Annotated in this window: 34 protein-coding genes and 1 tRNA gene; 15 read left to right on the top strand and 20 right to left on the bottom strand. The window is 31.2% G+C overall.

Annotated elements, in window-relative coordinates; translation table 11 throughout:
* The first annotated feature begins 17 nt into the window (after positions 1 to 17).
* Positions 18 to 1,406 carry a DUF5689 domain-containing protein gene (locus ABI549_RS05100; protein WP_348075376.1) on the top strand — a complete coding sequence of 463 codons (1,389 nt, stop codon included), beginning with the start codon at positions 18 to 20 and terminating at the stop codon, positions 1,404 to 1,406.
* A gap of 196 nt (positions 1,407 to 1,602) precedes the next feature.
* On the opposite strand, the gene ABI549_RS05095 is transcribed toward ABI549_RS05100, so the two are convergent.
* Together ABI549_RS05095 and ABI549_RS05090 are read right to left on the bottom strand one after the other, a co-directional pair.
* Entirely contained in the window at positions 1,603 to 2,013 is a 411-nt protein-coding gene (locus tag ABI549_RS05095; RefSeq protein WP_348075375.1) for a hypothetical protein, read from the bottom strand.
* An 86-nt stretch (positions 2,014 to 2,099) separates the two neighbouring features.
* Entirely contained in the window at positions 2,100 to 2,603 is a 504-nt protein-coding gene (locus ABI549_RS05090) for a helix-turn-helix transcriptional regulator (protein WP_348075374.1), read from the bottom strand.
* 277 nt (positions 2,604 to 2,880) lie between these two features.
* On the opposite strand from ABI549_RS05090, the gene ABI549_RS05085 reads away from it, so the two are divergent.
* From ABI549_RS05085 to ABI549_RS05060, 6 genes are all read left to right on the top strand, one after another.
* Positions 2,881 to 4,497: a T9SS type A sorting domain-containing protein gene (locus tag ABI549_RS05085; protein ID WP_348075373.1), complete on the top strand. Its 1,617-nt coding sequence runs from the start codon at positions 2,881 to 2,883 to the stop codon at positions 4,495 to 4,497.
* A gap of 10 nt (positions 4,498 to 4,507) precedes the next feature.
* The gene (locus ABI549_RS05080) at positions 4,508 to 7,675 is read left to right on the top strand and encodes a hypothetical protein (protein ID WP_348075372.1); all 3,168 of its coding nucleotides are present in this window, start codon (positions 4,508 to 4,510) and stop codon (positions 7,673 to 7,675) included.
* A 6-nt stretch (positions 7,676 to 7,681) separates the two neighbouring features.
* Positions 7,682 to 11,197: a DUF6443 domain-containing protein gene (locus tag ABI549_RS05075; RefSeq protein WP_348075371.1), complete on the top strand. Its 3,516-nt coding sequence runs from the start codon at positions 7,682 to 7,684 to the stop codon at positions 11,195 to 11,197.
* Positions 11,198 to 11,213: 16 nt separating this feature from the next.
* On the top strand, positions 11,214 to 11,624 hold the full coding sequence (locus ABI549_RS05070; protein ID WP_348075370.1) for a hypothetical protein: 411 nt from the start codon (positions 11,214 to 11,216) through the stop codon (positions 11,622 to 11,624).
* Between the two features lie 192 nt (positions 11,625 to 11,816).
* Complete coding sequence (locus ABI549_RS05065) at positions 11,817 to 12,743, top strand: DUF58 domain-containing protein (RefSeq protein ID WP_348075369.1); 927 nt, start codon at positions 11,817 to 11,819, stop codon at positions 12,741 to 12,743.
* Between the two features lie 86 nt (positions 12,744 to 12,829).
* A tRNA-Asp gene (locus tag ABI549_RS05060) sits at positions 12,830 to 12,903 on the top strand.
* Positions 12,904 to 13,062: 159 nt separating this feature from the next.
* On the opposite strand, the gene ABI549_RS05055 is transcribed toward ABI549_RS05060, so the two are convergent.
* Positions 13,063 to 13,569, bottom strand: coding sequence for a DUF456 domain-containing protein (locus tag ABI549_RS05055; protein WP_348075368.1), 507 nt, complete (start codon positions 13,567 to 13,569; stop codon positions 13,063 to 13,065).
* Positions 13,570 to 13,640: 71 nt separating this feature from the next.
* Here ABI549_RS05055 and ABI549_RS05050 point away from each other — a divergent pair, with 71 nt between their 5' ends.
* The 3 genes from ABI549_RS05050 (at position 13,641) to rpoN (ending at position 17,231) form a co-directional block, all read left to right on the top strand.
* Entirely contained in the window at positions 13,641 to 14,111 is a 471-nt protein-coding gene (locus ABI549_RS05050; protein WP_348075367.1) for a hypothetical protein, read from the top strand.
* Positions 14,112 to 14,244: 133 nt separating this feature from the next.
* On the top strand, positions 14,245 to 15,681 hold the full coding sequence (gene asnS, locus ABI549_RS05045) for an asparagine--tRNA ligase (protein WP_348075366.1): 1,437 nt from the start codon (positions 14,245 to 14,247) through the stop codon (positions 15,679 to 15,681).
* Positions 15,682 to 15,761: 80 nt separating this feature from the next.
* On the top strand, positions 15,762 to 17,231 hold the full coding sequence (gene rpoN / locus ABI549_RS05040) for an RNA polymerase factor sigma-54 (RefSeq protein ID WP_348075365.1): 1,470 nt from the start codon (positions 15,762 to 15,764) through the stop codon (positions 17,229 to 17,231).
* Position 17,232: 1 nt separating this feature from the next.
* Here the strand turns inward: rpoN and ABI549_RS05035 are convergent, their stop codons facing one another.
* From ABI549_RS05035 to ABI549_RS05020, 4 genes are all read right to left on the bottom strand, one after another.
* Positions 17,233 to 18,528: an HlyD family efflux transporter periplasmic adaptor subunit gene (locus tag ABI549_RS05035; protein ID WP_348075364.1), complete on the bottom strand. Its 1,296-nt coding sequence runs from the start codon at positions 18,526 to 18,528 to the stop codon at positions 17,233 to 17,235.
* 15 nt (positions 18,529 to 18,543) lie between these two features.
* Complete coding sequence (locus ABI549_RS05030) at positions 18,544 to 20,736, bottom strand: peptidase domain-containing ABC transporter (RefSeq protein ID WP_348075363.1); 2,193 nt, start codon at positions 20,734 to 20,736, stop codon at positions 18,544 to 18,546.
* Between the two features lie 86 nt (positions 20,737 to 20,822).
* Positions 20,823 to 20,978 carry a hypothetical protein gene (locus tag ABI549_RS05025; RefSeq protein WP_348075362.1) on the bottom strand — a complete coding sequence of 52 codons (156 nt, stop codon included), beginning with the start codon at positions 20,976 to 20,978 and terminating at the stop codon, positions 20,823 to 20,825.
* Positions 20,979 to 21,069: 91 nt separating this feature from the next.
* Positions 21,070 to 22,632, bottom strand: coding sequence for a vitamin K epoxide reductase family protein (locus tag ABI549_RS05020; RefSeq protein ID WP_348075361.1), 1,563 nt, complete (start codon positions 22,630 to 22,632; stop codon positions 21,070 to 21,072).
* 508 nt (positions 22,633 to 23,140) lie between these two features.
* On the opposite strand from ABI549_RS05020, the gene ABI549_RS05015 reads away from it, so the two are divergent.
* Positions 23,141 to 23,524, top strand: coding sequence for a hypothetical protein (locus ABI549_RS05015; protein WP_348075360.1), 384 nt, complete (start codon positions 23,141 to 23,143; stop codon positions 23,522 to 23,524).
* A 56-nt stretch (positions 23,525 to 23,580) separates the two neighbouring features.
* Positions 23,581 to 24,084, top strand: coding sequence for a hypothetical protein (locus ABI549_RS05010; RefSeq protein ID WP_348075359.1), 504 nt, complete (start codon positions 23,581 to 23,583; stop codon positions 24,082 to 24,084).
* A gap of 192 nt (positions 24,085 to 24,276) precedes the next feature.
* Here the strand turns inward: ABI549_RS05010 and ABI549_RS05005 are convergent, their stop codons facing one another.
* From ABI549_RS05005 to ABI549_RS04965, 9 genes are all read right to left on the bottom strand, one after another.
* Positions 24,277 to 25,020, bottom strand: a complete 744-nt coding sequence (locus ABI549_RS05005; protein WP_348075358.1) for a tetratricopeptide repeat protein — start codon at positions 25,018 to 25,020, stop codon at positions 24,277 to 24,279.
* A gap of 40 nt (positions 25,021 to 25,060) precedes the next feature.
* The gene (locus tag ABI549_RS05000; RefSeq protein WP_348075357.1) at positions 25,061 to 26,845 is read right to left on the bottom strand and encodes a BatD family protein; all 1,785 of its coding nucleotides are present in this window, start codon (positions 26,843 to 26,845) and stop codon (positions 25,061 to 25,063) included.
* A gap of 37 nt (positions 26,846 to 26,882) precedes the next feature.
* Positions 26,883 to 27,608, bottom strand: a complete 726-nt coding sequence (locus tag ABI549_RS04995; protein WP_348075356.1) for a tetratricopeptide repeat protein — start codon at positions 27,606 to 27,608, stop codon at positions 26,883 to 26,885.
* 1 nt (position 27,609) lies between these two features.
* Positions 27,610 to 28,653 carry a VWA domain-containing protein gene (locus ABI549_RS04990; RefSeq protein ID WP_348075355.1) on the bottom strand — a complete coding sequence of 348 codons (1,044 nt, stop codon included), beginning with the start codon at positions 28,651 to 28,653 and terminating at the stop codon, positions 27,610 to 27,612.
* Positions 28,654 to 28,658: 5 nt separating this feature from the next.
* On the bottom strand, positions 28,659 to 29,660 hold the full coding sequence (locus ABI549_RS04985; RefSeq protein WP_348075354.1) for a VWA domain-containing protein: 1,002 nt from the start codon (positions 29,658 to 29,660) through the stop codon (positions 28,659 to 28,661).
* 1 nt (position 29,661) lies between these two features.
* Positions 29,662 to 31,248, bottom strand: a complete 1,587-nt coding sequence (locus ABI549_RS04980) for a hypothetical protein (protein ID WP_348075353.1) — start codon at positions 31,246 to 31,248, stop codon at positions 29,662 to 29,664.
* Positions 31,249 to 31,345: 97 nt separating this feature from the next.
* Positions 31,346 to 31,702: a four helix bundle protein gene (locus ABI549_RS04975; protein ID WP_348075352.1), complete on the bottom strand. Its 357-nt coding sequence runs from the start codon at positions 31,700 to 31,702 to the stop codon at positions 31,346 to 31,348.
* A 48-nt stretch (positions 31,703 to 31,750) separates the two neighbouring features.
* Entirely contained in the window at positions 31,751 to 32,617 is an 867-nt protein-coding gene (locus tag ABI549_RS04970) for a DUF58 domain-containing protein (protein ID WP_348075351.1), read from the bottom strand.
* 79 nt (positions 32,618 to 32,696) lie between these two features.
* Positions 32,697 to 33,701 (bottom strand): MoxR family ATPase, encoded by a 1,005-nt coding sequence (locus ABI549_RS04965; protein ID WP_348075350.1) that lies wholly within the window; start codon positions 33,699 to 33,701, stop codon positions 32,697 to 32,699.
* Positions 33,702 to 33,877: 176 nt separating this feature from the next.
* On the opposite strand from ABI549_RS04965, the gene ABI549_RS04960 reads away from it, so the two are divergent.
* Both ABI549_RS04960 and ABI549_RS04955 read left to right on the top strand, forming a co-directional pair.
* The gene (locus tag ABI549_RS04960) at positions 33,878 to 34,738 is read left to right on the top strand and encodes an aldo/keto reductase (RefSeq protein ID WP_348075349.1); all 861 of its coding nucleotides are present in this window, start codon (positions 33,878 to 33,880) and stop codon (positions 34,736 to 34,738) included.
* 12 nt (positions 34,739 to 34,750) lie between these two features.
* Positions 34,751 to 35,920, top strand: coding sequence for an ATP-binding protein (locus tag ABI549_RS04955; protein ID WP_348075348.1), 1,170 nt, complete (start codon positions 34,751 to 34,753; stop codon positions 35,918 to 35,920).
* Here ABI549_RS04955 and ABI549_RS04950 read toward each other — a convergent pair.
* The 4 genes from ABI549_RS04950 to ABI549_RS04935 form a co-directional block, all read right to left on the bottom strand.
* Positions 35,898 to 36,230, bottom strand: a complete 333-nt coding sequence (locus ABI549_RS04950) for a hypothetical protein (RefSeq protein WP_348075347.1) — start codon at positions 36,228 to 36,230, stop codon at positions 35,898 to 35,900. The genes ABI549_RS04955 and ABI549_RS04950 overlap by 23 nt on opposite strands.
* Before the next feature lie 206 nt (positions 36,231 to 36,436).
* Positions 36,437 to 37,114: a response regulator gene (locus tag ABI549_RS04945; protein WP_348075346.1), complete on the bottom strand. Its 678-nt coding sequence runs from the start codon at positions 37,112 to 37,114 to the stop codon at positions 36,437 to 36,439.
* A gap of 25 nt (positions 37,115 to 37,139) precedes the next feature.
* Positions 37,140 to 39,176, bottom strand: coding sequence for an ATP-binding protein (locus ABI549_RS04940; RefSeq protein WP_348075345.1), 2,037 nt, complete (start codon positions 39,174 to 39,176; stop codon positions 37,140 to 37,142).
* Between the two features lie 83 nt (positions 39,177 to 39,259).
* Entirely contained in the window at positions 39,260 to 39,409 is a 150-nt protein-coding gene (locus tag ABI549_RS04935; RefSeq protein WP_348075344.1) for a hypothetical protein, read from the bottom strand.
* Between the two features lie 1,080 nt (positions 39,410 to 40,489).
* Here ABI549_RS04935 and ABI549_RS04930 point away from each other — a divergent pair.
* Complete coding sequence (locus ABI549_RS04930) at positions 40,490 to 41,464, top strand: YitT family protein (RefSeq protein WP_348075343.1); 975 nt, start codon at positions 40,490 to 40,492, stop codon at positions 41,462 to 41,464.
* The last annotated feature ends 126 nt before the right edge of the window (positions 41,465 to 41,590 follow it).

Raw genomic sequence — 41,590 nt, 5'->3', positions numbered from 1 at the left:
AAAAAATAAGATAAAATATGAAAACAAGTATAATAAAATCAATCTTCGCTTTTGCACTTCTAACGGCTTTTACAGGTTGTACGGAAAGTGACAATGGCTATGATTCAATAAGTAAAGAAGTTACTACTTATGAACTTACAACAACAAAAACGGTAGCAGACTTATATGCACTTGTGAATGCAATTGCTGGGCCAAAACTATATGCAGAGTATGCTGGTACAGGTGATGATGTCATTGAAGCTTATGTAACTTCAAATGATGCAGGTGGTAATTTTTACAAATCACTTTCCTTTCAAGATGTTCAAACTGGTGGTCCAGCACCGCTAGGTTTCAGCGTATCAGTAAATCAGTCTATGCTTTTCGAAAGAGGCTTTTTTGCTGGAAGAAAAGTATACATCAAACTAAAAGGATTGGCTATTGGTAAGATTTTTGGCACACTAGTAATTGGTCATATTGATCCTACAAATTCTTCTAGAATGAGTGGAATTGAAGGATTGGAAATGGCAGATTTCTTATTCCCTTCTGCTACTATTGTAGATGAAAGTACTTTAGTAAGGCATATGAGTTTAGCTGTTGCTGCTACTGATATTGTTCAAAATACACTAATAGAAATTGACAATGTACAATTTGCTGATAACTCGTTAACAAGAACTTATTTTGATTTAGATTCTGGTGGTGTAGCTACAAATCAAGATATCGTAGACGCAACTAGTTTTGGTAGATCTCGTTATTGCAGAATCAGTAAGTTTGCACCATTCTCTACAGGTAAAATTCCAACAGGAAGAGGAACTATTAGAGGTGTAATGACAAAGTACAACAGTGATTATCAGTTCTTAGTAAGAACTGAGTCTGATTTCAAACTAACAAATCCTAGAACTTATAACTTTGTTAGCACATTGAATGAAAATTTCACTAGCTATACCGCAAGTGGTTCTTACAACATATTTAGTACCCCAACAGCATTTCCAAATTATTTGAATTTTGCAACTGTAGGTGATAAAAAATGGTTTGTAAAGACAGCTGGTATTTTAGAAATGTCTGCGTTTAATGGTACACTAGAAGCTACTAAAGCTTATTTTATTGTACCTGTTGACATGACAGCTGCTAATTCAATCAAGTTTGACCTTAAATCAACTTTCTTTCTTAATTCATTAGGGTTTAAATTATACAGAACTACAGATTACGTGCCTGGAATGAAATTATCTGATGCTACATTAACAGATATTTCAACCGCTTGTAACCAAGCTTTTCCAACAGCTAATGCTACTTTAACAGGGGTTACTTACAACATTCCTGCTGCAGTAACTGGTAATGGGTATTTCGTATTCGAATATGTAGGCACAAATATTGCTACTGGTCCTGCTGTAACAACTACTATTGATATAGACAATATAATTGTAAACTAATTACTTACAATTTAAATTAGAAAAGAGCTGCAATTGCAGCTCTTTTTTTTTGTGTAAAATATTTTAAGATTAAGTCTAAACCTGTAGAGAAGTAAAAAAAATTGAGAAAAAATATTGATTCTTTTTAGTTACACTAAAAATACAAAAAAAGGTTGTTCTTTACGAACAACCTTTCCATAACTGGAGTGCTACAAAATTACAATGCCGCTTTTCGAGTGGTAATAGCCTCGGTAAAAGTGTCAATCTCTGTGAGCTCTAAAGTAACTTTTGTTAAGTCTAGTTCTTTTTCTAAAAGAGCAACCACGCCATAACTTTCTTTTCGATTTTCTAGTAAAAACTTTTTGTACTCTAGTCTTACTTTTTTCTTAATAGCATCTTCCCTACTATTCCCTGCAGGTAGGGTTGCAATAATAGTTTCGGTAGCTACGATTTCAGTAAGCACAGATTGTAATTCGGCATCAATCTCGATCGAGGCAGTGCTGTAATTGTTTGTCAATCTTTCTTCAGAAAGTTTTTTAAAATTTAGGTCTGCTTTTTCCTTTGCAGCCCAAGCTAATAATAAATCACAATCGGCTATCGTTGTGATTTTGTTAATTGAATACGACATAAAAAAGTATTTTAAAAATTAATATATTACTATAAACGTGGTCCTTTTCTGAGTTATTACACCTTAGTAAAAATTTAGGATTTTATTTACTTTTTTTTAAGAGTACTCACATAATCCAACTGACTTTTAAGGCTTTCCAGTCTTAATAGTTCTTTGGCTTGGTTGGCTAAACTGTTTTTCTCCATTCCAGTTAAGGCTTGTGCAAGCAACACATTGGCGAGTTCTGTTTTATTTTTTTCTAAATATTGTGCGAGCGAATAAAGTTGTAAGCTTTGGTTGTATTTTTTTTGAATCTTATCTAGTGCTCGTTGCGCTTTAATTTGTTTGTATTCCAACTCTCTAACTTGATATTTAACCATTTCTTGTAATTTGGTTTGTTGTTCTTTTAGAATTTGCTTTTCTTCCTTCGACACTTTTTGCTTTTGTTCGAAGAATACGATAATTTCTGAAAGTTTGGTTAAAGTCGCTGTTGGCAAATCGCGTTTTCCTGTTTCATACATGGCTAGTTGACTTAGCGTTATTTTTAGATAATATGCCATCATTTCCTGTGAGAGGCCTAGTTGGTCTCGAAGCAGCTGTGTTGTTTTCATTTTGTGATAATTTTTATAAAAATAATTATTTTATCACAGGCTTGTGATAATTTTATAAAAAAATATTATTTTATCACAAAAATAAAAATTTGAAAAATGTTTGTTTTAATTAATTTCTCAAACAGAATGACATATCCTCTTATTTGCTATATATAAATTGTTTTACTGTAGTTAAAATAATACTTTTGCAAAAAATTACAAATCCTATAGTGTTAAAAAATATAGCGCTTCAGGTATTTATTTTTAACACCATTCAGAAAAATCAACATTCAAAAATATGAAACAAAAACTATTCTCTTTATTCTTAATATTTTTCATCGCAATTATTGGCAATGCCCAAGACATACTTTGGGAAAAATCATACGGGGGCAAACATGCCGAATTTCTATTTGATGCCATACCTACACCCGATTACGGATTCATTTTAGCAGGTAGTTCTATTTCTAACAAAAACGGAAATAAATCGGACGACAACAAAGGGGATTTGGATTATTGGGTTTGGAAAATGGATGAAAAAGGCGATTTGGATTGGCAAAAAAGCTTTGGCGGTTCAGGAGTCGATTTGTTGCAAAGCATTAAACTCACAAAAGATGCAGGATTCATTTTAGCAGGAACATCGACCTCCAACAAATCAGAATACAAGAATGAGGATAGCAAAGGTGATTCTGATTTTTGGATTATTAAACTCGATGCCAAAGGAGGCGAACAATGGCAAAAAACCATTGGCGGTTCTGGACAAGAAAAACTACAAAGCATTTCAAGAACAAAAGATGGCGGGTATATTATAGGCGGTTCGTCGAGTTCTGATAAAACAGAAAAAGACGAAAAAGGAGCGGAAGACAAATTTGGAAAAACCGAAGACAGTCGTGGTAACCTTGATTATTGGGTTGTCAAACTAAAAGAAAATGGCACAATCGAATGGCAAAAAACCATAGGTGGTGCTTATATAGATGAACTAAAAAGCATCGAACAAACAACCGATGGTGGCTATATTCTAGGAGGTTACTCAAACTCACCCGTTTCTGGAGACAAAATAGATGCGAACATTGGAATAGGTGATTATTGGATTGTAAAACTAAACAAAGAAGGCTTAATCGAATGGCAAAAGACCGTGGGTGGAGACCAAGATGATAATTTGTTTGCCTTGACACAAACCAAAGACGGTGGTTATATAGCAGGCGGAAATTCCAACTCAGGAGCAACCAACTCAAAAACCAAAAGCAATGCAAGTGGAACTGATTTTTGGGTGGTTAAGTTTGACAATATTGGAACTATTCTTTGGCAACAAACTTATAATTATGGCAAAACAGATGTGCTAACGTCTATTATAGAAAATGAGGACGGAACTTATTTAGTGGCTGGTTATGCAAAAAGTGAGCAAGATGAAACTTTAAAAAACCCTAAAAAATCTGACAAAAAAGGGATAAACGATTATATCGCTTTAAAAATAAATGCCATTGGAGAAGAAATCTGGACACAAATTGTAGGTAGTAAAGGAGAAGACGTTTTGCAAAGGTTATTAGAAACCAGAGATGGTGGCTATTTGCTAGCAGGAACCTCTAAAGGAGAAGTATCTCGAGATAAAAATAGTACCAATGGCGGCAGTGATTTTTGGGTCGTAAAACTAAAAGACAAAATCAAACCAGAAAAGACAAAAGTAACTATCGAAGCTTTGCCTAATCCAGCCATCACGTTTACCAATGTAATTGTAAATTATGATTATACCGATGGTGATGCTACCATGTATGACCTAAACGGGAGGCTCATCAAACAAACTAAAATACACGGCGAACATACCATTCCTATGGATTTAAGCAATTTGCCAACAGGGATATACATTATAGATATTAGAACCAATAACGGACAGGAAGGTATTAAAGTGATTAAACAATAATTATAAAATAATGAAAATTCAAAAAAAAATAAATATAAAATTCCTTTTGATTCTCCTATTCATATTGCATTTCCCGAAGGCAAATGCACAACAACAAGATCAGTATAATTTGAACACTTCTTCATATACGTTATCCTCTCCTGAGGTAAGTAATTTTGAAAAGTATAGCTTGAATCAGATTAATCAATACACAGGAAAGGTTGGAACTTCGATTCCAGTTTATACAATAAAAACAGGGAATATTGTGTATCCTATAAACTTGGTTTATAATTCTAGCGGTATAAAAGTAGATCAGCTTGCCTCAGATGTTGGGTTGGGTTGGAATCTAACAATGAGTGTTGTCACAAAGACAATCAATGGCAGACCTGGTGATGGTTCGGGATATACAAACCATAGCGAAGTTAATTATGGGGATCCAGACCCTGCTAATGTTTATGACTTTGCACCTGACACTTATCACTTTTATTGTAATGGGTTTTCGACGGATTTTTTCTTCAGTGATGTTAACACTCCTGTCGAATTGAATCCTCAAGGCACAAAAATTGAATTTGGAGCTAATTCATCTCTTGTAATAACAACCAATCAAGGTATAAAATATACTTTTTCAGATTATGATACGGGTCGTATAGAGAGTAATGATCAGATAGGTTCGACAACAAATATTGCACCAATAAATATATCTGCTTGGCACATTACCAAGATTGAGGATTTAAAAACGGGAAAGAAAATTGATTTTGTGTATGACACTACCTCTTCTAATGCCTACCAAACTGTGAATTCTCAAACAACACTTAATTACTCTGTAGCTCAAAGATCTTATTTTTATTATTCAGGCAGTTATATTGATAATTATGATGAACGTAGTTTTGGATTTAGCGTTAAAACAGATGTACAAAAAAAGAGATTGGTTAAAATACTGTTTGATGAAGGGGAATTAGATTTCAATTATAACAATATTGGAATTGCGGGTCAAACGACTATAGTTAGAAATGATGTTTATAATGCAGATTGTGTGACTCAAATTTATCTAAAAGATAAAAACGCTGCAAATGTAAAATCATATGAATTTACGTATGATTATTTTACTTCTACAAGTGATGGGACTGAATTTAATCCTGATATGATACCTTATACTTTGAGTACTTATCGTTATAAGAGATTAAAACTGTTGAAGTTTGGTGAAATTGGAAAACCAAAGTATAAGTTTACCTATGATGAATTGGTTAATTTTCCTCCAATCAATTCTTTTTCTACAGATTTTTTAGGATATTACAATCATTCTGTAGATGGTACTATGGCTTTTTTAAGTGTAACTCAAAACCCGATTAGTCCTAAATTATATTATTATCCCAATAATTTTGAAAAATCATTATTGCCTTATCCGATTCCAGGAACAAGTCCAATAATAATTCCAGGTTATTTTAATAGAGAAGCCAATGAATACGCTAAAACCTGGAGCTTGAATAAAGTGGACTATCCAACAGGTGGCTCAACAGAATATGTATATGAATCCAATCATTTTGAAGAATTTGGACAGGACATAAAAGGGGGTGGTATCAGAATTGCACAACAGAAAATAAATGATGGATTTGGAAATACCAGGACTATAAACTATAGTTATCTGAAGGCTAATGGTGGTACTTCTGGGAAATTATCGTCTACTCCTTATTTTGGCTTTCCAAGTGAAAGCGGATCAGACATTGTAGTTAATTATCCTTCTGATGAAATAACTCCAGCTACAATTACCTCATCTGGAAGTTATGTAAATCCTGCCAATATTTATTGGGTTTTATTTGAAAAAAGCAATTTAAATGCAGATTTAAATTCGGGTACTTATGTAGGTTATTCTAGGGTTGTTGAATCTGAAACTGGCGCAGGCAGAAAAGAATTTACTTTTACTTCAAATGATTTGACAGGATATCAAAATAATATTTTTAGAATGCCTCCTCCAGGATTAGGACCTAATTATGGCAGATATTTTCCAGATGAATTTGTTAATGCTGGTCCTTTGTATGTAGATCCTGTAACGGGTGAAGAATCAATCCAAAGTTATCAGTTCAGTTACGAAAGAATAAACTTCATGATTGCAAACAGTGCTATTTCATCCGATGTGTTTACGGATAATTCATACAAGAGAGGAAAGCTATTGACAGAAAGTGTTTTTAATGAAACCAATGCACTGATTAAAAAAATTACAAGAAGCTATTCGGATAATATTATCAATACCTACACATTTCACGATAGTAAAGTAGAATACGTAAATGCTCCAATCGTTGTTGTTAGTGAAAACGGACACCATTCTGGTGGACATGCAATAGCTCAAGATTGTGCCTCACATTTTTGTGCGATTGCTTTCATGGTTGTAAGAAAAGACATCAAAGTTGCTCAGTTTTTACCCGTTAGTCAAACTGTTTCAAGTTATGATGCTAATGGAACCAATAATAATACAACCACAAGCTACTCTTATACTTCCAATGGTTTTCCAAGTTCGGTAGAGACTAGAGTAAACAATGGAGATATTAATAAAAAAAAGTATTACTATGCTCAGGATTCTCAAATGACTAGTGAGCCTTTTGTTACTGACTTAATTGCAAACAATAATATAGCAACTCCTTTAAAAACAGAAATATATAGAAACACTGAAAAACTTTCTGAGGAAAAAACGGTTTATGCTAAAGATGCTACTACAAATAATTTGCTACTCCCTAAATATAGCTATGCTAAAAAAGGGACTGACACTAACAGTGCATTAGAGAAAAAAATTACATGTGACTTCTATGATGACAAAGGTAATCTTATACAATATACCCAAGAAAATGGTGTACCTGTATCTCTTATTTGGGGTTATAATAAAACACAACTTCTTGCTAAAATTGAAAATGCTACTTATGCAAGTATTACCTCCAGCTTAATTACCTCCGCACAAGCAGTCTCGAACACAGGGACTGAAACAAATTTAATTACTGCATTGAATAGTATAAGAAATAGTGTGCCATTAGCTAACGCAATGGTAACTTCATATACTCACAAACCCTTAGTAGGTATAAGTACAGTAACAAGTAGCAGAGGCTATACTATTTACTATAATTATGATTCATTTGGAAGACTTATAAATGTAAAAGATGCAACCGGAAACATACTAAAAGAAAATCAATATAATTACAAACCACAATTATAAAGCAAGATGAAAAAAATATTTTATTTTTTATTTGTATTACCTTTTCTTGCTTTAGCACAAAGTACAGACCAGAATTATATAAAAACCACTTTTTATAAACAGGCTAATACTACCTCCGTAAGCAATCCAGCACCTAGCGTAGCGACAGTACAAATAACATACTTTGATGGTCTTGGTCGTCCTATACAAGGAATAGCAAACCAACAATCTCCTTTAGGAAAGGATATTATTAAACCTATTGTTTATAATGCTTTTGGGGTGATGTCAAAAAATTATTTACCATATGCATCATCAGGTTCTACAATGACTTATGATACGGCAGCTATTACAAATGTTACAAATTATCCTTTGTATAATGGGGAAACTCCTTATAGCGAAAAACAATATGAAGCCTCACCACTTAACAGACTTTTAAAAGAAGGTTCGGCAGGTAACGATTGGGATTTGCCAATTAGCGGATCCGATCCTGACCATACCACTAAAATAGATTATATAAATAACACAACAGCAGACCAAGTAAAATTATTTAAAGCAATTGCTACTTGGAGTGCCGCTAATGGGTTGTACAATATTACAATGGTAAATAGTTCAGGAACTACTTACTATGGCGCTAATGAATTGTACAAAACAGTAATTAAAAATGAAAATTGGACTGCTGGTAATAATGACACAACACAAGAATTTAAAGATAAAGATGGCAATGTGGTTCTAAAAAGAAATTTTGATAATGGGTCTGCACATGACACTTATTATGTGTATGATCAATTTGGAAATTTAATCTACATGATTCCGCCATTAGCGACCAATATAGCGACTCAATTAGACGGATTATGTTACCAATACAAATATGATTATCGCAATCGATTAGTAGAAAAAAAATTGCCAGGAAAACAATGGGAATTTATTGTATATGACAAACTAAATCGGGTGGTAGCTACAGGCCCAAGTTTTTCACCGTTCAATGACTTAATCGCCCCAAATAACGTAGGGTGGATTATTGCGAAATATGATGCTTTCAACCGTACTATTTATACAGGTTGGGCACAATCAACCACAGTTACGAGTGCTGGTCGAAAAATTTTACAAGATGCGCAAAATAATTTAACGACAACACTTAACGAAAACAAACTTACCACAGGAACTATTGATGGAATACCTGCTTATTATAGTAATCTTGTAGCACCAACGAGTTTTAAGTTGTTAATGGTAAATTACTATGATAATTATACTTTTCCTAATGTCCCAGTAATTCCAACTAGCGTTGAATCACAAACTACACTAACTACAACACAAGTAAAAGGCTTAGCCACAGGAAACTGGACACGAGTTTTAACTAAAAGTACAAATATTCTGGGTGACACAAATACAATTTTTTATGATGCTAAAGGAAGAGTCATAAGAGCATATAAAAAAAATCATTTAGGTGGTTATACACAAGTAGATAGTAATCTTGATTTTGCAGGAGTACCACAATATATGATAACGTATCACAAGAGACTTACAAGTGACACGGAATTAAAAACAACAGACACTTTTGTTTATTCACCACAAGGAAGACTGTCTACACATACTCATCAGATAGGCACTGGGGTAGTCGAATTGTTATCTAAAAACGATTATAACGAGATAGGACAGTTAATTACTAAAAGAGTTGGAGCCACTGATATAACTGGAGCTGCATGTCTGCAAAAAATAGATTACACTTACAACATAAGAGGCTGGCTAACGGGTATAAACGACATTGCAAATCTTACGATAGGAACAGCACCTCAAGATTTATTTGCCTTCAAAATAAATTACAATACGGTACAAAACGAAACAGGATATACAGGTACTGCTTTATATAACGGAAATATATCTGAAACTTACTGGAGAACAAAAAGTGATAATGTTTTACGAAAATACGGTTATAAGTATGACAATTTGCATCGATTAAAAAATGCTATTTATCAAAAACCAGAAGCTACAGTAGTAGTTCAAAACTCTTATAACGAAAACTTAAAGTATGATAAAAACGGGAATATAATTGCGTTGCAACGAAATGGAAATGGAGATGGAATATCTCCTGCTATAGAAATAGATAATTTAGAGTACGTATATGACACAAACTCTAACAATTTACTAAAAGTGGCAGATGCACCTACTACAAATACCAGCGGATTTAAAGACGGATCAAATACTGATGATGATTACAAATATGATGGTAATGGCAATTTGATTTTAGACCAAAACAAAGGCATTACCGCTATTATTTACAATCATATAAATTTGCCTACTAAAATAACATTTGGTGCAACAGGTAATATTGTATATATTTATAATGCATTGGGGAGCAAAGTACAAAAGGTAGTAACACAAGGAGCAACAGTTACAACTACCGATTATCTAACAGGATACCAATACAAAAACAATGTCCTACAATTTTTCCCAACAAGTGAAGGCTATGTAGCAAAAAACGGAGCGTTATACAGTTATGTGTACCAGTATAAAGACCATTTAGGAAATGCAAGGTTAAGCTATACTAAAAACACTACTACCGGGGTATTAGATATTATTGAAGAATCCCATTTTTATCCATTTGGACTGAAACATTCGGGGTATAATAATGGCGGCATTTTAACTAATAGTAATGCTGATGCACAGAAATATAAGTTTCAAGAACAAGAACGTCAAGAAGAAATGGGGTTAAACCTAGATAACTTTAAATACAGAAATTACGACTATGCTATTGGACGTTTTTTAAATGTTGACCCTTTAAGTGAAAAATACAATTGGCAATCAAACTATAGTTTTTGCTCTAATCAAGTAATACACTCACGAGAGTTAGAAGGCTTAGAAGCAGAAAATGATTACAACGATGGAGATGATCATGACTGGAATGCTGGTTTGGTTGGGATTGATGAGAATAATCATGGTGTAGGTTTTGGGGGTGTAATGACTACAGACCCTAATGATATGTTTCCAAAAGAAGGGGAACTTCATGAAATCTTAGTTACAAACAGAATTGAAAAAGGAACGCAAGAAAGACCCGACAACGATAGTGATGGTTATGATAGAATTGCTGATATAGCACTCGATTTTACCCCTGTTTTAGGTGGGCTTAAAGATATTTATCAGGGTTATCAGAATGGTAATTATTGGCAAATGGGATTAGGCGCACTTATTGTTACAATAGATGTTGCTACTTTAGGAACAGATGAGTTACTTATTGGTGCAGGGAAAACTATAGGTAAAGAGTTATTAGAACATAGTGCAGAAGCACTAGTTGCTAAAGGACTTGGATCAACAGGTAGAACAGAAGCAAAAAGTTTAGCTGAACAATTAGCAATGAAAGAAATTATGAGTAATCCTCATTTAGGTGAGTCTGTAATCAAAGGAATGAATGATTCAAGATGGCTAGGATGGGATAAAATGCAATACATTCATGAAGGATTAGACGGGGTTAATATTAATATTCATTATGTAGGGGAATTTGAAAATGGAATATTAAAATCCGTTGATGATTTTAAATTTAAGTTCTAATAATATTAAAAAAACTATGAAAGAAATTCAGAATATAATTGAACTAAGAACAAATTCAGAAAATAAAATACTTTGGTTTAAAACAAAGTATTTAGTTCAAATTAATTTTACATTCAATATTATTGTTTTTTCAGATGGTTTTAGTGGGAATTCGCACTTTTGTGTTACAAGAGACCAATTAGAACAACTAAATAATCAATTAGACAACATGCATTCAAACTTATCCGGCTCAACTATGCTTAAAGATAATGATTCAGATTCATTTATTAAATTTACTATCGCATCAAATGGAAATTTAAAAATTCAAGGACAACTTGGAGGTTCACATGAGGATCATCTTATAAAATTCAAATTTTTAACTGATCAAACTTGCTTACCTCCACTTATTCGAGATTTTAAGATATTACTCTTGAATAAAGACGAATAAAATACTTTGCTAGTGCGAACGTCTCGCCACAAGTGTTCGAAACCTTAAAATTACTAATTTTAAAGGAAAATAATAATTATCAAAAATTAAAAAAGAGCTGCAATTACAGCTCTTTTTTGCATAAAATATTTTCATCAAATTACTAAAAACTTTAATACATTTGACTAAAGCCTAAGCCGCAATAGATAGAATATGAATATAGACGACCAAATAGCTAAAATATCCAGTTTTCAGCATCTAGAACTAGTAGCCAATCAGATTGTTGAAGGTTTTATTTCAGGAATGCACAAAAGTCCATTTCATGGGTTTTCGGCCGAATTTGCCGAACATAAAGTCTATAATGCTGGAGAAAGCACAAAACATATAGATTGGAAATTATTTGCAAAAACCGATCGTTTGTACACTAAAAAATATGAAGAAGAAACCAATCTTCGCTGCCACTTAATCGTCGACAATTCATCGTCAATGCATTTCCCGAAACTAAAAGAAAACCAGTCTTTTTATGAAAACAAAATTGGCTTTTCGGTATTGGCTTCGGCAGTTTTAATGAATTTATTAAAAAAACAACGTGACGCTGTTGGGTTGAGTATATTTTCTGACACCTACGAGTATTATGCCCCAGAAAAAGGAAGCGAGCGCCATCATAGAATGTTACTTAATAGGCTAGAAAATACTTTGATTACTTCAAAAGAATCAAAAAAAACAGACACGATTACTTTCTTACATCAAATAGCCGAAAAGATGCACCGCCGTTCCATGATTGTCCTATTTACAGATATGTTTCAGTCTGAAGACAACGAACGTTTATTTAAAGCCTTGCAACACTTAAAGCACAACAAACATAAAGTTGTTTTGTTTCATGTTATAGATAAAAAAACAGAATTAAATTTAGAGTATGACAATGCACCACGCAAATTTATAGATTTAGAAACAGGAGATGAAGTGAACCTTTTTGCTGAAAATATAAAAACAGACTATGAAAAAGCGGTAAAAACTTATTTTGATAAAGTAGCAAATACTTGTGCATTATACAAAATTAAATATGTTCCTGTCTCTGTTGACGAATCTTTCGAAAAAATAATAACGACCTATCTAGTTGAAAAACAAAAATTTGGATAATATCTGAAATAAAAAAACAAAAATATTTTAAAAAAAGCTTGCGAAAGATAAAAAACATTGTATCTTTGCAACCGCAATTAAGCAGAGGTTTGGTAGTTCAGTTGGTTAGAATACGTGCCTGTCACGCACGGGGTCGCGGGTTCGAGTCCCGTCCAGACCGCTAAAATTGGGAAAGGTTTCTAGAAATAGAAACCTTTTTTGCCCGATAAAGGTTTTTAAGATTAGTTGTGTTGTTTACGCTACGACTTTGTAACTCGTAGCAGGTTTAGTAGTTAGACCAATGAAAAGCTTTCCACTTTTGTGGATGGCTTTTTTGATTTTAGCCAAATAGCTTTTCTGAATTTTTAAAAACTACATAAAGGAAAGTTCCTAGAAACAATATACAAACAATAAATTTCATAAAAGCAGAAGCTAAAAAACCCAACAAAGACCCTGTTGCAGCCTTCAAAGCTCGTTTTTTATCCTGAGAATTATATATTATCTCCCCTACAAAGGCTCCAGCAAAAGCACCAACTACAAAGCCAAAAGGAATTGGAATAAATAAAAACCCCATGATTAACCCAATGTTTGTTCCCCAAACACCATAAGAACTTCCACCAAATTTTCTTGTTCCCTTTGCAGGAATAACATAATCTAAAACAGTTATTGTGATTGTTATAAAAAAAGCAATTCCTAAAACCCAATAATTATCAGGAACAGCATCGGTCATATATAATAATAACAAACCCAACCAACCAATACTTGGCCCCGGAAGAACAGGCAAAAAACTACCAAAAACTCCAACAATCGTACAAATAAAACCTATGATTAATAATAGTGTATCCATAAAATAGAATTTAGTATTTTTGTAACTAAAAATAAACATTTAGACCTAAATATTTCATTCAAAATTAATAAATGAAAAAAACAATATTCTTTTTTCTAATTATCTTATTACAAGGCTGTCAGTATTTTGAAAAAAAAGTGCCTAAAAAAGATGAATTACTCAATAAAGAGTTAAAAAAAATTAATTGGTTAGAAGTCGATGAGTTCCCTAGCACTCTACATTGCGACTCAATTGATGATAAAATAACCAGAAAACAATGCTTTTTCGATTTTATGACACAAAATATTAGAGAAAAATTAATTACAGATTCAATTAAAATACTTTTTCCTAAATTAGACACAATTCCCGTAAAAGTTACAGTTTTTGCAAATGCTTCCTTAAGTTTTGAGCCTAATTTGTTAAAATACAACTCAGATTACGACACAGAAAAAGTAGATAGCATCATACAATCAAAATTATCCTATTTCCCTTCTGTAGAACCTGCAATAAAAAGAGGAATAAAAGTTAAATCTCAATTTATTTTACCAATAGTTTTAAAATAAAAGATTGAAAAAAATTTGATTCACCACTTTTATAAAAAATGGTTCAAATAGCTTCATACTTCATTCTCTCATTGCTAGATTTTGAAACAAATCAATTATATTTGCACCTATATATTACAATTATCAAATTACAATGAAACATACAAGAGTTAAAGACTTACTAAATAGTACAAAAACACTTCAAGAAGTAAATGCAAAAGGTTGGGTAAGAACTTTTAGAAACAATCAGTTTATTGCGTTAAATGATGGCTCGACGATTCATAATATTCAGTGTGTGGTCGATTTCGAAAACACACCGGAAGAAACCCTAAAAAGAATAACAACTGGAGCGGCAATTTCTGTTACTGGAGCTTTGGTAGAAAGTCAAGGCGCTGGTCAACAATATGAAATACAAGTTTCTAAATTAGAAATTTTGGGGGATTCTGATGCGGAGAAGTTTCCGATACAACCAAAGAACAAACCAAGTTTAGATTTCTTGCGTGAAAATGCACATTTGCGTCCACGAACTAATCTTTTTGGCGCCATTATGAGAGTTCGTTCAGTGCTTTCGTATGCTGTTCATAGCTATTTTCAAGAAAAAGGTTTTGTATATGTAAACACACCGATTATCACCGGTTCAGATGCCGAAGGTGCTGGAGAAATGTTTAAAGTGACTGCTTTGCCTTTCGACAATACACCAAGAACTGAAGACGGAAAAGTAAATTATAAAGAAGATTTCTTTGGAAAAGAAACCAACCTAACGGTTTCAGGACAATTAGAAGGAGAGACTTTTGCCATGGCTTTGGGTCAAATTTATACTTTTGGACCAACATTTAGAGCCGAAAATTCGAATACTTCTCGTCACTTGGCTGAGTTTTGGATGATCGAACCAGAAGTTGCTTTCAATGATTTGAATGACAACATGGACTTGGCCGAAGATTTTATCCAGTATGTGATTAAATATACGATGGATAAATGTCCAGATGATTTAAAATTCTTAGAAACTCGTCTAACGGAAGAAGAAAAATCGAAACCTCAAGCAGAACGTAGCGAAATGGCTTTGTTAGAAAAACTAAATTTTGTTTTAGAAAACAATTTCAAACGTGTTTCATACACCGAAGCAATCGATATTTTAAGAGATTGCGCACCAAATAAAAAGAAAAAATTCAATTATATCATTAACGAATGGGGCGCTGATTTACAAAGCGAACACGAACGTTATTTGGTTGAGAAACACTTCAAATGTCCTGTAATTTTATTTGATTATCCAGCAAATATAAAAGCATTTTATATGCGTTTGAACGAAGATGGGAAAACAGTTCGCGCCATGGATATTCTTTTCCCAGGAATTGGAGAAATCGTAGGCGGATCGCAAAGAGAAGAACGTTTTGATGTTTTAGTCGAAAAAATGAAAGCCTTAGGGATCGACGAAGAAGAATTATGGTGGTATTTAGATACTCGCCGTTTTGGAAGTGCTGTTCACTCAGGTTTCGGACTTGGTTTCGAAAGATTGGTATTATTTGTAACAGGAATGACAAACATTCGTGACGTAATTCCTTTTCCTAGAACACCTATGAATGCAGAATTTTAATAAAAAGTTAATTTGTGGATTTGGTTATTTGTGGATTTGATTCCAAATAACCAAATAACCGAATAACCAAACAAACTAATATGCTAAAGCAGTTTCTAAATTTCAAATTATCTCAAAAATTATCTCCACAACAAATCCAGTTGATGAAGTTAATTCAGCTGCCTACACAAGCTTTTGAAGCTCGTTTATTAGAAGAAATGAACGAAAACCCAGCGCTTGAAGGTGGAGATGATAACCAAGAAGAAATTTACGAAAAAGATGAGTTTGATAACAATGACGAATATGATGATTATGACGATAATGAAAGCATCGATTCTGGCGACATAAACATAGATGAATATTTAAGCAACGACGAAACACCAGATTACAAGACCCAAGCCAATAATTATAGTGATGATGATGAAGATCGTGAATCACCACTTTCTGCTCCAGTTAGTTTTCATCAAGATTTAATCAATCAGTTAAATACTTTTATCTTAACTGATGATCAGCGTGATATTGCCGAATTTCTTGTAGGAAGCATCGATGATATGGGTTATATTAGGCGTACAATACAAGATATTGTCGACGATATGGCGTTTACACAAGGTATTTATACCGATGAAAAAACGGTCGAAAAAATATTACATATTGTTCACGAATTAGAACCCTCAGGTGTTGGCGCAAGAGATTTGCAAGAATGTTTGTTGTTGCAATTAAAGCACAAAACACCTACTGAATCCGTTGCGTTAGCTATGAATATTATTCAGGATCAGTTTGAAGCTTTTACTAAAAAGCACTACGACAAATTGATCTTAAAATTCTCGGTTTCTAGAGAACAACTCAAAAACGGAATCGATGAAATTGAAAAATTAAATCCGAAACCAGGTGGAGCCTATACAGGAAGCAACAAAATGACTGAACACGTAGTTCCTGATTTTGCTATAAAAATTATTGATGACGAACTAGAGTTGACCTTAAACGGAAGAAATGCGCCAGAACTTCATGTTTCGAAAGATTATCAAGACATGATGAAAACCTACAAAGATTCTAAAGACAAATCGAACGCTCAGAAAGATGCGGTTCAGTTTATCAAACAAAAATTAGATTCAGCAAAATGGTTCATAGATGCTATAAAACAGCGTCAGGAAACATTATATGTTACGATGAATGCTATCATGCATTTTCAACAAGAGTATTTTTTAGATGGTGATGAAGCTAATCTAAAACCAATGATTCTTAAGGATATTGCGGACATGATTGGTTTAGATATTTCGACTGTTTCACGTGTTGCAAATAGCAAATATGTAGATACACCTTACGGAACAAAACTAATTAAAGAGTTTTTCTCTGAAGCCATGACTAATGATCAGGGCGAAGAAGTTTCGACTATAGAGATTAAAAACATTCTTCAAACGGTCATTGCAGAAGAAGACAAAAGTAAACCTTTGCCAGATGACCAACTTGCTGAAATATTAAAAGAAAAAGGTTATCCCATTGCGAGAAGAACCATTGCAAAATACCGTGAACAATTAGATATTCCTGTGGCTAGAATGAGAAAGAAAATGTAGGCTACTGAGTTTTAAAAATCTCTCTAAACTGGTATAATATTCTTTCTAACAAGCGTAAATCTTCGGTGATAATTTCGGCAGAACCTTTCATCTCTTGCTGAAATGGAATTTGTTTTCTGTAAGATGTTTGCAAACCTTTTGGTAAAATCACATCTATTAATAAATTGCCATCTTTGTCTGGAATAAGTGATATGTTTTTCACTTCACCTTTTAGAACACCAAATTCTCTATCAGGAAAATTTGCCAAACGAATATTTACTTGTTGCCCGATTTTTATCTTCCCCGAATTTAATGCTGGTGCTTTCACTTTTCCTACAAATCCTTTTTGAGTACTTGGAATAATTGAAAAAACATTATCGCCTGAGGTTATAGTTTGATTTTCAGTCCAAACTTGCAAAAAGGTAACTTCCCCAGCAATAGAAGATTTTAAAGTATAATTTAATTCCCAGTCTTTTATCGCTTTTTTTAGTTGGTAGAATGATTGTGTTACACTTCTGTCTAAATTTACGGCTTCTTTAGTTCCAGAAATTTGTGTTCCTTTTGTAGCCCTTGAATTGTCTATTAATGAAGATCGCAATTGTGAAATCGAACTCAATAAATTTTTATAATTTTTTTCTGCTTGTAGGTAATTCAATTTTTTGCTTTCAAATTCTTGATCTGAAATAACTCCTTTACTATTTAGCGTTGTGTAACGTGTAATTTCATTTTTTTGCAATTTCAGCTCTTGCTCATTAATTTCTTTTTGCTGCAACAACAAACTTAACCTTTCTTTAATTTGAGTAGATTCTGATTTTTGGGCATTATTTTCCACTTGAAAAGGTTGCAAATTGGTATTCAAACCATCGGCAATATAATCTTTTTGAAAAATAGCATAAGCACTTTCTACTTCACCTAACTGTAAGTTTTGCAGTTTATTAAATGGAAATGTCTTTTTAGTGCCATCTATATTTGTTTTATCAACAATACTTTTTAGTAATAACACATCTTTATAATTTGCCGCATTTTCTATGATAGCAAGAGGTGTATTTTGTCTAATTAACGATCTGTCTTTTACTAAAATAGCTTCTATCCTACCCGAAGTTTTAGCTACTAATTTCTCAGGCGGAATATTAGTCGTAATTACAATCTCTGTTTTTACAACATCTGGATATTTTAAGAACCATGAAGTAAAAAACAGCATGATAATTATTCCAAATATCAAAACCGTTCCCCAACGAATCATCCAGTGTGGAACGCGGGTTAATATATCTTGAACTTCTTCACTACGTAATTCGAAAGTATTTTTATTCTCTGACATCTTATTTTTTAAATTCTAATTTCCTAATTGCAACTGATTTCTAACCAACTCGTAATAGCTACCTTTCAATTTTACTAACTCATTATGATTACCTATTTCGATAATTTTTCCTTTGTCGAGCACCACAATTTGATCTGCATTTATAACAGTACTCAATCGATGTGCAATAACAATTACGGTTTTATTTTTAAAGAAAATATTTAATTTCTCCATTATTTCTTTTTCATTATTAGCGTCTAAGGCAGAAGTAGCTTCATCAAAAAATAGCATTTCTGGGTTTTTATAAACCGCTCTAGCAATTAATAACCTTTGTTTTTGTCCAGTACTCATTCCCACACCTTCAGAACCTATTTTTGTATTATAACCCAAAGGCAAACCAGAAACATATTCTTTTATATTGGCTACATCGGCAGCATAAACCAGTCGTTCTTTGTTAATAATATCTACGCCAATAGCAATATTATTTGCAATGGTGTCATTGAAAATAAATCCTTCTTGCATTACCGCACCAATATTAGCTCGCCATGTTTTTTGTGCAATATTGGATAATTGGGTGTTGCCAATATTTATTTGACCATTATAAGGTTCATAAAATTTCAATAACAACTTCATTAATGTTGTTTTTCCACTTCCGCTTGTCCCTACTATTGCAGTAATTTTATTAGGTGGAATAGTCAAATTTAAACCTTCTAAAACAGGAATATCAGAGCCTAAATACCTAAAGGATAAATCTTTTACCTCGATAGCTACATCTTTAGGAAAATCATGCGTTTGATGTGATTCTTGTTGTATTTCATCTTCTTTTTCATGAATTTCAGACAAACGAGCTAAAGATATTTTAGCATCTTGTACTTCACGAACAAAACTAATTAGTTGCGAAATAGGTCCATCTAAACTTCCTACAATAGAGCTTATCGCCATCATCATTCCTAAAGTAATTTGACCATCTATAACCAATTTAGCCGAAAGAAAAATGATGAATATATTTTTTAATTGATTGATAACAGAAGAACCTATTGTTTGTGTTTGTTCTAATACCAATCCTTTTATTGAAACTCGGAACAATCTGGCTTGCACATATTCCCAACCCCAACGCTTTTGTTTTTCGGCATTGTGAAGTTTTATTTCTTGCATTCCGTTTATTAGTTCCATGACTTTACTTTGCTCTTGGGAAACTTCCGAAAAACGCTTATAATCTAGTTCTTCTCTTCGTTTAAGAAACAACATTATCCATCCAAAATATAGAATACTACCTGCAAAAAAAACTAAAAATATTTGCAAGTTATAGTAAGCCAAAACACCACCCATAATAAACATGTTGATTACCGAAAACAATACGTTTAATGAAGATGTCGTTAAGATTCTTTCAATACGATGGTGATCATTGATACGTTGCATGATGTCTCCAGTCATTCGGACATCAAAAAATGATATAGGTAAATTCATTAATTTGATAAAAAAATCAGAAATTAATGAAATATTAATTCTTGTAGAAAGGTGAAGCATAATCCAGCTTCGAATGAGTTCTAATCCTGTTTTGCCTGCAAACAAAAATAGTTGTGCAAAAAGAATCATGTAGATGAAATTGATGTTTTGATTTTGGATTCCAACATCAACAATACTTTGGGTAAGAAAGGGAAAAATAAGTTGTAATAAACTGCTAGCTAATAAACCAATGCTCAACTGTACTATAAATGATTTATAAGGCAAAACATATTGTGCAAGCATTCTAAAACCTAATCCTTTTTTCTCTTCCTTATCAAATTCCGATTGATAAAAAACAGGTGTTGGTTCAAGAAGTAATGCAATTCCTTCTTGTGTGTAATTATCGGCGTTATTACCAATCCAGAATTTTATAAAATCTTTTTGGTTATATTCTATCAGACCATAGCCTGGATCTGAAACGCAATATTTTTCTTTTTTTATATTATGCAATACTACATAATGATCTTTGTTCCAGTGCAAAATACAAGGCAACGGCGCTTCATCTAGTCGTTCTAAGTTAAGTTTTACACCTAACGTTCTAAAACCAATTTTCTCGGCTGCATCACTTAAAAACAATAGGTTACTACCTTCTCTAGTAGTCTCACTAAAATCTCTAAGATTCTGAATATTAAGGGTTTTACCATAATATTTAGCAATCATTTTTAAGCAAGTAGGACCACAATCTTTATTATCAGCTTGTATATAATTAGGAAATTTCTTCAAGTGGGTGTATTTTTTGTTTCAAAAATAGTTTAAAAAAACTCTCTAAAAAATAATTTTTAGAGAGTTCAATTCAATTAAGGAATTTATTATTGACCCAAACAATCTTGATCCCATTTAGAACAATATCTAGTTATAGGATTCCAAGTTAAACAACAAGCAGGAGCTTTTCCCCCAACTATAGTTTTTTGCTCATTTTTACTCAATTTTTGAGCACCTTCTAATTTTAGAATGTTTTTTAACATGATTTAAAGTTTTATAAATTGATTGTTATCTCAATCATTTTAAGACATTTGAGATTTATGTCTACTCTTGCAAGAATGCTTTTATATTTTTTTATAATTGAGCAAAAATAGTTTCTTGTTGTTGTTCTGCTTGTACAGAAAAATCATTTAAGAAATATTTTAAATCGCTTATCTCGTATTCAATTGGAAATAATTTATGGTTGATTATTTTTACTGGAGTATAATTAAACTCATTTTCGTAACACCAATTGTATTGCTTTAGTATTTGATGGTTTACTAACATTCCTATATTGTCAACTTTCCATTTGTCTAGCCATTTTTCTAAAGTCATTCTTTTGATGTGCCAATCGAAGATTGCAGTTTCCATCATTTCGGGAGTGTTACTGTTTATAGAAAGTAAACTCTCTACCACAATTTTGTATGGATTATCGCTGTTTTCAGGGTTAATATTGAATAACACATTCAAAAATAGTTTGTCTGGAAATTTTTTTGTCAAATTATATGCCTCTTCAAAAGTTTTATGGCAATGCCCACAACTAGGACTTAGTATTACTGTTAGTTGAGCTTCAGCCTGTTTATTCCCAAAACATAAACCTTCCATTTTATCTAGACCTTTTATTTGTGGTATTTCTTTTTGCAAAAAAGAAAAAATACGAAAGCTTCTCTTAAACTTTTTTAACTCAATAATATCGCTTTCTACTTTTATTTTCGTCTCAAAAACTGGTTTTATAAACAACCATAGTGACGCAAGAAAAAAGAATAAAAATAAAGTTATAAAAAACTGACTTGCAGTAATAATAAATGGTGTGGTTAAGAAACTATAAACCAAACTTTGCAATACAACTATTGCAGATACTGCCAAGCATAACAAACACCATTTTTTTAATTTAAATTTTTGCAACCCGATAGAATATATAATAAAAGGAACAGATAATGAACTAAAAAATCCAATCACCATACTCGAATTACTGGGTTGAATTAAGATCGATAAGACGCTAACTACAAAAAAAACCAATGGCAAATCTGAAAAACTAACCCATTTGTTTATTTTGCTTTGCTTCGATTTTATGACCGTATCACAAGAAGTATTAGGATTTATATTGCAAAATTTGGACACAACTTCGTTTTTAATCCCAAAACTTTCTTGCACTATAAACACGCTAACTATAAATCCTAAAATTGATGTTGTTAATAATATAAAACTATTTACAGTATAAATATTAAAGTAGAATGACAAGAATATCATTATCAACAAGGGGAATGAAAACCACAATACCTTTGCGTTAACCTGTGATTTTATATCATTTTTTATTTGATTTGGCTCGACAACAACCACAACTTCGTTCCAATAGGTTAAAAACGTATCAAAAGACAAAACTTGTTTTCCTGTAGAAGTTTCGATTGTAATGTTTTGAACTGTTTTTTGAACCAATACTACCTCTTCCTTATATATCGCTAAAAATACGTCTGGTAATTCTACAAATTGCTCTTTAGGTATTTTAATAGCAATATTTTCTATAGACAACATGTCTAATGAATCTGTAATAGCAAACACACTTGGATAGTTTGGGTGTGATAAAAACAACTCTTCAAAAGCTGCTTTCTGAGTAGAAAATTGATTTAAATCTAAATACTTATTTACTATCCTAATCATATTCTTGTTTTTTGATTTCTAAAGAGGTGCTCTAAAAATGATATTTATAATTTTTTATAATGTTCAATTTTTTTGATCTTTATTAAGTTATGAAATCATCTTAAATTCTTTCATATCTTTTCATGTGCACTTAATCAGACTTTAGAATATATGTAAATACGGTTTTATTTAACCTATATTTCTTACAAAATTTTATTTGACAATTATATAAATAACCACGTCAATAACACTACGGTTTTACCGTACATTTTGTTAAATTTTAGTTTTATTATTTTGAAGTTTTATTAAAAAATATTCCTTAAATCACATATAAAACTTAAAAAATTTCGTTCGATAGATTTTATAATTTATATATTTACCATCATTGAATTTAAACAACCTATTAAATTTTTTGTTAATGTAATCAGCATGGAAAGTCTTTTAATAGTAGATAAATATTTAAGTTTAGATCTAAAAGAATGAAAAAAATTATTCCTTTTCCTTTTTAGGCATTATAAAATTTAAAAAAATGAAAATCAGATTACTTTTTATGCTTTTTATAATACCTACAACAACAATTTTTTGTCAAAATGTTAGAGACAAATTCATTAGGGATTCAATTGTTTCATATGTAACTACTTTTTCAAATGATCCAAACGAAACCAAGTTTGAAAAATTAAAGAAAAGTATTGAAAAATTAGAAAAGGATTACAATACCTACGAGCCTGATTTTAGATACCATTTGCTATTACAAAATGCCTATAACTTAAACAAAATAGATTTTTTCAAAGATCAATTAACTATTCTGGTTGAAAAGTATGGATTTGATGTGGCGTATATGACTGAAAAAGAAAGTTATTACAACAATATTATGAAAGGACTCTTTCGACTTGGTTTAAGGAAATGTATTTAGAAAAGCATTTTATATGGCTCAGAAATAACTTTGAAAAACAAATTGATTTAAGAAAATTGAACAATTTACATGAAAAAGATCAGTTAATTAATTCGTATTCTTTATCACTCAACATAAGAGCTAAGCACGATTCTATTCAAAAGAAAAAGGACAGAGAATTAAAATCAGAATTTTCAATGAATAATGCTTCTGATTTGTATGTGATTACCCGAAAACACAATGCATTGCCAACAGGAAAGTCGTTTGCAATTATTCAGAACCCATATAGTATTATAGAAAATCATAATTTACAGTTAGAAAATAATTATGATAGATATTACACACTTTTTTTTGAGTATTATAAAAAGGCCTATCTATCAAATCAAATTGATTACACTATTTTTTCAGACATTGATTTCAATTCTTATCTGCATCATAGAAATCAAAAATTTGGCTTGATTTCAAAAAAGGAAATACAAAACAGTTATTTAACCCCCGAAGACAAAAAATGCCCTGAATTCATACCTATACAAGATGTTGAGTTTTCAAAAAAAATAAAAAAGAAATTTGGATGGTACTAATAATAAGTGATAAAAATGATTTGTCAACTCATGGAATAATTGATTGATTGCGATTTTTTAAAATTTCATTTTTAAAAATTTGAATTTACAAAAAGATTAAATTTAATTATTTTTCAAATCATTCTTTAATTATAAATTTTTTTTTTTTTAACCGTATTCATATGAAGCACAAGACTTAAAATAATAATAAATTTACTTCAACTCCTTAATAGCGCTTTTTTCTATCCAACCTTGTTTTAGGTCTAAAAGTTGTATTTTTTTATAATTATTTAAGCTTTCTAAGACAAAAACTTTGGTTCCAGCATGCAAGACAAAAGCGTCTTGCGCGGTTGATTTTGGTTCGCTTTTTACTGATGTAATAGTTGCAAAAACAATAGCTGGTCTGTCATTATTACTTTGATTTTTTTCAAAAAAACCTGCAAAAACACTTAGAATGACAAACAACAATACAAATAGCATAGCAGTAAAGAAAATCCTTTTTAGCATAGTTGTATTCGAAAAATAATACCCTACAAAACACACTAAAAATAACACCGAAAAAACAATGGCTATCCAAGCCCAAGTGTCATAATGATAACTTGAGGTAAAATCTCTTATTATTTTTGCGAATCCTACTTTAGGGACTTCTATCACTTCATCAATAGTCATCTTTTGAGCAAAAGAGAGATTATTTTGAATTTCAGAATCATTAGGATTTAGCAACAAGGCTTTTTCGAAATTATAAATGGCTGGCGCTACTTTGTTTAACTTATAAAAACAATTTCCTAAGTTAAAATACAATTCAGCCGATTGCTTTCCTGACTTTTCAACGCTTCCATAAACAGTTATTGCTTCTTGATAATTCCCTTTTTGGTACAAACTATTCCCTTTATCGAAAGCAGTTTGTGCCCAAAATGTTTGGCTGATGAGAAGGAATATATAAAGTAAATTTTTCATTTTTATTAATTATGCATTATCAATTGTAAATTATCAATTATTAGATTTGTTTTTCTAAAATTGATATTATTTCAACGGCTTTATTATAATCTTGCTGAATTGTTACGCTTGTTGATGGCGCATATCTTGCCAATTCGCAATTTTCTGTCAAAGCTATAAAACTACTTACCGATTCTGGGTTGGCATTTTTAGACAACAAGATTTCAGTTATTTTATCTTTGCTCATTTCCGAAGTTTCAATGTGCAATTTTGCTTTCAAGAAGTTGTGCATGGCTTTTTCTAAAGCAATGTAAAACGGTTCTTTGTTCGAAAGTTGATTTTTGGCTTCCGATAAATATTTCTTTGCTAATTTGTTAGATAATTTAATTCTGTTTCCAACAATATCGCCATCTATCGCTTCTTTTTTCTTACGAATTACCATGATAATTGGAATTAATAAAAAAGGTAATAACAACAATCCGTAAAACAATCCCGATCCTAAAAAGTCTGTGTTTTTAATATCAGACAAAACTGTTTTTAACTTTATATATCCGAAAGTCGCGTTCGAAGCCACTTTTGTTTTATTTGAATCATTACTTGCTACAGCATTGTTATTTGCGGCTGTTGGTCCATCAAGAACTTCGATATTTATTTCCTTAGAAGTAATTGTTTTATAGGTTTTAGACACTAAATCGAAATACGAAAAAGTAAGTGGCTGAATAGGATAATTGCCTTTGTATTGCGGAATTATAGTGTATAAATCTGATATACTTCCTACCATTCCTGAAAGTGGTGTTGTTACATTTTCTTTATGCACAGGATCGTACATTTCTAAAGAACTTGGCACAATAGGTTTTGGTAAAGTGAATAATTTTAGATTTCCTTTTCCAGAAACGACTACATTCAAATCGAGAGATTCTCCGTTTTTTAATTTGGTTTTCGAAGGTGTAACTTTAAAATCAAAACTTCCAACAGCTCCTGTAAATCCTTCTGGTTTTCCTGATTCTGGCAATGGTTTTACATTGATAACTTTGGCGCCAGCCGATATTTTTTTATTTGATGTAGTCATGATTGGTCGTCCAAAAAAGTCTACTTCATTCGATGGCACTTCAACCTCAACATCTAATGTTAGTGGTTCAATTTCTAATTTCCCAGATTTTTGTGGATAAAGAACTGTTTTTCTAAGAACAGCATATCGATAATCTTCACCTTTAAATTTTCCTTGCTGAATTTGAAGTTGTTTCACATCGATATTCTGACTCCAGAAATTATTATATTTTGGATTATCCTTCACTTGCCAACCGCCAACTGCCGATCTGTTGCTTACATATATTTTGTAAACTACTGTAATTGGTTCGTTTAAATATGGATTGGGATTAGAAATTTCTGCGACCAATTGCACACCACTTTTCCCAGCATAAGCTTGTGGTTGCTGTTGCTGCTGTTGTTGATAATATTGATCATAAGGATCTCTTTCTTCGGCAACTGCATTTCCTACAGTAACTTTAATAGGATTGGTTTTATAAACTTGTCCGTTTATTTCGATAGAAGCCTGCTTGATTACAAAAGTTCCTTTTTTTGTAGGTGATAAATAAAAGGAATATGTTTTTTCGAATGATTTCCGACCATTAACCCAAAGATAACTTGTTGATTGGTTTGGTCCACCCACAATTTTAAAACCTTCAAACGCTGGTGCACTAAAATTATCTCCATCATCATTCATCACAAAATCGATGCGTAGGCGTTCGTTGATACCCAATGAATTTTTGCTTACTTGCGCTACGAATTGCACTTGGGCAAAAATCCCTTGACAGGTTAATAATAATATAAATAGGAATTTCTTCATTTTTTATTTAATCGTTTTAACAGATTTCGGGTCAAATCTACCAATCTTTATCGGTTTCGATAGGTTTGCCTTTTACTTTTTTTCCGTTTACTTTTTCTTGTGTTTTCTTTTCTTCGTTATTTACAGCATCCAACAAATTTTTCATTCTTTCTTGATTTGCACCACCTTGTTGTGGTTTTGGCTGCTCATTTTGTTTGTCGTCTTTAGGCTTTCCTTTCTCATCTTTCTTATCATCGCCATCTTTAGGCTTGTCTTTTTTGTCGTCTTTTGGTTCGTCCTTTTTGTCTTTATCCTTATCTTTTTTATCATCCTTTTTCTTGTCGTCTTTTTTAGGAGGATTGTCTTTTAGCATCTTTTTGGCTAAAGCATAATTATACCTTGTTTGCTCGTCTTTCGGATTATTTCTAAGTGCATTTTTATATGCTTCTACAGCTTTCGAATAATCTTTTTCTTTCATAAAAACATTACCAATATTATGAAAAGCACTAAATTTTTGTTGCTTTCCTTTTGCATTTTCTATCGCTTTTGAATAAGCGTATTTTGCTTCAGTTGGTTGGTTTTGTTTATAAATAGCGTTACCTAAATTATAAGAAGCCGCAGCTCTTTTTTCATTATTTGCTTTAGAAATTCTGTAATTGGACTCTGCAACAGCATACTCTTTTTTTACATAATTTTCATTAGCTTGTGGCAAATCGAAATCTTTTTTCTGTGAATATATTGATACAGAAAAAAATGTCATCAATATTAAAATAATATGTTTCATATTAATTTTTCTTTTTCTCGTTAAATAAATTCAATTTTTGCACCCATTTTGTTTTTCTTTCTAATAAAAAAACATCTAACAGTAATAAGAAAAACCCGATTCCTAAAAACCATTGAAATTGCGCTTGAAAACTAGCTACTTCTGTAGCATCAAATTCTGTTTTCTGAATGTTATTGAGTGATTTTTTGATAAAATTTACTGCTTCTTTAGTATTATTTCCATTTATATAACCTCCTTTTGCTGCTTTTGCAATAGCTTCTAATGCTTCTGGGCGCAATTTAGTAACAACAACTTCTCCAGTACTTTTGTCGCGATGAAAACTTTCAATCACACCATTTTTCTTATTAGGAATTGGTCCGCCAGCTGTTGTTCCGACGCCAATAGTTATGATTTTCATACCTATTTTTTTGGCTTCTGCGGCTGCACTTTCTGCTGCTTCCGAATGGTCTTCACCATCGGTAAGCATAATCATTAGTTTACTAGTGTTTGGACTTCCTTCAAAATATTTTCCTGAAAGTTTTATAGCTTCATCAAGGTTACTTCCTTGAGATGAAATCATATCTGGAGTCATGCTTTGCAAGAACATTTTGGCAACATTATAGTCGGTTGTAATGGGCAAAACTGGAAATGCGCTTCCTGCATAAGCTATAATTCCTATACGGTCGCTTCCTAAATTATTGATGATTTGTGAAACGACTTGCTTGCTTTTTTCTAATCGGTTTGGTGCAATGTCTTCGCAAAGCATACTTTTAGAAACATCGATTGCAAAAACAATATCTATTCCTTCTCGTTTTACTTTTTCTACTTTAGTTCCAATTTTTGGATTAACTAATCCTAAAATAAGCATGGCTATTCCTAATAAAATAACTCCAAACTTCAACGCTGGTTTGAAATTTGATTTCTCTGGACTTAACTTTTTTACTAATTCTAAATCGCCAAATTCTTTTTGTTTTTTTCTTTTCCAGAATTCAACGTAAAGAAAAAGTACTGCAAGTATTGGCAGCAAGAATAATAAGTATAAATATTTTGATTCGTCTAATTCCATTTTTCTTATATAAAACTTCTAAAAATAGTGTTTCGTAATATGATTTCTATTAATAATAATAAACCCGCAAGCCAAACTAGTGGTCTGTATTTTTCATCATAATTAACAAATTTTAAATCTTCGATTTCCGTTTTTTCTAATTTATTTATTTCGTTATAAATACTTTCTAAACTAGAATTGCTTTGTGCTCTAAAATATTTACCCGCTGTTTTTTTGGCAATATCTTTCATGAGTTGCTCATCTATTTCTACAGGCAACATTTTATATAAAAAACCTCCGTTTGGCGCAATAGCATAAGGAAAAGGAGCGTTCCCGTTTGTTCCGATTCCAATTGTATATACTTTAATACCAAATTCTTTAGCAAACTCTGCCGCCGTAACTGGCTCAATAAATCCTGCATTATTCACACCATCAGTCATTAATATAATCACTTTACTTTTTGCTTTACTGTCTTTTAAACGATTTACAGCGGTTGCCAATCCCATTCCGATACCTGTCCCATCTTGTAAAACATTATCATATTTGATTGTGTTTATAGCATCTAAAACAACGGCTTTGTCACTAGTAACAGGCGTTTTTGTATAAGCTTCGGCGGTGTAAACCACTACTCCTATTCTATCATTTGGGCGGGCTTCAACAAAATTAGCTGCCACTTCTTTTAGCGCTTCCATTCGGTTTGGCTTAAAATCTTTGGCAAGCATACTGCTCGAAAGATCTATTGCCATAACAATATCGATACCATTTGTAGTATTTCTTTTGTTACTCACATCGACGGTTCTTGGTCTTGCCATGGCAACAATTAATGCGCTTAAAGCCAATAATCGAATGGCAAATAATAGTGGTTTTAGTTTTGGTAAAACCGATTGTGATGCTTTAAAACCTTGTAATGAACTTATTTTTAAGGTTGGTTTCTCTTCTTTTCGTTTAAATAAATACCAACCCATAGCAAATGGAAGTAGTAAAAACAACCAAAAAAATTCTGGATTTAAAAAAGTGATATTGCTCATACTAATTTGTGATTTGTAATTCGACAGAATTTAACATTCGCTCCGATATTTTTTCTGCATTTTCGTCACCTTCTTTGTGTGCAATCATGATTTGTTGCAATCCTCCGGATTGGCTAAATAAGAGGATTTCGTAATACATTTTGTGTTTATTATTACTAAATGTTCCGTAACCTTTTATTCCTTTAATCCCTTTATCGGTAGTAAATTCCTCTTGTTTTATAATAATGTTTTGACAGCCTTGAGATTCTAATGTTTGAATCGTTCCGTTCAGAGATTGTGTTAAATCTATTTTTGTGTCTTTTTTAAATTGAATGGTTGAAACAATAATATTAAACTCTCCAACTAAACTTCCGTAACCGAACATTTGCATGTCTTTTATGAGTGCCATGGCATCCTTTGGAATCGCTTTTTTAGTATCTAAACGGGTTAATACTTTTGGGGTTTCTATCATTACCGATGGATTTCCGTAATCACTTTTTATCCAATTACCTTCTAATAATTCGGTGGTAGAATATCCTGAAAATCCGTTTATTACATAGTCTAAACCTTTGGTTGTAATTGTATAAGCTATCAGAAAAGTAACTACTCCAACTAAAATACCAGCAAAAGTCATTTTTTTCTTTCTTTGCTCTTTTTTAAGTTTAATTTCTTGTTGCTGTAATTCCCATTTTTTACTGTTTTCATCAACTACAACTGGAATAGATTTATCAAGAATTACAATTGTTTTTTCGATTCTTTCTCTATCATCGGCAATTTCGAAATCGAGTGGTTTTACTTTGGCAAATTTTACTAAATCGGCTTGTTTCAATATTTTTTCTAAACCTAGAAGTGTTTCCTTAGAAAGTTTCATCTTTTTCTTGACCGATGCTGCTCTAAGAGCGAGGATAAGTTCTGAAGTGGTGCTTTCTTTCGCAGGGATTTCAATTGCTTCTTCTATATAATCACGAGCAATATCGGTTAGTTCCGAGTAATATTCTTTTATTTCGCCTTTGGCGAGCAATTCTTTTTTCTCTAACAATTGTAATAAACTAGTTGCTTTTTCGATAGGAGAATTATATACGATTGCTTTTTCAGCTACTTTTCGGTATTTTTTCCAAAGGAAATAGCCTAAAAATCCTAAACCTAAAAACAATACAAATCCTAAAAGGTATTTCCACCAATTGCCCATTGGTTTTTCTACTAAAATAATAGGTTTGATGTCGTACATTTTTTGTTTTAATGTATCGACTTTTATATTAAAAACTTCCACTTTTATACTATCTGAAAAAACTGGAACTCTGTCTATTAAAACTGGAATTCTAGGAATTACATATTTCCCAGAATCAAATTGTGTTAAACCATATTTTTTAATTAACTCGAATTTATCACTGTCTTTGATAGTGTCAATTGGATACGATTCGATAACTTCTAAACTTCCAAAATTTTTTGCTTTTGGAAATATAACTTTTGAAGTTGGTTTTACTTTCGCCGTGAGTGTTAATGTAAATTGTGCACCAATCTTATTTTTAGTAGTATCGATAGATGTTTCGACTTTTTGGGCAAAAAGCGAAGTCGAAATAAGTAATAATATGTATAGTTTTAATTTCATTTGATTGAAGATTGAAGATTAACGATTTTTGATTTCAGATTTTTTGATTCTAGTAAATTGAAACCTTTATTGTTTACTTCTGCTTTATTTTTACTGTTTAAGAATTTGTTTTTGCTGTTTTAATACTTGAAACAAAAATTGAAATTAATTCGTTGGCTTCAAATTTTGCGATTATAATTAGATCTATATTTGATGCTAGCATTGCTTTTTCGATGATTTTCAAACAAACAAATGTTTCTCTTAATTCTTTTAAACAAATTCCCATTTTATGAATAAAGTCTTTTTTACTTTCCGCACTTTGTGCTTCACCATAATTTAATGCTGGTGATGTTCCAGAACGGATAATTTGTCCTGACAAATGATTTCCAGTATAACTTTTTTCTAAATTATTAGCTACTTTAATTATCAATACCGAAAAATCAATCAATCTGTCTTCTAAAACTTGTTTATTCATGTCTTTTAAATCTGAAATCAAAAATCGGTAATCTACATTCTTAAATCCTTATCTCGATTTAAAATAGCCTAATAATTTAGTAACATAACTTTCGTCGACTCTTGTGCTTACCGTTCCAGAACCGCATTTTGAGAATATGTCTTTAAAATAACTTACTTTTTCGTTATAATACTTTTCATATTCAAAACGTACATTTTTAGAATTGGTGTTTATCCATTGTGTTTCACCTGTTTCGGCGTCTTGCATGGCAACCAACCCTATGTTTGTCATTTTTTCTTCACGAACATCATATACACGAACACCCGTGATATCGTGCTTTTTTCCAGCTATTTTTAATGTTTTTTCGTAATCATCATCTGTAATAAAATCGGAAATCATAAAAACTATGGCTTTCTTTTTTTGTGTTCCAGACAAGAATTTTAATGCTTGCGAAATGTCTGTTTTATTGCTCTTAGGCTTAAACTCTATTAGTTCACGGATGATTCTGAGCACATGTGATTTTCCTTTTTTAGGCGGAATATACAACTCGATTTCATCGGTAAATAAAATTAAACCTATTTTGTCGTTATTTTGAGTCGCCGAAAAAGCCATTGTTGCTGCAATTTCAGTTACTATTTCACTTTTGAGTTGGTTTTTCGTTCCAAAGCTTTCTGAACCAGAAATATCGACCATAAGCATCATCGTGAGTTCTCGTTCTTCTTCAAAAACCTTTACATGTGCTTCGTTATATCTTGCCGTCACATTCCAATCGATGGCACGAATATCATCACCGTATTGATATTGTCTCACTTCTGAAAAAGTCATTCCGCGTCCTTTGAAAGACGTATGGTATTCGCCCGAAAAGATATGATCGCTCAATCTTCGGGTTTTAATTTCTATTTTTCGGACTTTTTTTAAGAGTTCTTTTGTATCCATTTTTAATTTGTTTAAAGTTTAAAAGTTTAAAGTTCCAAGGTTTTATAAACAATTTGAAACGTTAAACATTAAACAAACTTTACGGTACTTCTATTTCGTTTACGATTTTATTGATAATATCGACTGAAGTCACATTTTCTGCTTCCGCTTCATAAGTGATTCCAATTCTGTGACGTAAAACATCATGAACAACGGCGCGAACATCTTCTGGAATTACATAACCACGACGTTTGATAAAAGCATAGCATTTTGCTGCATTAGCTAAATTGATACTTCCACGAGGTGATGCTCCAAAACCAATAAGTGGTTTTAAGCTTTCTAATTTATATTTTTCTGGATAACGTGTGGCAAAAATAATATCGAGAATATATTTTTCGATTTTTTCGTCCATATAAACTTCACGAACTGCTTCTTGAGCACGAATAATTTGCTCGACTGAAACCACTGGGTTTACTTTTTGAAAACCACCATTTAGATTTTGACGAATTACCATTCGCTCATCTTCCATTTTTGGATAATCGATAACGGTTTTAAGCATAAAACGATCGACTTGTGCTTCTGGTAAAGGATAAGTTCCTTCTTGTTCGATTGGATTTTGTGTTGCAAGTACTAAAAATGGTCTTTCTAATTTGAAAGTGGTGTCGCCAATGGTTACTTGTTTTTCTTGCATGGCTTCCAAAAGTGCTGATTGAACTTTGGCTGGCGCACGGTTTATCTCATCTGCAAGGACGAAATTAGCGAAGATTGGTCCTTTTTTTATAGAAAATTCATTCGCTTTAATATTGTAAATCATCGTTCCAACAACATCGGCAGGCAATAAGTCTGGAGTAAACTGAATACGACTAAAAGATCCTTGAATAGCTTGTGATAATGTATTTATGGCTAAAGTTTTTGCTAAACCAGGAACCCCTTCAAGCAAAATATGTCCTTGTCCCAAAAGTCCAATCAGCAAACGCTCGATCATGTGCTTTTGTCCAACAATTACTTTGTTCATTTCCATGGTGAGAAGATCTATAAAAGCACTTTCTCTTTCAATTTTTTCATTAATCGCTCTAATGTCTAAAGTCGTTGTATTTTCTTCCATTTTTATTTTTTTAAAGCCGTGAATTTAACGTGTATTTTATTGTAGTGCAAATTGAATTTTTTTTTAGAAGTAAGATGTTAAAAAATGGTTAAAAATTCTTTTAAACCTACTATTTTAAGGATGATTTATGATAGTATTTGCCTATTTTTAAGATTTCAAATTTAAAACTACTAAAAATGAACTTTTCTAGAATAATTTCAGGAACAATGACTTGGGGAATTTGGGGCAAGAATTATAAGACAGATCAAATGATTGAGTTAATAAATTGCTGTCTAGAAAACAACATTACAACTTTTGATCATGCTGATATTTACGGTGGTTATACAACCGAAAATGGTTTTGGAAAAGCTTTTGGCGAAAGCCAAATAAAGCGAGAAAAAATTCAATTAATATCTAAATGTGGTATTGAACATACTGAAGGAAGAGATAATAAAATCAAGCATTATAATTACTCCGCTGCTTACATTATTCGGTCGGTCGAAAATTCACTAAAAAATTTACAAACTGATTATCTTGATACACTTTTATTGCATAGACCAAGTCCTTTAATGCAAGCTGATGAAATTGCCGAAGCGATTGAAAAACTAAAAAAGGAAGGAAAAATTAAATCTTTTGGTGTTTCTAACTTTTCTCCTATTCAAACGGAACTAATAAACCAGAGAACAAAAATTGAATTTAACCAAATTCAGTTTTCGGCAACACATTTGGAACCTATGCTAGACGGAAGTTTAGATTATATGCAATTGCATGCTATTACACCAATGTCATGGAATCCGTTGGGAACTATTTTTAAAGAGAAGAATGAAAAAATGATACGTTTACATATACTTTTAGACCAATTGGAAATTAAATATAATGTAACTAAAGATGTGTTACTTTTATCATGGATTATGCAACACCCTGCTGGTATATTACCCGTTATTGGCACAACAAATCTAGATAGAATTAAAAACAGTGGTGAATCTATTTCTACAAAATTAGAACTAGAAGATTGGTTTGCTATTTGGACCGAAAGCGTTGGTCATAAAGTGCCTTAAATTTTTAAAAAAATGATAAACAAACGACTTCTTATTAAGAATTTACTAGCTCACAACGATGAGTGCAGTTTTTATGACAAGAAGCGTCAGTTAAATCTCCATTCTCGCGAGGGAAAAGCGAAGTTTTTGAAACATATTTGTGCTTTATCCAACTCGAATCCTACAAACAATTCTTACATTGTTGTTGGGGTTGAAGATTCTGATAATGAGATTGTTGGTGATGATTTTTTTGATGACAGTAGAATTCAGAACTTGGTAAATGCTTTTTTAGAAAATCCTCCAAAAATTCAGTACGAAAATGTGCCTTTTCCCAATCTCCCAAAAGATAAAGTTATAGGATTAGTAACCATAAAACCCAATAATAAAGTATCCTTTTTTAAGAAAGGAATTCATACGATTGTTGCCAATTCGACTTTCAAACGTGTGGGAAGCAATACTATTCCTACTGAAGAAAAAATTCCTTTTTCTAAACAAAATACAGAAGCTGTAATTAGTATCGAAAATAATTCGCGAAATAGTATTGGTTATACGCTAGAAGGCGTTCTAGACTTTATAAACATTCGACATAAAGATATGTTTAATGATTATAAAGTTTTTAAAGAATTATTTGTAGTTTGCTGGTCAGGAAATAAGAAAAAAGTAAAAAATGAAACCTATTTTTCTCGGGTTGATATCGAGTTAATAAATGAGCAGGTAAAACTTTTTTATTCGGCACAAGATGAAGTTTCGATAGAATATAATGATAATTATTTTGCAATTACCGAATATATTTCTCTTGGTTTGAACGACAAAACGAGTTATTATCCGCTAGAAAAAGTAACCATTACCTTTTTTGACAATGGTTATTATAAGATAGAAAACAAAATGCTATTTGAACCGCCAGAATTCAACAAGAAAATGTTATATCATATTTATAACACAAATTTGTCGTTGATTTCAAAAATGGAAAAAGGCATTTTATTGATTGAAAAGGAAATTAAAGACCTTGAAAAATTGCCTTATACATTCATGATTTGTTATCTTAATGGATTTGATGAGGCGAAACAAAAACTAATAGATGCCAAACATTTATTAAAACCGTATTCTCAAGTTTATCTGAGTTTTAAAGAAGCCTTAAGAGTTTTAAGAAAAATGAAATATAATGGTAATGGTCTTGATACTAATTATAATCATAGTCATTAAAATTATCTAAAAAATAATCTAAGTCATATATACTTCTTATTGTATGATATAGCATAAGAAACCAAAGAACAAGAATTCCAAAAAGATTAAAAATAATTGAAACACCTATTTTTTTATCATTTATAAGATAATAACCTTCTTTAAAAGACAATGAAATATTTTCAAAACCCGGTTGCTTTATAAGATTAAGCAAATAACCAATTGATATAACCGCATTTAGAACTAACATCACAAATACAGCAAGAGCAAATGTTGTAATAAACAAACTATATCTAGTTTGTTTATCTAAATTTTGTAAGTTTTTTATCATAGCTAAAAAATTTAATAAGAATTGTCTATTCCTTTAGAAAAAAGATTCTAAATAGAATAGACAATCTTGAGGTTAAAAAGATATTGGGGCTATCTATCTATATATAATTCAAATTTATTTGTTTTTAGCGAATGTGATTTACGGTTTTCCCGTATATCTTGTTAAAATTTTGAATTGAAAGGTGGCACAAGTAATAAAAGACAATTTTAAACTAAGCCTAACGTTTTAGCCTCCCTAATTATATCTTCATCATTCCCCCCATTTTTAATACCAAAATAATCACGTATTTGAACTTTCCTTTTTTCAATAGCGCTTAAGGATAAATTTAGATGATTGGGAAGGTTCTTAGTTTTTATACCTTGTGATAACAAGGAAATGATTTGTCGATTTTGTTGGTCTAAAACACTTGATTTAGAGAGTATTTCTTTTAGATTCTGGCTTACTGTTATACTATGATAAATCTCGCCCATCATTATTTTGTCAAAGGCAGATAACAATTCATCAGCACTAAAATCACTTTTTATCAATAATCCGTTGGGTTCGACTTTTCTAATCAAATCATATAGTAAAATTGCTTCTGTATGTGAGGTTAACATCACTATTTTAGAATCTGGCAAGTGACTCTTTACTAGCATGGCTAGATCTTGTCCTGACATAATATTCATTTGTTCATAGGGAGGCAAGCTAAAATCTAAAAAAACTAAATCAAAATAAATTTTACTAGATTTACTTTCATTTGTAATTATTTTATAAGCACTTTCGCAACTATGAGCTGCAGTAGTTTCAATTTCTAATCCTAAATTATTATATGACAAAATAATTTTATACCCTTCAATCATTGACGGGTGATCATCGACCATTAGGATTTTTAATTTATTTTGCATGTGTTTATTAACTTTTTAATGGAAATTATATAGGAATAACCAAGTTCATTTGCGTTCCTTTTCCTTTATTTGATTTAATATCTAAAATCCCGTTAATCATTTTGGTTCTAGACTGAATATTTTTTAGTCCAATTCCTTGTTTTACTTTTTTTATATTAAAACCAATTCCATTATCGCTTATTTTAACATGAATGCTATTTTCATGTTTACTTATCTCAGCAATAACAATGTTTGCTTTTGCATATTTTCGAATATTTTGCAGTGTTTCTTGAAATATTCTATATAAATGCATTTTAGTTGATGATTCTATTGTTTCCCAGCTTATCGCATCATCAATTTCTATTTGACCATTCACTTGTGAAGTAGTTTTTAGATCATCAAACAAAGCAGTTATAATTGTCTTAAAACTATCTTTTCCTGCAAAAATATCTTTATTTAAATCATGCGATATTTCTCTTATTTCTTTTTCAATATTTTGAATTTCTGCAATATGCAAAAGACATTTTTTTATTGTTTCCTCATCTGTTTTTTTATTTAGAACAAACAAATTTAACCTTGTACTGGTTAGTTTACTCATTATTCCGTCGTGCAATTCTTGTGCAATACGCTTTTTTTCATTTTGTCTTCCTTCATCAATTCGGCTTTGTTGATCTAACATTAGCTGATAAATCTCCTCATTTGCTTTCCGTTGCTGTTGTTCAAACTGCAATTCTTTATTTTTAGAATGCTGTAATTTTGCAAAATATAATAGCGCAATAATTAATATAAAAAACAAGCTAAAACCAAGAATTACCCATCTTTGATAAGAAATTTTATCTTTTTCGACTTCAATATTTTTCTTCTGATTTAAAATCTCATCTGTTTCAAACTCAATTCTTGCAAATTTATTGCGTGTGGTTCGTTCATTATTTTGAAGACTATCTGTTAGCTTTATAAATCGATTATTGTAATATGAATCATTTTTAGGATCAATTTTAGCGAGTAGTTCCAGTGCTTTTAGTTCGTCTTCAAAAATTTTGTTATTATGAGCTATCATTTTCGCTTGTGCGCTAAATAATAAAGCTTTTGCAGTATCTTGATTTGCAAAATAATATTCTGAAAGATTAATTTTGCTAGAAACTATTCCTGGAATATTATTTAGGGAATCTCTTATTTTTAATGCTTTATATAATAACAAAAAATCTGATTTGTCATCTAATTTAAATTTAGAATAGCCTAAATTATTAATTAAATTAGCAAATAATAATGGCTCTGTATTACGGAAATCGGAAATGCCTAATGCTCTTTTAAAATAAAAAACTGCTTTTCTATGATCATTTTCTTTCTGACAAACCCTTCCTAAATAATTATATGTCTGTGCTTTGAGTGATAAATATTGTGGATCATTTTTTAACTGACTTGTAACATCGTCCGCTTTATTATAATAAATTAAAGATTGCTTTGTATTATTACTCCCTTCAAGTGCATTTCCTAGTGCAATGTAACATTCATATAACAATCTAAAATCTTTTTTATTTTTTAAGGTTTTTAATATATTCACTACGGCTATTTCGCAGCCCGAAAAATCTTTTTCATAAAACAAAATATTAGCTTTATAAAGCCTAAGTCTATCTATATCTTCATTATTATTTATATGTAAATACATTTTTTCAGCTTTACTATAATAATAATAAGCACTGTCATTAATGAATTTACCATAATGATAATCTCCAATATATTGCAAAGCTTTTGCCATACTAAGAGAATCTCTGCTTTCTTGAGATAAAGCATAAATTTTCCTAGATGTTTTTAGGTATTTTTCACTTTCGTTAAGATTATAATGCCTCCCAGCTAGCTTAAAATAGTAACGTCTGGTCAATGAATCATTTGTTTTGTTACTTAAAACAAACAAAACTTGATCTGCATATTTGTCCCTTTGTATCTTATCTATTTTATAACTATAGGATCTAGACAATAAAGTATCAATATTATCCTCATTTAAGTTTAATAGCTGGTTACTTTCTTTCTGATTACAACTAAATATAAAGAAAGAAAACAGAATTATAAAAAATATTTTTTTCAAATTAAATTTCAATATTAATAAATAAAATCAAATTTAGCCTTTTTAGAATTTACTATAAAGACTTATTATATTTATCTTTTATATTACATTGGTTTTGGCATCGGAATTGGCGGATCAATATCGGTAGTTACATTCAGGTTTACCTGATTATTATCTAGAACATCTTCTACATTACATGATACAAATGTTAGTAGTAAAGTAATAATTGCTAATGAATAAATGATTGTTTTCATGATTTCTATGGAATTTAATTAATAACTTAGTTGTTATGTTTTCTTTTATAAGAGAAAGTCGCTTTTTAGTTTTATAATTTTATTCAAAATTATAACCCTCCTAAAAATAAATTTTACGGTTTTCCCTCACATTTTGTTAAATTTTTTATTTAAATAAAATGATAGGCTGTAAAAAAAATTCTTAACCTTGAAGAAAAATCAAACCATGTAATCAACAAAAAACCAGAGTATTATATGTTTTTTAATGTCTAAAAAACCAATTTAGATTGTTTCGAATATTTAGCTTCTATATAATGGGGGGAAGGTTTTAGATATTTAAAACACAACCACAATAAGTTTACGATTCGTAAATTAATTACAGTAAAAATTCTAATTTATCGCATCATATTGAAAGTAGGTATACTAATTTAGCATGGAGAAAAAGTTAAGTAACAGCCTTAATTTAAGCACATGGAAACAATCTAAAAAATTGATAATATTTATTTAAGGAGTAGCAATTGAATTAAGCAAAGAAATATAAGCCAATCATAGAGCTTTGGCATTCGAGTTAGAATGTTGTATAAATGAAGTAAGGAATTGAGACCTTTGGAACTAGCGTTTTTCCAATAACAAAAACTATAAAACAAAAAAGTAAAAGACATTTGTCGAGGTTTAGATTTTAGAGGAATTAGCGTTTTTATTCATTACTTCGTTTCGGCATAAAACACTCCGTTTTAAAGTTCTCACTTGCTTAAAAAGATTAGGAATAACTTCAATAAAATACAACAAAGCTAAAACATAATTTTTAGAGAAACCCAAATTAAAGATATAAATCAAATTCAAATAGTTAGAAATTCTGTAAAAGAAAATACTTTGTCAAATCCAGCATTAGTAAGTAACTTAGAATGCGAAAATTTTATTATAAAACGTGGGAAAGGATGGGTTGCTTGGAAAAAATGAAATCAAGTTTGAAATCACAAATAATGATTAAAAAAAGTACCTAAACGGTAATTAACAGCAATTGTAAAATAAACTTTATTCTCCATTCCTGTCTATTTACTTCAAGCGCTCAAACAATAAGTACACCAAACAATAAGAAATATGAACTCACTTTTTACTCAAATTATTGTTAAGACTATATTAACAACCCGAAACAAAAAATCGGCCAAAAATAGCTATTCTAGCTATGTAATTGCAAAAGCATACCGAGCATTTTTAATTTCTACAAAAAGAAATATTAAGAATTTCTTACTAATAACTATTGGTATTTTTTCTGCTTCATTTGGATTTAAAGGGTTTTTACTTACAAATCACTTTATTGATGGCGGAGCCACAGGTATAGCACTACTCATATCAGCATTAACAGAAATTCCACTTTATATCCTTATCATTTGTGTAAATATTCCGTTTATTATACTTGCTTATGTTATTATGGGAAGACAATTTGCTATCAAGACAGTCTTTGCAATAGCAGGTCTTTCAATTTGTTTAGCAACTATAACTTTTCCAAATGTAACCAACGATAATTTATTAGTATCTATATTTGGTGGCTTCTTTCTTGGTGCGGGGATTGGTTTTACTATTCGTGGAGGTGCTGTTATTGATGGCACAGAAGTCCTTGCAATATTTTTAAGTAGAAAATTAGCAGCCACAATCGGCGATATTATTATTCTAATCAATGTGATTATTTTTTCAGCAGCTGCATATTTTTTAAGTATTGAAGTAGCCCTTTATTCAATGATTACTTATTTATCTGCATCAAAAACCTTAGATTTTATTATTGAAGGTATTGAGGAGTACATTGGAGTAACCATCGTTGCTTCACGTAGTGACGAAATAAGACAAATGATAATTACTAAAATGGGGCGTGGAGTGACAGTTTATAATGGAAAACGTGGTTATGGAAAACGTGGAGAAATCAAACAAATTGACATCATATATACAGTTATTACACGACTTGAATTAAACAAACTTAATACCGAAATTGAAAAAATAGAACCTAGTGCATTTGTAGTAATGAATAGTGTAAAAGACACAAAAGGAGGAATGATTAAAAAGCGCCCTTTAAATCATTGATAGAAAATAATACGGCCAATGTAAATCTTTCCAAAATAAATGAGAAGACTGAATCCAAATATTTAGAATTCAAATAACCATATAATGATTATTTGAATTCCTCCAAAAATTATTAGTAATAAGCTA

It is taken from the genome of Flavobacterium sp. (genome assembly GCF_039932285.1).
Taxonomy (GTDB): Bacteria; Bacteroidota; Bacteroidia; order Flavobacteriales; family Flavobacteriaceae; genus Flavobacterium.
This window is presented reverse-complemented; position numbering and strand designations above follow the sequence as displayed.

Bases quoted from the DNA above. Each gene is read 5' to 3' on its own strand.
- ABI549_RS04960 (WP_348075349.1), top strand. From the start codon at position 33,878: ATGAACTTTTCTAGAATAATTTCAGGAACAATGACTTGGGGAATTTGG.
- ABI549_RS05055 (WP_348075368.1), bottom strand. From the start codon at position 13,569: ATGGATACACTATTATTAATCATAGGTTTTATTTGTACGATTGTTGGA.
- ABI549_RS05070 (WP_348075370.1), top strand. From the start codon at position 11,214: ATGAAAGAAATTCAGAATATAATTGAACTAAGAACAAATTCAGAAAAT.
- ABI549_RS05080 (WP_348075372.1), top strand. From the start codon at position 4,508: ATGAAAATTCAAAAAAAAATAAATATAAAATTCCTTTTGATTCTCCTA.
- ABI549_RS05015 (WP_348075360.1), top strand. From the start codon at position 23,141: ATGAAAATCAGATTACTTTTTATGCTTTTTATAATACCTACAACAACA.
- ABI549_RS04955 (WP_348075348.1), top strand. From the start codon at position 34,751: ATGATAAACAAACGACTTCTTATTAAGAATTTACTAGCTCACAACGAT.
- ABI549_RS05035 (WP_348075364.1), bottom strand. From the start codon at position 18,528: ATGTCAGAGAATAAAAATACTTTCGAATTACGTAGTGAAGAAGTTCAA.
- ABI549_RS05095 (WP_348075375.1), bottom strand. From the start codon at position 2,013: ATGTCGTATTCAATTAACAAAATCACAACGATAGCCGATTGTGATTTA.
- ABI549_RS05075 (WP_348075371.1), top strand. From the start codon at position 7,682: ATGAAAAAAATATTTTATTTTTTATTTGTATTACCTTTTCTTGCTTTA.
- ABI549_RS05020 (WP_348075361.1), bottom strand. From the start codon at position 22,632: ATGATTAGGATAGTAAATAAGTATTTAGATTTAAATCAATTTTCTACT.
- ABI549_RS04980 (WP_348075353.1), bottom strand. From the start codon at position 31,248: ATGAAATTAAAACTATACATATTATTACTTATTTCGACTTCGCTTTTT.
- ABI549_RS04990 (WP_348075355.1), bottom strand. From the start codon at position 28,653: ATGGAATTAGACGAATCAAAATATTTATACTTATTATTCTTGCTGCCA.
- ABI549_RS04975 (WP_348075352.1), bottom strand. From the start codon at position 31,702: ATGAATAAACAAGTTTTAGAAGACAGATTGATTGATTTTTCGGTATTG.
- asnS (WP_348075366.1), top strand. From the start codon at position 14,245: ATGAAACATACAAGAGTTAAAGACTTACTAAATAGTACAAAAACACTT.
- ABI549_RS05005 (WP_348075358.1), bottom strand. From the start codon at position 25,020: ATGAAAAATTTACTTTATATATTCCTTCTCATCAGCCAAACATTTTGG.
- ABI549_RS04985 (WP_348075354.1), bottom strand. From the start codon at position 29,660: ATGAGCAATATCACTTTTTTAAATCCAGAATTTTTTTGGTTGTTTTTA.
- ABI549_RS05100 (WP_348075376.1), top strand. From the start codon at position 18: ATGAAAACAAGTATAATAAAATCAATCTTCGCTTTTGCACTTCTAACG.
- ABI549_RS04965 (WP_348075350.1), bottom strand. From the start codon at position 33,701: ATGGAAGAAAATACAACGACTTTAGACATTAGAGCGATTAATGAAAAA.
- ABI549_RS05065 (WP_348075369.1), top strand. From the start codon at position 11,817: ATGAATATAGACGACCAAATAGCTAAAATATCCAGTTTTCAGCATCTA.
- ABI549_RS05090 (WP_348075374.1), bottom strand. From the start codon at position 2,603: ATGAAAACAACACAGCTGCTTCGAGACCAACTAGGCCTCTCACAGGAA.
- ABI549_RS05025 (WP_348075362.1), bottom strand. From the start codon at position 20,978: ATGTTAAAAAACATTCTAAAATTAGAAGGTGCTCAAAAATTGAGTAAA.
- ABI549_RS04970 (WP_348075351.1), bottom strand. From the start codon at position 32,617: ATGGATACAAAAGAACTCTTAAAAAAAGTCCGAAAAATAGAAATTAAA.
- ABI549_RS04995 (WP_348075356.1), bottom strand. From the start codon at position 27,608: ATGAAACATATTATTTTAATATTGATGACATTTTTTTCTGTATCAATA.
- ABI549_RS05050 (WP_348075367.1), top strand. From the start codon at position 13,641: ATGAAAAAAACAATATTCTTTTTTCTAATTATCTTATTACAAGGCTGT.
- ABI549_RS04950 (WP_348075347.1), bottom strand. From the start codon at position 36,230: ATGATAAAAAACTTACAAAATTTAGATAAACAAACTAGATATAGTTTG.
- ABI549_RS05085 (WP_348075373.1), top strand. From the start codon at position 2,881: ATGAAACAAAAACTATTCTCTTTATTCTTAATATTTTTCATCGCAATT.
- rpoN (WP_348075365.1), top strand. From the start codon at position 15,762: ATGCTAAAGCAGTTTCTAAATTTCAAATTATCTCAAAAATTATCTCCA.
- ABI549_RS04945 (WP_348075346.1), bottom strand. From the start codon at position 37,114: ATGCAAAATAAATTAAAAATCCTAATGGTCGATGATCACCCGTCAATG.
- ABI549_RS04930 (WP_348075343.1), top strand. From the start codon at position 40,490: ATGAACTCACTTTTTACTCAAATTATTGTTAAGACTATATTAACAACC.
- ABI549_RS04935 (WP_348075344.1), bottom strand. From the start codon at position 39,409: ATGAAAACAATCATTTATTCATTAGCAATTATTACTTTACTACTAACA.
- ABI549_RS05000 (WP_348075357.1), bottom strand. From the start codon at position 26,845: ATGAAGAAATTCCTATTTATATTATTATTAACCTGTCAAGGGATTTTT.